This window comes from Reyranella massiliensis 521, from assembly GCF_000312425.1.
Classification (GTDB): domain Bacteria; phylum Pseudomonadota; class Alphaproteobacteria; order Reyranellales; family Reyranellaceae; genus Reyranella; species Reyranella massiliensis.
The window spans coordinates 1023420-1079335 of record NZ_HE997181.1 but is presented as its reverse complement, the minus strand read 5'-3'; the positions used below and the strand labels follow the sequence as shown (position 1 = coordinate 1079335).

General features: G+C 64.6%; 55 protein-coding genes (2 of these 55 cut by a window edge). 30 read left to right on the top strand and 25 right to left on the bottom strand.

Annotated elements, in window-relative coordinates; translation table 11 throughout:
• Nucleotides 1–312: the 3' portion of a hypothetical protein gene (locus BN60_RS05275; protein ID WP_020694957.1), read on the top strand. 246 nt of this gene lie to the left of the window's left edge; 312 of the gene's 558 nt are visible here — the last part of the coding sequence; its start codon lies beyond the left edge, outside the window; its stop codon occupies nt 310–312.
• A gap of 66 nt (nt 313–378) precedes the next feature.
• On the opposite strand, the gene BN60_RS05270 is transcribed toward BN60_RS05275, so the two are convergent.
• Entirely contained in the window at nt 379–1380 is a 1002-nt protein-coding gene (locus BN60_RS05270; RefSeq protein WP_245539812.1) for a fatty acid desaturase family protein, read from the bottom strand.
• 29 nt (nt 1381–1409) lie between these two features.
• Between BN60_RS05270 and BN60_RS05265 the strand changes: the two genes are divergently transcribed.
• Both BN60_RS05265 and BN60_RS05260 read left to right on the top strand, forming a co-directional pair.
• A complete protein-coding gene (locus BN60_RS05265) occupies nt 1410–2309 on the top strand; it encodes an alpha/beta fold hydrolase (protein ID WP_086002713.1) in 900 nt (299 codons plus the stop codon).
• Complete coding sequence (locus BN60_RS05260; RefSeq protein WP_020694954.1) at nt 2306–2920, top strand: NAD(P)-dependent oxidoreductase; 615 nt, start codon at nt 2306–2308, stop codon at nt 2918–2920. Before BN60_RS05265 ends, BN60_RS05260 begins: the two co-directional genes overlap by 4 nt.
• Before the next feature lie 10 nt (nt 2921–2930).
• Here the strand turns inward: BN60_RS05260 and BN60_RS05255 are convergent, their stop codons facing one another.
• Genes BN60_RS05255 through BN60_RS05240 form a run of 4 tightly spaced genes read right to left on the bottom strand, consistent with a single transcriptional unit; the run spans nt 2931 to nt 6990 of the window.
• A complete protein-coding gene (locus BN60_RS05255; protein WP_020694953.1) occupies nt 2931–4091 on the bottom strand; it encodes a M20 family metallopeptidase in 1161 nt (386 codons plus the stop codon).
• 13 nt (nt 4092–4104) lie between these two features.
• A complete protein-coding gene (locus BN60_RS05250; RefSeq protein ID WP_020694952.1) occupies nt 4105–5022 on the bottom strand; it encodes an SDR family NAD(P)-dependent oxidoreductase in 918 nt (305 codons plus the stop codon).
• A 17-nt stretch (nt 5023–5039) separates the two neighbouring features.
• Nucleotides 5040–6254, bottom strand: a complete 1215-nt coding sequence (locus BN60_RS05245) for a multidrug effflux MFS transporter (protein ID WP_177324764.1) — start codon at nt 6252–6254, stop codon at nt 5040–5042.
• 7 nt (nt 6255–6261) lie between these two features.
• Complete coding sequence (locus tag BN60_RS05240; RefSeq protein ID WP_020694950.1) at nt 6262–6990, bottom strand: transglutaminase-like domain-containing protein; 729 nt, start codon at nt 6988–6990, stop codon at nt 6262–6264.
• A gap of 15 nt (nt 6991–7005) precedes the next feature.
• Here BN60_RS05240 and BN60_RS05235 point away from each other — a divergent pair, with 15 nt between their 5' ends.
• Nucleotides 7006–7524 carry an SRPBCC domain-containing protein gene (locus BN60_RS05235; protein ID WP_020694949.1) on the top strand — a complete coding sequence of 173 codons (519 nt, stop codon included), beginning with the start codon at nt 7006–7008 and terminating at the stop codon, nt 7522–7524.
• A gap of 3 nt (nt 7525–7527) precedes the next feature.
• On the opposite strand, the gene BN60_RS05230 is transcribed toward BN60_RS05235, so the two are convergent.
• From BN60_RS05230 to BN60_RS05220, 3 genes are read right to left on the bottom strand one after another with little or no spacing between them, the layout of a single operon-like run.
• Nucleotides 7528–7989: a PaaI family thioesterase gene (locus tag BN60_RS05230; protein ID WP_020694948.1), complete on the bottom strand. Its 462-nt coding sequence runs from the start codon at nt 7987–7989 to the stop codon at nt 7528–7530.
• A complete protein-coding gene (locus BN60_RS05225) occupies nt 7986–8450 on the bottom strand; it encodes a PaaI family thioesterase (protein ID WP_020694947.1) in 465 nt (154 codons plus the stop codon). The genes BN60_RS05230 and BN60_RS05225 overlap by 4 nt, the downstream gene beginning before the upstream one ends.
• Nucleotides 8451–9623: an acyl-CoA dehydrogenase family protein gene (locus tag BN60_RS05220; RefSeq protein WP_020694946.1), complete on the bottom strand. Its 1173-nt coding sequence runs from the start codon at nt 9621–9623 to the stop codon at nt 8451–8453.
• Nucleotides 9624–9787: 164 nt separating this feature from the next.
• Here BN60_RS05220 and BN60_RS05215 point away from each other — a divergent pair, with 164 nt between their 5' ends.
• The 7 genes from BN60_RS05215 (at nt 9788) to BN60_RS05185 (ending at nt 17870) form a co-directional block, all read left to right on the top strand.
• Nucleotides 9788–10663: a branched-chain amino acid ABC transporter permease gene (locus BN60_RS05215; RefSeq protein ID WP_020694945.1), complete on the top strand. Its 876-nt coding sequence runs from the start codon at nt 9788–9790 to the stop codon at nt 10661–10663.
• A gap of 3 nt (nt 10664–10666) precedes the next feature.
• Nucleotides 10667–11818 carry a branched-chain amino acid ABC transporter permease gene (locus BN60_RS05210; RefSeq protein ID WP_020694944.1) on the top strand — a complete coding sequence of 384 codons (1152 nt, stop codon included), beginning with the start codon at nt 10667–10669 and terminating at the stop codon, nt 11816–11818.
• Nucleotides 11815–12573, top strand: a complete 759-nt coding sequence (locus tag BN60_RS05205; protein WP_020694943.1) for an ABC transporter ATP-binding protein — start codon at nt 11815–11817, stop codon at nt 12571–12573. Before BN60_RS05210 ends, BN60_RS05205 begins: the two co-directional genes overlap by 4 nt.
• Before the next feature lie 12 nt (nt 12574–12585).
• Complete coding sequence (locus tag BN60_RS05200; RefSeq protein ID WP_020694942.1) at nt 12586–13371, top strand: ABC transporter ATP-binding protein; 786 nt, start codon at nt 12586–12588, stop codon at nt 13369–13371.
• A gap of 15 nt (nt 13372–13386) precedes the next feature.
• Nucleotides 13387–15231 carry an AMP-dependent synthetase/ligase gene (locus tag BN60_RS05195; protein WP_020694941.1) on the top strand — a complete coding sequence of 615 codons (1845 nt, stop codon included), beginning with the start codon at nt 13387–13389 and terminating at the stop codon, nt 15229–15231.
• 41 nt (nt 15232–15272) lie between these two features.
• Complete coding sequence (locus BN60_RS05190; RefSeq protein ID WP_020694940.1) at nt 15273–16475, top strand: ABC transporter substrate-binding protein; 1203 nt, start codon at nt 15273–15275, stop codon at nt 16473–16475.
• A 195-nt stretch (nt 16476–16670) separates the two neighbouring features.
• Entirely contained in the window at nt 16671–17870 is a 1200-nt protein-coding gene (locus tag BN60_RS05185) for an ABC transporter substrate-binding protein (RefSeq protein ID WP_020694939.1), read from the top strand.
• 74 nt (nt 17871–17944) lie between these two features.
• Here the strand turns inward: BN60_RS05185 and BN60_RS05180 are convergent, their stop codons facing one another.
• Nucleotides 17945–18265 (bottom strand): hypothetical protein, encoded by a 321-nt coding sequence (locus tag BN60_RS05180; protein ID WP_020694938.1) that lies wholly within the window; start codon nt 18263–18265, stop codon nt 17945–17947.
• Between the two features lie 61 nt (nt 18266–18326).
• Here BN60_RS05180 and BN60_RS05175 point away from each other — a divergent pair, with 61 nt between their 5' ends.
• Together BN60_RS05175 and BN60_RS05170 are read left to right on the top strand one after the other, a co-directional pair.
• On the top strand, nt 18327–19121 hold the full coding sequence (locus tag BN60_RS05175) for an SDR family oxidoreductase (RefSeq protein ID WP_020694937.1): 795 nt from the start codon (nt 18327–18329) through the stop codon (nt 19119–19121).
• Entirely contained in the window at nt 19108–19866 is a 759-nt protein-coding gene (locus BN60_RS05170) for a glucose 1-dehydrogenase (RefSeq protein ID WP_020694936.1), read from the top strand. The genes BN60_RS05175 and BN60_RS05170 overlap by 14 nt, the downstream gene beginning before the upstream one ends.
• On the opposite strand, the gene BN60_RS05165 is transcribed toward BN60_RS05170, so the two are convergent.
• Nucleotides 19863–20747 (bottom strand): alpha/beta fold hydrolase, encoded by an 885-nt coding sequence (locus BN60_RS05165; RefSeq protein WP_020694935.1) that lies wholly within the window; start codon nt 20745–20747, stop codon nt 19863–19865. The genes BN60_RS05170 and BN60_RS05165 overlap by 4 nt on opposite strands.
• 71 nt (nt 20748–20818) lie before the next feature.
• On the opposite strand from BN60_RS05165, the gene BN60_RS05160 reads away from it, so the two are divergent.
• Nucleotides 20819–21559 (top strand): 2OG-Fe dioxygenase family protein, encoded by a 741-nt coding sequence (locus tag BN60_RS05160; RefSeq protein ID WP_020694934.1) that lies wholly within the window; start codon nt 20819–20821, stop codon nt 21557–21559.
• Between the two features lie 18 nt (nt 21560–21577).
• Here BN60_RS05160 and BN60_RS05155 read toward each other — a convergent pair whose 3' ends face one another.
• The 4 genes from BN60_RS05155 to BN60_RS05140 all read right to left on the bottom strand — a co-directional run bounded on the left by BN60_RS05155 (nt 21578) and on the right by BN60_RS05140 (nt 24589).
• Complete coding sequence (locus BN60_RS05155) at nt 21578–22402, bottom strand: DODA-type extradiol aromatic ring-opening family dioxygenase (protein WP_020694933.1); 825 nt, start codon at nt 22400–22402, stop codon at nt 21578–21580.
• Between the two features lie 14 nt (nt 22403–22416).
• Entirely contained in the window at nt 22417–22770 is a 354-nt protein-coding gene (locus BN60_RS05150; protein ID WP_020694932.1) for a hypothetical protein, read from the bottom strand.
• A 10-nt stretch (nt 22771–22780) separates the two neighbouring features.
• Nucleotides 22781–23749, bottom strand: a complete 969-nt coding sequence (locus BN60_RS05145) for a Bug family tripartite tricarboxylate transporter substrate binding protein (protein WP_043283642.1) — start codon at nt 23747–23749, stop codon at nt 22781–22783.
• Between the two features lie 69 nt (nt 23750–23818).
• Nucleotides 23819–24589: an SDR family NAD(P)-dependent oxidoreductase gene (locus BN60_RS05140; RefSeq protein ID WP_020694930.1), complete on the bottom strand. Its 771-nt coding sequence runs from the start codon at nt 24587–24589 to the stop codon at nt 23819–23821.
• Between the two features lie 179 nt (nt 24590–24768).
• Here BN60_RS05140 and BN60_RS05135 point away from each other — a divergent pair, with 179 nt between their 5' ends.
• The 4 genes from BN60_RS05135 to BN60_RS05120 all read left to right on the top strand — a co-directional run bounded on the left by BN60_RS05135 (nt 24769) and on the right by BN60_RS05120 (nt 31431).
• Nucleotides 24769–25335 carry a hypothetical protein gene (locus BN60_RS05135; protein ID WP_020694929.1) on the top strand — a complete coding sequence of 189 codons (567 nt, stop codon included), beginning with the start codon at nt 24769–24771 and terminating at the stop codon, nt 25333–25335.
• A gap of 113 nt (nt 25336–25448) precedes the next feature.
• A complete protein-coding gene (locus BN60_RS28600; protein WP_020694928.1) occupies nt 25449–29909 on the top strand; it encodes a M10 family metallopeptidase C-terminal domain-containing protein in 4461 nt (1486 codons plus the stop codon).
• Between the two features lie 27 nt (nt 29910–29936).
• Nucleotides 29937–30533 (top strand): DedA family protein, encoded by a 597-nt coding sequence (locus BN60_RS05125; protein ID WP_020694927.1) that lies wholly within the window; start codon nt 29937–29939, stop codon nt 30531–30533.
• A 97-nt stretch (nt 30534–30630) separates the two neighbouring features.
• Nucleotides 30631–31431, top strand: coding sequence for an amidohydrolase family protein (locus BN60_RS05120; RefSeq protein ID WP_020694926.1), 801 nt, complete (start codon nt 30631–30633; stop codon nt 31429–31431).
• A gap of 9 nt (nt 31432–31440) precedes the next feature.
• On the opposite strand, the gene BN60_RS05115 is transcribed toward BN60_RS05120, so the two are convergent.
• From BN60_RS05115 to BN60_RS05105, 3 genes are read right to left on the bottom strand one after another with little or no spacing between them, the layout of a single operon-like run.
• Complete coding sequence (locus tag BN60_RS05115; protein WP_020694925.1) at nt 31441–32514, bottom strand: rhodanese-like domain-containing protein; 1074 nt, start codon at nt 32512–32514, stop codon at nt 31441–31443.
• A gap of 14 nt (nt 32515–32528) precedes the next feature.
• A complete protein-coding gene (locus BN60_RS05110; RefSeq protein WP_020694924.1) occupies nt 32529–33485 on the bottom strand; it encodes an aldo/keto reductase in 957 nt (318 codons plus the stop codon).
• A 23-nt stretch (nt 33486–33508) separates the two neighbouring features.
• Nucleotides 33509–35344: a mechanosensitive ion channel family protein gene (locus BN60_RS05105; protein WP_177324763.1), complete on the bottom strand. Its 1836-nt coding sequence runs from the start codon at nt 35342–35344 to the stop codon at nt 33509–33511.
• Between the two features lie 269 nt (nt 35345–35613).
• Here BN60_RS05105 and BN60_RS05095 point away from each other — a divergent pair, with 269 nt between their 5' ends.
• Nucleotides 35614–37245 carry a 3-(methylthio)propionyl-CoA ligase gene (locus BN60_RS05095; protein ID WP_020694921.1) on the top strand — a complete coding sequence of 544 codons (1632 nt, stop codon included), beginning with the start codon at nt 35614–35616 and terminating at the stop codon, nt 37243–37245.
• Between the two features lie 20 nt (nt 37246–37265).
• Here BN60_RS05095 and BN60_RS05090 read toward each other — a convergent pair whose 3' ends face one another.
• Nucleotides 37266–37709 (bottom strand): anthrone oxygenase family protein, encoded by a 444-nt coding sequence (locus BN60_RS05090; protein ID WP_043284856.1) that lies wholly within the window; start codon nt 37707–37709, stop codon nt 37266–37268.
• A gap of 79 nt (nt 37710–37788) precedes the next feature.
• On the opposite strand from BN60_RS05090, the gene BN60_RS05085 reads away from it, so the two are divergent.
• From BN60_RS05085 to BN60_RS05075, 3 genes are read left to right on the top strand one after another with little or no spacing between them, the layout of a single operon-like run.
• Entirely contained in the window at nt 37789–38772 is a 984-nt protein-coding gene (locus BN60_RS05085; protein ID WP_020694919.1) for an isopenicillin N synthase family dioxygenase, read from the top strand.
• Nucleotides 38773–38801: 29 nt separating this feature from the next.
• Nucleotides 38802–39950, top strand: coding sequence for a mandelate racemase/muconate lactonizing enzyme family protein (locus BN60_RS05080; protein WP_020694918.1), 1149 nt, complete (start codon nt 38802–38804; stop codon nt 39948–39950).
• A gap of 13 nt (nt 39951–39963) precedes the next feature.
• A complete protein-coding gene (locus BN60_RS05075; protein ID WP_020694917.1) occupies nt 39964–41595 on the top strand; it encodes a long-chain-fatty-acid--CoA ligase in 1632 nt (543 codons plus the stop codon).
• Here the strand turns inward: BN60_RS05075 and BN60_RS05070 are convergent.
• Together BN60_RS05070 and BN60_RS05065 are read right to left on the bottom strand one after the other, a co-directional pair.
• Nucleotides 41574–42230, bottom strand: coding sequence for a cation efflux transmembrane domain-containing protein (locus BN60_RS05070; protein WP_020694916.1), 657 nt, complete (start codon nt 42228–42230; stop codon nt 41574–41576). The two genes, BN60_RS05075 and BN60_RS05070, sit on opposite strands and share 22 nt — an antisense overlap.
• 14 nt (nt 42231–42244) lie before the next feature.
• Nucleotides 42245–42553, bottom strand: coding sequence for an ArsR/SmtB family transcription factor (locus BN60_RS05065; protein WP_020694915.1), 309 nt, complete (start codon nt 42551–42553; stop codon nt 42245–42247).
• Between the two features lie 120 nt (nt 42554–42673).
• Here BN60_RS05065 and BN60_RS05060 point away from each other — a divergent pair, with 120 nt between their 5' ends.
• Entirely contained in the window at nt 42674–43564 is an 891-nt protein-coding gene (locus tag BN60_RS05060) for a TauD/TfdA dioxygenase family protein (protein ID WP_020694914.1), read from the top strand.
• Nucleotides 43565–43586: 22 nt separating this feature from the next.
• Nucleotides 43587–44324 carry an MBL fold metallo-hydrolase gene (locus BN60_RS05055; protein WP_020694913.1) on the top strand — a complete coding sequence of 246 codons (738 nt, stop codon included), beginning with the start codon at nt 43587–43589 and terminating at the stop codon, nt 44322–44324.
• Here the strand turns inward: BN60_RS05055 and BN60_RS05050 are convergent.
• The gene (locus tag BN60_RS05050; protein WP_020694912.1) at nt 44321–44887 is read right to left on the bottom strand and encodes a dihydrofolate reductase family protein; all 567 of its coding nucleotides are present in this window, start codon (nt 44885–44887) and stop codon (nt 44321–44323) included. The two genes, BN60_RS05055 and BN60_RS05050, sit on opposite strands and share 4 nt — an antisense overlap.
• Before the next feature lie 96 nt (nt 44888–44983).
• On the opposite strand from BN60_RS05050, the gene BN60_RS05045 reads away from it, so the two are divergent.
• Nucleotides 44984–46375 carry an amidase gene (locus BN60_RS05045; RefSeq protein WP_020694911.1) on the top strand — a complete coding sequence of 464 codons (1392 nt, stop codon included), beginning with the start codon at nt 44984–44986 and terminating at the stop codon, nt 46373–46375.
• Here the strand turns inward: BN60_RS05045 and BN60_RS05040 are convergent.
• Nucleotides 46362–47357 (bottom strand): Bug family tripartite tricarboxylate transporter substrate binding protein, encoded by a 996-nt coding sequence (locus BN60_RS05040; protein ID WP_020694910.1) that lies wholly within the window; start codon nt 47355–47357, stop codon nt 46362–46364. The two genes, BN60_RS05045 and BN60_RS05040, sit on opposite strands and share 14 nt — an antisense overlap.
• A 179-nt stretch (nt 47358–47536) precedes the next feature.
• On the opposite strand from BN60_RS05040, the gene BN60_RS05035 reads away from it, so the two are divergent.
• The 3 genes from BN60_RS05035 to BN60_RS05025 all read left to right on the top strand — a co-directional run bounded on the left by BN60_RS05035 (nt 47537) and on the right by BN60_RS05025 (nt 51475).
• Entirely contained in the window at nt 47537–49633 is a 2097-nt protein-coding gene (locus BN60_RS05035; protein WP_020694909.1) for a 3-hydroxyacyl-CoA dehydrogenase NAD-binding domain-containing protein, read from the top strand.
• A gap of 25 nt (nt 49634–49658) precedes the next feature.
• Nucleotides 49659–50849, top strand: coding sequence for an acetyl-CoA C-acyltransferase (locus BN60_RS05030; protein ID WP_020694908.1), 1191 nt, complete (start codon nt 49659–49661; stop codon nt 50847–50849).
• 233 nt (nt 50850–51082) lie between these two features.
• The gene (locus BN60_RS05025) at nt 51083–51475 is read left to right on the top strand and encodes a VOC family protein (RefSeq protein ID WP_020694907.1); all 393 of its coding nucleotides are present in this window, start codon (nt 51083–51085) and stop codon (nt 51473–51475) included.
• A 110-nt stretch (nt 51476–51585) separates the two neighbouring features.
• Here the strand turns inward: BN60_RS05025 and BN60_RS05020 are convergent, their stop codons facing one another.
• Nucleotides 51586–52755 (bottom strand): alpha-hydroxy acid oxidase, encoded by a 1170-nt coding sequence (locus BN60_RS05020; protein ID WP_020694906.1) that lies wholly within the window; start codon nt 52753–52755, stop codon nt 51586–51588.
• 81 nt (nt 52756–52836) lie between these two features.
• Between BN60_RS05020 and BN60_RS05015 the strand changes: the two genes are divergently transcribed.
• Nucleotides 52837–53283 carry a GNAT family N-acetyltransferase gene (locus tag BN60_RS05015; protein WP_020694905.1) on the top strand — a complete coding sequence of 149 codons (447 nt, stop codon included), beginning with the start codon at nt 52837–52839 and terminating at the stop codon, nt 53281–53283.
• A gap of 63 nt (nt 53284–53346) precedes the next feature.
• The gene (locus BN60_RS05010; protein ID WP_020694904.1) at nt 53347–54273 is read left to right on the top strand and encodes a glutathione S-transferase family protein; all 927 of its coding nucleotides are present in this window, start codon (nt 53347–53349) and stop codon (nt 54271–54273) included.
• A 13-nt stretch (nt 54274–54286) separates the two neighbouring features.
• Here BN60_RS05010 and BN60_RS05005 read toward each other — a convergent pair whose 3' ends face one another.
• Both BN60_RS05005 and BN60_RS05000 read right to left on the bottom strand, forming a co-directional pair.
• The gene (locus BN60_RS05005) at nt 54287–54709 is read right to left on the bottom strand and encodes a GFA family protein (protein ID WP_043284845.1); all 423 of its coding nucleotides are present in this window, start codon (nt 54707–54709) and stop codon (nt 54287–54289) included.
• A gap of 220 nt (nt 54710–54929) precedes the next feature.
• A protein-coding gene (locus BN60_RS05000) for an FAD/NAD(P)-dependent oxidoreductase (protein WP_020694902.1) crosses the window boundary here: on the bottom strand, nt 54930–55916 show its 3' portion. The gene runs 423 nt beyond the window's last position; only the last 987 of its 1410 coding nucleotides appear in the window; the start codon falls outside the window, past its right edge; it ends in the stop codon at nt 54930–54932.

Sequence of the window (55916 nt, the reverse complement as noted above, 5' to 3'; positions counted from 1 at the left end):
CAGAGCGGCGGCGGTAAGCGTGCCTACGAGCGGACCTATGCCGACTTCGTCGGAAAGTTCCGGGCCGAGTTTGCCACCAATGCGCGTGCACTCTCCCAGGTCGCTGCCCGCAAGCGCCTCAACGTCGATACCCTGGTGACCGAAATCGCCAACCGCACGGCCCAGCGCGCCCAGGTCGACAAGGAATTCTGCTCTCGCGGCAAGCGCGCCTTCGACTGGGCGCTGGATGCCAAGGTGACGAGCCTCGCCCAGGTGCCGCCGCCGTACGATATCGGTGCCGACATGAACATCTGGCCCTGCCCGGCTCAGTAGCCGGCGGCAGGTTCACAACAAGAAGGCGGCCGACGGGCCGCCTTTTCTTTTCGGCAATCGGTCTCCTCAGATGTGCTGCGCGCCACCGCTTCGGCCGCCACGTGTCGCATCGACAGTCGCCGACGTTGCCGCCTTCAGAACTGCGAGATAGCCCGGCTTGATCTCCATCTGGTCGCGGCAGCCGGCCGCCAGCAGGAGCCGGTGCGCTTCCGGAAGGCGCCAGCAGGGCACGAACATGAAGAGGTGGTGTTCAAGGTGGTAGTTCACCCAATAGGGCGCCACAAGGAGCCGCATCAAAGGGTTGGCATAGGTCGTCCGGGTATTGCGCAGCGGATCGTCGTTGTCGGGTACGACTGCATGCTCGGCGATGTTCCGGACCCGGCTGATGAACTGGTACCAAGTGGCCAGCGGCAGCAGCCAGAGCGCCGGGTAGAGCCACCAGTAGCCGGCGACGCTGCAGGCGACCAGCATTGCCGCATTCGCCAGCAAGGCCCCCTTCTCGCGCTGCCAGAGCCGGCCCAGGCGGACAATCAACGGCGCATCCGCCGGCCCCAGCGCACGGCGGATCTGGTCGCCGCGCCGCAGGTAGGCCGTCTGGCCCGTGAGGTCCCGCACGATCTTTCGCCGCAGGCTGGTGCGGCTGATCGGAAACGGCGCCGACAGGCCGAGGTCGGGATCGCCCGCCTGCTGCGTGAAGCGATGGTGCTGCAGATGATAAGGCCGGTAGAGCGTCAGGCTCGTGAACACCGGAAAGGCGCAGAGCCAGCTTCCCATCCAATCGTTGAGACGCCGGTCGGCGAAGAGGAGCCCGTGCGCGGCGTCGTGCATCAATATGGCGAGGCCAAGCTGGCGCCCCCCGATCACCATCACGCCGAGGAGAAAAGTGAACGGATTGGGCCACCACGCGAAAAACGCCATGCTGCCCAGGATCAGGGCCCAGGCATGGAGCACGAGCAGCAGGCCGACGACGTTGGACTTGGCGCCGAGCCGCCGCTTCTCCTCCAGGCTCAGAAGATCTTTTGCAGCGTTCATCAGGACAAGGCTGGGCGCGGCCGCAACGACTGTCAACGCAGTCCCCGACCCGCTATCGTTCGATGATGCAAAGCAAGACTGTACGAACGGATGTCCTCGAGGTCGCCTACGAGGAGCATGGCCCCGCCGACGGCGCGGCCGTCATATTGCTGCATGGCTTTCCCTACGACGTCCGCGCCTTCGACGAGGTTGCGCCGGCACTTGCGGGCGACGGCTGTCGCGTGCTGGTGCCCTATCTCCGCGGCTATGGGCCCACGCGTTTCCTGTCGCCCGCGACTCCACGTTCCGGCGAACAGGCGGCCCTCGGCCACGATTTGCGCCGGATGATGGATGCACTCGGCATCGAACGGGCGGCCCTGGCGGGTTACGACTGGGGCGGACGGGCCGCCTGCATCGTGGCGGCCCTGTGGCCCGAACGCGTGCGCTGTCTGGTGAGCTGCACGGGCTACAACATCCAGAACATCGCCGTCTCGGCCGAACCGGCCTCGGCCGCGGCAGAGCATCGCTTCTGGTACCAGTATTACTTTCATACCGAGCGCGGCCGGGCCGGCCTTACCAAGAACCGCCGCGATATCTGCAGGCTCCTCTGGAAGCTCTGGTCGCCGGAATGGTCGTTCGACGACGCGACATTCGAACGGACGGCTCCCTCCTTCGACAATCCGGATTTCGTCGACGTGGTCATCCAGTCCTATCGCCATCGCTATGCCTATGCGAAAGGTGATCCTTCACTGGAACCCCTCGAAGCCCAACTCGCCAGGCAACCGAAGATCTCCGTACCAACCATCAACCTGCACGGCGGCCACGACGGCGTGGGCCCGGCACCGAAGAGCGACCACCAAAGCGGCCAATTCACCGGCCCCTACGAACGGCGGATCCTTCCGGGGATCGGCCACAACGTCCCGCAAGAAGCGCCAGCCGATACGACGACGGCGCTACGCGATCTCATGAAAGCACATCCAAGATGACCGACATTGCATTGATTGGCGCGACCGGAAACATCGGCAGCCGCATCCTCACCGAAGCCCTGTCGCGTGGCCACGCAGTCACCGCACTGACGCGCGACGCCTCCAAGATGAAACCGCGCGCCGGCATGACCGTCAGGCAGGCCAGCACGACGGACGTCACGAACCTGGCCGCCGTGCTCGCCGGCCACGCCATTGTCGTCGTCTCGGTCAAATGGAACGAAGCCAACATCCGGGACGTTCTCGACGCCATCCGTCGTTCCGGCGTGACGCGCGCGCTGTTCGTGGTCGGCGCCGGCAGCTTGATCCGCGCCGATGGCCGTACGCATCTCGACCACATGATCGACAGGGGCGTACAGCCGCCGACCTCCAAACCCGGCTTCCTGGCGCTCACGGAACTCCGCGAAGTGACCGACCTGGATTGGACGGCGATATCGCCGCCCACCTCGATCCGGCCCGGCGAACGCACCGGCGAATTCCGGCTCGGCGAGGATCACATGCTCGAAGACGACGAGGGGCAGAGCCAGATCAGCTACGAAGACTTCGCCATCGCCATCGTCGACGAGATCGAGAAGCCCCGGCACTCTCGCCGGCGCTTCACGGCTGCCTATTGAACGCCGGCCCCTACTCCAAGGTCTCCAGGAGCCGCGTACAGAGATAGGTTCGCGGCACCAGCGACGAATAGTAGATCTGCTCGTCGATGGCATGCGCCCCCTTGCCGTCGGCGCCCAGGCCGTCGAGCGTCGGAATGCCGAGGGCTGCCGTGAAATTGCCGTCGCTGCCGCCGCCCGTCAGCGGCACGTCGTGCAGTTCCTTGCCGATCTCGCGATAGATCGCCTGCGCCTTCTCGAACAGCGACGTGATGCCGGCGTCCTTCTGGTAGGGCGGCCGGTTCATGCCGCCCTCGACCGTGAGTTCGACGTCCTTGCCGATCGGCTCCAGGTTCAGGAACCAGTGGGTCATCTCCTCGGCGAGCTGCGGGCTAGGCACGCGCAAATCGACGTCCGCCACGCATTCGGCCGGCGTCACGTTCACCCCGGTGCCGCCGCGGATCAGGCCGACATTGCAGGTGATGCCGCGGGCATAGTCGGTCTTGCCCTCGATGCGCTCGATCTGCCGCGCCATTTCGAGAATGGCGCTGCGACCATCTTGATGCCGGACGCCGGAATGGGCGGCACGGCCCTTCACCGTCAACGTGAAGCGACCGACGCCCTTGCGTGAGGTCACGACCTTGTCGCCATCGCGGCCGGGCTCCATGACCAGGGCGTATTTGTGGCCCCTGGCGGCCTCCTCGATGCGAGCCCGCGAGGTCGGACTGCCAACCTCTTCCTCGGGAATGAACAGGAAGGTGACAGGCAGCTTGGTCCGCTTGCCCTGCCGGATCAGGTGGCGCAGCGCATAGTAGGCGATGTAGCCGCCCGCCTTCATGTCATAGATGCCGGGACCGAAGATGCTGTCGCCTTCGCGACGCACCTTCAGTTCCTTCTCGATCATGCCAATGGGATGCACGGTGTCGAGATGGGCGAGGATCAGGATGCCCTTGCCCTCGCCCTGACTCCATCCTGCAGGAGTCTTCGCCTCAAGGATGTCGCCGAACCCGTCGCGTCCCGGGATACGCTCAAGCTTCAGCCCGAGGTCGCGGAACTGGCCTTCGACATGGTCGACGACCTTGTTGACCGACTTGGCGTCGTGGCTCGGGCTTTCGATGCTGACCCATTCCACGATGCCGCCGAGTACTTCGTCGGCATCGATCTTGGGTTCGTTCTTCATCCTCTCGGCGGCCATTGCTCGAAGCCTCTCAGATCGGATCCCAGGTGAAGTATTCCGGCGAGCGCTTGAGGTCGGTGAAGAAGGGCTTCATCGAGGGCACCGCATGCTCGGCGATCGTTTCGAGGGTCCAGCCATCGGAGTTGTGCACCGACCGGACCGGGCGGTTGGCGTTGAACAGCATGATCTCGTTCATGCGCACGCCGAAGATCTGCGAGGAGATTCCTTCGGCCGCGTCGGAGAGCAGGAACACCGCCATCGGCGCGATCTTGGCCGGGGTCATGCGCTTGGACCGCTCAAGCCGCGCCTTCTGCGCGTCGGTGTCGGCAGGAATGGTGCCGATCATGCGCGTCCAGGCGAACGGCGAAATGCAGTTGGAACGAACGTTGAAGGCCGCCATGTCGAGCGCGATCGAACGCGACAGGCCGATGATGCCCATCTTGGCCGCCGAGTAGTTGGCCTGACCGAAGTTGCCGACGAGACCCGACGTCGAAGTAAAGTGCACGAAGGCGCCCGACTTCTGCTCCTTGAAGTAGTTGGCAGCAGCGCGGCTGGTGTTGAACGAGCCGTTCAGGTGGACGTCGATCACCATCTTCCAGTCCATGTGGCTCATGCGATGGAAGATGCGGTCGCGCAGGATGCCCGCATTGTTGATGACGCCGTCGATGCGCCCGAAGTTCTCGACGCCGGCCTTGATCATGCGCTCAGCGCCCGCCGGATCGGCAACGCTGTCGCCGTTGGGAACGGCCTGGCCACCGAGTGCCTTGATCTCATCGCAGACCTTCTGCGCCGCACTGACGTTACCGCTGCCCTCGCCGTCGACCGCGCCACCAAGGTCGTTGACCACCACCTTGGCGCCTTCCTTGGCCGCCAGCAGCGCCATCTCGCGGCCGATGCCGCCGCCCGCGCCGGTAACCAGTACGACCTTGTCCTTCAGCATGTTCGTCATTGTCTTCTTCTCCTCTTCTATGAATCCAGTTTCGGGGGACGCGGCGCACCGCGCAACAGCTGCGCGCTCCAGAGCGTTGCGATAGCGAAAGGTGCGAGGCCGATCACCAGCGGCATCGCCACGTAACGGCTGCCGATGATCGACAGGGCCGCTACCGCCACGGTGCCCATGGCGCCCATGCCCATCTGTGCGAGGCCTGCCAGGGACGACGCCGTGCCGGCGAGTTTGGGAAACATGCCGACGGCGCCCGCGTTGGCGTTGGCCACGATCATACCCGTGCCGAAGCTCAATACCATGTGCGGCCCAACGATCGCCCACCAGGTCACGACCTCGGAGAGCGAAAGGGCGGCCATGCCGATGAGTGCCGCTACGTGGAACCAGCCCGAGAACTGGATGATCGTCGTCGGCGCGACGCGCCCCATCAGCCGGTTGTTCACGAAGGTGCCCGCGGTGAAGCCGCCCACCGAGAGCAGCACGATCAGGCCGAACTCACGCGGGCTGAAGCCCAGGCTCTCCTGCAGGATGAAGGGAACGCCCGCCAGCATGCCGAAGTTCATGGCGAAGGCGAAGCCCAGCGGGAGGATATGGCCGAGAAAGCGGCGGTCGCGCAGCATCTCGCCCGAGCCGCGCAGCAGGCTCTTGAGATCGACCCGCTCGCTGCGGAACTTGTTGGTCTCGCCGAGGCCCGCGAGAACGACGACGAACAGGATCGTGCCGAAGCCGCCGACGAACCAGAAGGTCGCCCGCCAGCTCGCCCATTCCCCCAGGAAGCCGCCGATCGTGGGCGCAAGCGAGGGCGCGATGTTCTGGCCGAGCGAGATCCAGCTCATCACCAAAGGCATTTCCTTGAACGTATAGGCGTCGCGCGTCAGCGCGCGGCCGAGCACCGACCCGGAAGCCGCCCCCAGCCCCTGCAGAATGCGCAGGCCGATCAGGCCGCCGATGGACGGTGCAAACGAACAGGCGAATGTAGTCAACGTAAAGAAGAAGAGGCCGCCCAGCAGGACCGGCCGCCGGCCATAGCGATCGCTCAATGGCCCGTAGAAAAGCTGCCCGACCGCGAAGCCGATCATGTAGGTCGTCAGCGTCAGCTTTACACTGTCAGGCGTCGCCGTGAGGTCGTGTCCGACCGACGGCATGACCGGCGTATAGATGCTCATGGTGAGCGGGCCGAAACTGCCCAGCGCCACCAGCAGGGCGATGTACGCGGCCGACCGCGGCTTCAATGTCACGACAACGTCACTTCGGCTTGGCTTCCGCTGCACCCTCGGCACCGAAGTCGCCGCCCAACGGCATTTGCTCCTGCGCCCGCGTCATGCGCGGGTAATAGTGGCGGAAGGCGCCGCGGATCTCGTCGAACGGAATGTCGGCGAACACACCGCGATAGGCGAGATACTCCATGTGCCGCCGGCCGCTGAGATCGAACGGATGATAGATCGAATCGCCCACGGCATCCCAATCGAGCGGTTTGAGACCGAACTTCTCGGTCAGCTCGCGATTGAAGGCCGGTGTCGCCTTGACCCAGCGCCCGTCGAGCCAGACGTCGGTGTAGCCGTGGTAATAGAAGACATCGCTGCCCATCAGCTCGGCCAGCCGCTTCGTCGTCATGTGGTTGCGCACGTCGGCATAGCCGACCCGCGCCGGAATGCCGACGGCCCGGCAAACCGCGGCCATCAGGCCGGCCTTGTTCACGCAGTAGCCGTGCCCGGAGGCGAGGGTTGCGCTGGCGCGGTAGGCGTCGCGCTTCATGGGCGTGTTGTACGGGTCGTAACGCAGGTCGTCGCGCACCGCGTAGTAAAGGCGCAGTGCCTTTTCTTTGTCACAGCCCTCCCCCGCCACGCGTGTTGCATAAGCAACGATCTCGGGATGACCTGCATCGATCAGGTCACCCGGCTGGCGATAAGCCTCGAAGCCGGCGCCGTCGCGCACGACGTCGTCCTGGGGGGTCCTGAGGGAATCGTAGTCCATACTCTGGGTTGTTTAATGCAAGAGCTGGGAAAGTCCACGAGTGACGATGCGCAATTCACCCATGCGCAGATGGTACGCTTCGACCGCGTACTCTCCGGGCCACCGGAACGGACCTGGGCCGTGCTCGCCGATACCGGCGGCCTGCCCGGCTGGTACGGCGCCGGCCATATCGAGCCGCGTGCCGGCGGCGCCGTCGAGCTGATGGGCGGCCACATCAAGGGGGTGGTGACCCAATGGCAGCCGACACAACGGCTCGCCTACACCTGGAACGTCTTCAATCCCGGCGACGCGGTTTCGCCCTATCCTGAATCCTACGTGACGTTCTCGCTTGCAGCCGTCGGCGACGGCACCGTGCTGACGCTGGAGCATCTGCCGGTGCTGGAGCAGTTCGTGCGCCTGAATGCCATGGGCTGGCACACCTTTCTCGACATGGTGGCAGCCGCCGTTCGCGGCGGCCCCGTCGAAGGGCGCGACACCTACATGAAGGCCAACGCCCGGCGTTACAACATCGACCTTGCCAATCCGCTAGGCTGATACCTACAGCGACGGCGGCGCGTCGGCGTCGGACTTCACGAGGAAGTGCGCATTGGCCGTGGCGACCGGCTTGGAACGATCGTCCTGCCACGCTTCGGCGAAGACATTCACCATACGGCGGCCCTGCTTGGTGACCTTCGCGCAGGCGATGACATCCATCGGCCGTGCCGAGCGCAGATAATCCACGGTGATGTTGACGATCTTCGGCACCGTCTCGGTTTCGGTCTCCCACAGGAGATGAAAGATGGCAGCCATCTCCAGCATGGCGCCCAGGGTGCCGCCATGGATCGCCGGCAGGAACGTGTTGCCGATCAGCCCGTCGTGAAAGCGCATACGGGTCAGCAGCTCGCCCGTGCCATTCTCCGGCGCGATCTGCATCCAGCGCGCATAGGGGATCGCTTCCGCCAGCCGGCCGACATCGCCGGCCTTGCGGGCCTCGGCGAGGCGTTCGAGGAGCGCGCTCATTTCTTGTCCGCCATTGCCGGCCGGGTCGCCTTGCCCTTAGTGCCCAGCATGAAGGTGCCTGCAGCCGCCGCGATCGGGTCCTTCGCGTCGCCATGGTGGGCAACGGCGCGCGTGAAGGCGACCGACCGCGTGATGCGATAGCACTCGGCCTCGGCGATCACCGGCTTGCCCGGATCGGCGGGCCTCACATAATCGATACGCAGGTCGAGCGTGGCGAACGGCTCGGGCTTCTTCAGCATGGTGGCGACGGCCATGCCGCAGCAGCCGTCGAGCATTGCCGTCAGCGGACCGCCCGCCAGCACGCCGGTCTCGGGATTGCCGACAAGCTCTTCACGCCAGCCCAGTTCCATCGACGCGAAACCCTTGCGTGCGCCGATCACCTTCAGGCCCAGCGCCTTGTTGTGCGGGATCGCGTCGGAGAACCATTGCTGGAACAACGCAATACGGTCTTTCTCTTCCATTTAAAGGCCCATCTGGCGTGCCGCGAGATCCTTCATGATCTCGACCGAACCGCCGCCGATCGACATCACCTTGGTCTCGCGATAGATGCGCTCGACCTTGGAGCCGCGCAGGTAGCCCGCCCCGCCGAAGACCTGCATCGCCTCGTTGGCGCAGAACTCCATGGTCGAGGTCGCGAGGTTCTTCAGCATGCAGATCTCGGCAACGGGCTTCTCGCCCTGCCCGACCCGCCACGCCAGCAGCTCCAGGGTCGACTTCACCGCATTGATGCGCATTGCCATGTCGACCAGCCGATGGCGGACAACCTGGTTGGCGATCAGCGGCTTGCCGAAGGTGTGACGCTCGCGAGCATAGGCGATCGCCTCGTCGAGGCAGACCTTGGCGAAGCCACAGGCCCCGGCCGACATGCCGAGCCGCTCCGAGTTGAAGTTCAGCATGATGCCGATGAAGCCGCGATTCTCCTCGCCGATCAGGTTCTCGACCGGGACCTTCACGTTGTCGAAGAAGAGCTGGGCCGTGTCCGATGCCCACCAGCCCATCTTCTTGAGCTTGGTGCGCTGGAAGCCCTCGCGGTCACGCTCGATCAGCAGCAGCGAGACGCCGCCGGCCCCCGGCCCGCCGGTGCGCACGGCGACGGTGTAATAGTCGGCGCGCATGCCCGATGTGATGAACATCTTGCTGCCATTGACCACATAGTGGTCGCCCTCGCGGCGCGCCGTGGTCTTGAGGTTGGCGACGTCGGAGCCGCCGCTGGGCTCGGTGATGGCAAGCGCGCTGATCTTTTCGCCGGCCAACACCTCGGGCAGTACCTTGCGCTTCATCCATTCCGGGCCGAGCGCCGCAATCGGCGGCGAGCCGATCGTATGGCTGTTGAGGCTGGCGTTCAGGCCGCCGCTGCCGTGGCGCGCCATCTCTTCGGCCTTGATGATGCCGAAGAAGGGATCGGTCGGAACGCCGCCATAGGCTTCGGGGAAACCTAGCTGCAGCAACCCTGCAGCAGAGGCCTTGCGATAGAGCTCGCGGGGAAACTCCTCGGCCTCGTCCCACTGGTCGACGTGAGGCATGATCTCGCGCTCGACGAAGCGCCGGACGGTATGCCGGAACGCCTCGTGTTCCTCGGTATAGAACGGCGACGGTGGCCCGCCCGACGGACGCACCTGCTCAGCGAGCGACATGGAAATCTCCGCGACCAAACGTGTGATGAATCGACACTAGCGCACCCGGGATGAAAATCCATTGACTCCCGAATGGCCGACAAGTCTTATTGCCGCGCCTCGCGAAATCTAGAGCCGCAAGCAACAAAAGCGAGGTCCATGGGCCGTAGTACAGGGTAGGGAGAATGCTCGATTTCATCCAGCAGCTCGTGAGCGGAATTGCGCTCGGCTGCGTCTATGGCCTGATCGCCCTGGGCTTCGTGCTCATCTACAAGGCGACAGAGGTCGTGAACTTCGCCCAGGGCGACCTGATGATGCTGGGCGGCTTCTTCGTCTTCACCTTCATCGGTCTGCTCGGCCTCGATTACTGGCTCGGCTTCCTGTTCGCCGTCTGCGGCATGGCTGTATTCGGCATGGCGACCGAACGCATCCTGGTGCGGCCGATCCTGGGCTATCCGCAGTTCTCGATCGTCATGGCGACGATCGGGCTCGGTTACTTCCTGCGCTCCATCGCCGGCATGATCTGGGGCACCGACGACCTCAAGATCGACACGCCCTTTTCGAACGGCGTCTTCAAGATCGGCGAGCTCGTCCTGGCCCACGACAAGCTCTCGGTGATCGTCGCCACCGTGATCCTCTGCGCCGTCCTCTACGCCTTCTTCAACTACACGCGCATGGGCACTGCCATGCGGGCCACCTCCGAGAACATGCTGGCCGCCTATTACATGGGCATCCCCGTGAAGCGGGTGGTCTCACTGATCTGGGCGATCAGCGCAGCGGTCGCGGCCACCGCCGGCGTGTTGCTGGCCCCCATCACCTTCATCCATTCCAACGTTGGCCTGGCGCTCGGCCTCAAAGCCTTCCCGGCGGCGGTGCTGGGCGGCTTCGGCTCGATCCCCGGCGCACTGGTCGGCGGGTTGATCATCGGCGTCATCGAGACCTTGGCCGGCTTCTACCTGCCCCAGGGCTGGAAGGACGTTGCACCCTACATCGTGCTCCTGGTGGTGCTGCTGGTCCGGCCGCAGGGTCTGTTCGGCCCCAGCATGCGCAAGAAGGTCTGAGCCATGCGTTTCATCTTCAAGACCGACTACGACCAGGATATCCGCATCCTGAAGCATGGCGGCTACTGGTGGTCCTACGGCATCCTGCTTGCCGTTCTGGCTGCCCTGCCCTTCTTCGTCGGCAGCTACCTCCAGAGCCAGGTCGTCTTCGTCTTCATCTATGCGATCGTGGGCGTCGCGCTGATGATCCTGACCGGCTTCACCGGCCAGGCATCGCTGGGCCATGCCGCCTTTCTGGCGATCGGCGCCTACACGGCAGGCTACCTGCAGAGCCTCGGCATGCCATTCATCGTCTACTTCCCGGCGGCCGCCCTCCTCACCGGCATCGTTGGCGCCATGGTCGGCTTCCCGGCGCTGCGGCTGACCGGCATCTACCTCGTGATCGCCACCATCGCCTTCGCCTTCATCGTCGAGGAGATCCTGGCGCGCTGGGAGTCGGTGACCCACGGCAACGAGGGCATGCGCGTCAGGACGCTCGATATCGTCGGCATGCCCCTGCCGCGCGATGGCGAGGCCTTCTACTTCCTCTGCCTGCTCACCTTGGTCGGCAGTATCCTGCTGGCCCTGAACCTGCTGCGGTCTCCGACCGGCCGCGCCTTCATCGCCATTCGCGATTCCGAGACCGCCGGCAAGTCGATGGGCATCGACCTTGCAGCCTACAAGGTGAAGTCCTTCGCCATCAGCGCGGCGATCACCGGCCTCGCAGGCGTACTCTTCGCCCACAAGATGACCTTCATCTCGCCCGAGATGTTCACCCTGCTGCTCTCGATCGAGTTCATCATGGTGATCATCATCGGCGGAGCGTTCGGGGTGCATGGCGCGGTGTTCGGCGCGATCTTCATCGTCATGGTCGACCCTTTCCTGACGGCGCTGAAGGACGACGTTCCGGTCCTGGCCGCAAGCGTCGCCTCCTCGCTGGGCATGGCCTCCGACGCGGCCAGCAAGCTGCGCGACACGATGTCGGCGATAGGCTCCGCCGCCGGCCTCAAAGGCGCGATCTACGGCCTCATCATCATGATGTTCATCCTGTTCGAGCCCTATGGACTCTATGGGCGCTGGCTCAAGGTGAAGCTCTTCTTCCAGCTCTTCCCGCTCTACAAGAAGGCAACCTTCAAGCGACAGAAGACCTACGTGAAGTCGGAGCGCAACCGATGAACTTCTTCACGGTAGACAGCATCTCGCTGCAGTTCGGCGGCCTCAAGGCGGTCGACAGCGTTAGCTTCAGCGTCGCCAAGGGTGAGATCTTCACCATCATCGGCCCCAACGGCGCCGGCAAGACCTCGATCTTCAACCTGATCTCCCGGCTCTACAATCCGACATCTGGCAAGCTGTTCTTCGAGGGCCGCGACATCACCGAGGTGCCGCCGCACCAGATTGCCAAGCTCGGCATCGCACGCACCTTCCAGAACATCGAACTGTTCGAGAACGCGACGATGCTGGCCAACCTGCTGGTCGGCCGGCACTGCCACGCCACGACGCAGCTCTGGCAGGAAATGCTCTTCCTGCCCTCGGTGCGGCGCGCCGAGAAGGAACATCGCCACAAGGTCGAGGAGGTCATCGAGTTCCTCGACCTGCAGGCCTATCGCGAGAAGCTGATCGCCGGCCTCCCCTATGGCGTGCGCAAGGTGATCGAGGTCGCCCGCGCCCTCTGCTCGGAGCCCAAGCTGATCCTGCTCGACGAGCCATCGTCCGGCCTCAACGTCGAGGAAACCGACGACATGTCGTTCTGGATCCGCGACATCCGGAGCGAACTCGGGATCACCGTGCTCATGGTCGAACACGACATGTCGCTGGTGAACCGTGTCTCCGACCGGGTGCTGGCTCTCAACTACGGCAAGGTGCTGGCCACCGGCACGCCCGCCGAGGTGCAGGCGCACCCCGACGTCATCGCAGCCTATCTCGGCGCCTGAGCGGAGTTCCCGATGCCCCCCGACGCCAGCGACGATATCCTCAAAGTCTCCAACATCGAGAGCTACTACGGCCCGATCATGGCGATCCGCGGCGTGAGCCTCGCCGTGCCGCGCGGCAAGATCATCACCGTGCTGGGCGCCAATGGCGCCGGCAAGACGACGATCCTCAAGACGATCTCGGGCGTACTCGACCCCCAGAAGGGCACGATCGAATTCGAGGGCAAGCCGATCCAGCGCATGGATGCCGACAAGATCGTGCGGCTCGGCCTCAGCCACGTGCCGGAGGGCCGCGAGGTCTTCCCGTTCCTGTCGATCCGCGAAAATCTCGCGATGGGCGCCTTCCTGCGCAACGACAAGGACGGCGTCGCCCAGGACCTGGAACGCGTCTTCGGCTACTTCCCGCGCCTCAAGGAGCGCATCGACCAGCCCGCCGGTTCGCTGTCGGGCGGTGAACAGCAGATGCTCGCCATCAGCCGCGCGCTGATGAACCGGCCCAAGCTCCTGCTGCTCGACGAGCCCTCCCTCGGCCTCTCGCCGCTGCTGGTGAAAGAGATCTTCAACATCATCAAGCGCGTGAACGCCGAACAAGGCGTGTCGATCCTGCTGGTTGAACAGAATGCCAAGATGGCGCTGGAGACGGCCCATTACGGCTATGTGCTCGAAGTCGGCCGCGTGGTGATGGACGATACCTGCGAACGGCTGATGAGCAGCAAGGACATCCAGGAGTTCTATCTCGGCGCCAAGGAAGAAAGCGCACGCGGCGAACGCCGCTGGAAGCGCAAGAAGAACTGGCGCTGATCGGGAGGTGGATGCATGACCCAGCAAGCGATCCTGACCGTTGCAGAGACTCTGCCCAAGAGCTTCGTGCTGTCCTGCAAGACACGCGGCGACAAGCCCGCGATGCGCGAGAAGCTGCTCGGCATCTGGAACGCGATCTCATGGAACCAGTGGCTGGAGCGCTCCCGCTCGGTCAGCTACGCCCTGCATTCGATCGGCTTCCGGCCGGGCGATGTCGCGTCGGTCCTGGCCAACACCGTTCCGGAATGGAACTACGCCGATTTCGGTATCCTCTGCGCCGGCGGCGTCTCCTCGGGTATCTACCCCACTGATTCGGCCAAGCAGGTCGAATACCTGATCAACGATTCCAGCACTTCGGTGCTGTTCGTCGAGGACGATGAACAGCTCGACAAGGCGCTCGAGGTTCGTGAACGCTGCCCGACCCTCAAGAAGATCGTCGTCTTCGACATGGAAGGCCTCACCGCCTTCAACGACCCCATGGTGGTCTCGCTCGACGAATTCATGGCAATTGGCCGCAACTACGCCCAGGGCAAGGAAGGGCTGTTCGACGAACTGGTCGCGTCGCGCAAACCCGACGATCTCGCGGTCCTCGTCTACACCTCGGGAACCACTGGACCGCCCAAGGGCGCGATGCACAGCCATCACAACATCGTCTTTACGATGCAGAACTGCATGCACCCCGAGCTGTCGCTGTCCTGGCACGAAGGCGACGAGCGACTGGCATTCCTGCCGATGTGCCATGTCGCCGAGCGTGTCGCCGGCAGCTACTATTCGATCGCCACCGGCGTCTGCAGCAACTTCGCCGAGAGCCCCGAGACGGTGCCAGACAATATCCGCGAAGTGCAGCCGACCCTCTTCGGTGCCGTGCCGCGCGTCTGGGAGAAATTCTACGCCGGCATGATGATCGCCTTGAAGGACGCCACGCCGCTGCAGCAGTGGGCCTACAAGAAAGCGATCGACGCGGGATACGCCGTAGCCGACGCCCGCCTCGAACGGCGCGAGCCCTCGGCGATCCAGAAGCTCAAGTTCGAGGCCGCCTACTGGCTGGTGCTGAAGAACATGCGCAAGATGATCGGTCTCGACCGTTGCCGCTGGCTGTTCACCGGCGCGGCGCCGATCTCGCCCGAGCTGATCCGCTGGTACCTGGCGATGGGCCTCGACATGTACGAGGTCTACGGCCAGACGGAGAATTGCGGACTGGCGACGGCGATGCCGGCCAACGCCGTCAAGCTCGGCACAGTCGGCAAGGCCGTACCCTATGGCCAAGTGAAAATCTCGCCGCAGGGCGAGATACTGATCAAGGGCGACTTCGTCTTCAAAGGCTATCTCAATCAGCCGGAAAAGACCGCGGAGACCGTCGACAAGGACGGCTGGCTGCACACCGGCGATGTCGGCTCGATCGACAACGAGGGCTACATCAAGATCACGGACCGGATGAAGGACATCATCATCACGGCCGGCGGCAAGAACATCACGCCCTCCGAGATCGAGAACCAGCTCAAGTTCTCGCCCTATATCAGCGATGCCGTCGTGATCGGCGACAAGCGCGCGTATCTCACCTGCCTCGTCATGATCGAGCGCGAGACCGTCGAGAAGTATGCTCAGGACCTCGACGTGCCCTTCACGAACTATGCGAGCCTGTGCCGTTCCAAGGAAGTGCAGGACCTGATCTGGTCCGAGATCGAGAAGGTCAACGCCAACTTCGCCCGCGTCGAGACGATCAAGCGCTTTTTCCTGATCGAACAGCAGCTCACGCCCGAAGACGAGGAGCTGACGCCGACCATGAAGCTGAAGCGCAGCTTCGTGAACAAGAAATACAAGAACGAAATCGACGCGATGTACCGCCCCCAGGCGGCCTGAAAGAGTTCGAGTTCCGTGGGAGTAGTGGAGGAAGAGTAGTTATGCGTTCGTTTGGCGTAAAAGCCGCCTTGTTGGGCGGCGTGTTCGGACTTGCCGCGCTGCCGACGGCAGCCCAGCAGACTAAGGTCACCAACCAAGGCATCACACCGACCGAGATCGTACTCGGCACCCATCAGGACCTTTCCGGTCCGATCAAGTCGTGGGGCGTGCCAGTCACCAACGGCATGAAGATGGCCGTCGAAGAGATCAACGCGGCGGGCGGCATCAACGGCCGCAAGCTCAAGCTGATCGTCGAAGACGTCGGCTACGATCCCAAGCGCGCCGTGCTGGCGACCCAGAAGCTCGTCGAGAAGGACAAGGTCTTCGCCATGGTCGGCCCCCTCGGCTCGCCCACGGTGCTGGCCGCCCAGGACATCCTGCTCGAAGCCGGGGTGCCGCAGCTCTTCCCGGTCACGTCGGCCGAGTTCACCTACAAGATGGACCCGAAGAACCCGCAGGAGCGGTTGAAGTTCAACAACGTGCCGCCGTACACCGAAAGCGTGCGCGCCGGCGCCCGCCACCTGATCCAGGAAAAGGGCCTTAAGAAGCCCTGCGTCCTCTACCAGGACGACGAGTTCGGCAAGAACGTGCACGATGGTTTCACTCAGGCATTGGCCGACACCAAGCTCACGGCCGTTGCTACGACGAGCTACAAGCGTGGCGCCTCCGACTTCAGCTCGCAGGTCGCCAAGCTCAAGTCCGATGGCTGCGACTTCGTCGTGCTCGGCACCGTGGTGCGCGAGACTGTCGGCGTCATGGCCGAGGCCAAGAAGATCGGCTTCAACCCGGTTTACTTCGGCAGCACCGCGACCAACGTCGTCGAGGTACCGGCACTGGGCAAGGAGCTGACCGAGGGCTTCTATGCCGTGGGCGGCATGGAGATCCCCTATCGCGACACCGCCACGGGCAAGGCCAAGGAGTGGGCCGAGAGCTACTTCAAGACCTACAATATGGAGCCGAACACCCAGTCGGCGCTGGGCTACAACGACATCATGACCTTCGCCCACTATGCCAAGCTCGCCGGCAAGGACCTGACCGGCCAGAAGTTCCTGACGGCGATGGAGTCCGGCGATGTCTTTCAGGACATCTTCAACTCGCCGCCGGTGAAGTTCTCGCCGACCCAGCACCTGTCGGCGACTGTGTTCCTGCTTCAGCAGATCAAGGATGGCCGCTGGGTCGTGCTCAAGCGCGATCTCGTGAACTAAGCGACGCCTTTCGGGGCATCCAGCAAGGGTCCGGGCGGGTTGCCGTCCGGGCCCTTTTTGCTGCCCGGAATATCGCGTTTCGCCGTGCACAATCTCTGCGAAACTGCTTTAATTCGACCAAGTCGCCGAAGCGACGACGTCGGGTAGGCGCCACCCGCCGGTACAAGATTGGCGCCGCAGTGGAGGAAATGCGCAATGCACATCAAGTCATTCGTCGCGCCCTTGGTCGGGGCGGCGGCAACGCTGGCGATGCTACCGGCGTTCGCCCAGACCAAAGTCACCAACCAGGGCGTGACGCCGACCGAGATCGTGATCGGCACACATCAGGACCTCAGCGGTCCCATCAAGGTGTGGGGCGTGCCGGTGCTCAACGGCATGAAGCTCGCGGTCGAGGAGGTCAACGCCAAGGGCGGCATTAATGGTCGCAAGATCCGCCTGATCGCCGAGGACTCGGGTTACGACCCGAAGAAGGCCGTGCTCGCCAGTCAGAAGATGGTCGAGAAGGACAAGGTCTTCGCCATGATCGGCCCGATGGGGTCGCCGACGGTGCTGGCCGCCCAGGACATCCTGTTCGAGGCCGGCGTGCCGCAGCTCTTCCCGCTGACGGCCGCGGAATTCACCTACAAGTTCGATCCGTCGAAGGCGCAGGAGCGGCTGAAGTTCAACAACTTGCTGCCCTATGTCGAAAGCACGCGGGCCGCCCTGAAGTACATGATCGAGTGGAAGAAGCCGAAGTCGGTCTGCATCATGTACCAGGACGACGAGTACGGTAAGAACGTCTTCGACGGCTATACGCAGCAGCTGGAAGCCATGAAGATGAAGCCCGTGTCGGTCACGACCTACAAGCGCGGCGCTTCCGACTTCGCCGCCCAGGCCGCCAAGATGAAGTCCGATGGCTGCGACCTCGTTGTTCTGGGCACGGTGATCCGCGAGACGATCGGCCTGATGGCCGAAGCCAAGAAGATCGGCTTCACCCCGACCTGGCTCGGCGCCACGCCGGTCAACGTTCTTGAGATTCCCGCCCTCGGCAAGGAGCTTGTCGAAGGCCTCTACTCCGCCGCGGGCTTCGAGATTCCCTATCGCGATACGGCCAAGGGTCCGGTCAAGGAATGGGCCGAGGCCTACTTCAAGATGTTCAACTCGGAGCCCAATACGCAGGCGGTCATCGGCTACAACGCGATCATGACCTTCGCGTTCTATGTCCAGCTCGCCGGCAAGGATCTGACGGGGCAGAAGTTCCTGGAGGCGCTGGAGTCCGGCAAGGAATTCAAGGACATCTTCAACTCGCCAGTCACCAAGTTCTCCAAGACCAACCACCTGGCGACCACCATCACCCAGGTGCAGGAGGTCAAGAATGGCCGCTGGGTCCTGGTGAAGGAGGGTCTGTCCTTCTAAGCCTCGAGGCTGCAAGAGAAACAAAAAGCCCGGGCGGGAGACCGTCCGGGCTTTCCTTTGCGCGCTATTGCCGATCAGCCCGGCGGCGGTACGGCGACCTTGTTGTTGCGCAACTCGCGCTGCAGCACGGGAATACCGGCCGCGGTGTTGCCGTCCTGGCACTGGGCAATCGCCACCCGGGCATCGATATCGGGCTGACCGCCGCCGACGCCGACACCACCCTCCGCCGTGGCGACGCCGGCGACATACTCGGCATAGGTCGTGGTGAGCTTCGTGCAGTAGGCCTGCCCCTGCGCGGCTGTCATGCCGGGCGGCGGCCCCCCTGTGGTCTGCGTGCAACCGACGACCAACAGCGACACCGTCATCAAACCTACACTGCCAACGAGCTTCGCCATGCGATCCTCCCTTGCCGATACGCTACTGCACTTGCCTTTGGTCCGCTATGGTTCCGCATAGATGAGCAACGAACTTTCAGGTCAGGTCGCCATCGTGACCGGCGGTGCCTCGGGAATCGGCGCGGCGTCGGCCGCCCTCCTCGCCGGCGAAGGCGCGACAGTGATCGTGGCCGATCTTCAAAAAGGCTCCCAGCCCAACGAGGTCGGCCGCTTCGTGACCCACGATGTCGCATCGGAAGCCTCCTGGCAGGCTCTGCTGGCAGACGTGCTCAGGCATGATGGCCGGCTCGACATCGTCGTGAACAATGCCGGCATCTCCGGCGGTTCGGGCACACCCGAGACTACGACCGTCGAGAACTGGCAGCACGTTCAGGCCGTCAATTCGGAAGGCGTCTTTCTCGGCTGCAAGTATGCCATCAAGGGCATGAAGCAGACCGGCGCGGAAAAGCCTCAGTCCGGCGGCTCCATCGTCAACATATCGTCGGTCGCAGGCCTCGTCGGTGGCGCCGGGCCGACCGCTTACACCGCCAGCAAGGGCGCCGTGCGACTGCTCAGCAAGAGCGTCGCGCTCTACTGCGCCGAGCAGAGGAACGGCATCCGCTGCAACTCGGTGCATCCGGGCGGTGTCGACACGGCAATCTTCAATCCGCTCTGGCAGGCCGTGGGCCACGAGCAGGGCAAGGCCTTCATCGGCTCTCGTCATCCGATCGGCCGCATGGCCGAACCCGAGGATCTCGGCGAACTGGTCCTGTGGCTGGCCTCGGACCGCTCGCGTTTCGTCACGGGCGCGGAGTTCACCGCCGATGGCGGCTTGACCGCCGGCCTGCTCAGGAGGTCCCTCTTTGCCCCGTCTTGAGAACAAGGTCGTGCTGCTGAGCGGCGGCGCGTCGGGTATCGGCGCGGAGACCGCGCGCCAGGTCGTCCGCGAGGGTGGCAAGGCCGTCCTGGCGGACCGCGACGAGACCAGGGGCCGGGCACTGGCGGACGAGCTGGGCGCCGCCGCGCATTTCGTGCCTCTGGATGTAACGCAGGAGGCGAGTTGGCAGGCCGCCGTCGCCGCGACGGTCGAGACGTTCGGCGCCCTGCATGGGCTCCTGAACGCAGCCGGGATCGGCGTCCGCAATTCGATCGAGGACTGCACCCTGGAAGAGTATCGCCGCGTCAACGACGTCAACTCCCTCGGTACCTTCCTCGGCTGCAAGACCGCCATCCCCGCCATGAAGGACGCGGGCGGCGGCTCGATCGTGAACATCTCCTCCGTGCTCGGCCTGCGCGGCGCCGCCTATGCCATGGCCTACTGCGCCAGCAAGGGCGCGGTCCGCACCCTCACCAAGAACGTGGCGCTGCACTGCGCACAGATGAAATACAACATCCGCTGCAACTCGGTGCATCCGGGCTACATCGACACGCCGATGATCGCGCCGCGACTGGAGCAGAGCGACGGCAACAGGAGCGGTCGCCAGTCCCTGGAGGACATGCATCCGCTCGGCCGCCTCGGCCGCGCCGACGAGGTCGCCAGCATGATCCTGTTCCTGCTGTCGGACGAATCGACCTTCTCGACGGGTTCCGAGTTCGTCTGCGACGGCGGCCTGACGGCCTAGCTCTTCATTCCCGTGATCGAGGCGCTCACCGCACGCGGGTCGCGCCTGGGCCAGCGGCCGGCGTCGACTTGCACGATGAAGTCGCCGACGATCCGGTTGAACTGATCGGGATCCTCGAGGTTGATCGTGTGGCCGCAGTTCGGCATCACGGAGAGTGCCGCCGACGGGATCTCGCGCTTCATCAGGAGTGCAGGGGCGAGGCAGGGCCAATCCTCGTCACCGGTCAGTACCAGGGTCGGCACCGTCATCGCCCGCATCTCGGCGACCAGATCGTAGAGCGAGGGCCTTTCCCCTTGGCACCCGATCTGCGTGTTCGCTGAACCCAGCGCCGAATGCGCCGCCAGCGCCTGTTTGAACTCTGCAAAACCGCGCGGGTCCTTGTTCTCGAACTGCACACGGGTCGGCCCGTAGGCGTATTTCTCGGCAAAGGCCGCCATCCCCTCTTCCAGCAGCGACTTCGCCACCACCGCGACCTCGGCCTTGAAGCGGGACTGCTGCTCCTTCTCGGCGCCGTAACCCACCCCAGCCACGACAAGGGAAAGCGCACGCGTGGGATGGCGGAAGCCGAAGTGCAGCGTTGCGAAGCCTCCCATGGAAAGGCCAACGACGTGCGCCGTGTCGATCTTGAGATGGTCGAGAACCACCAGGATGTCGTCGGTGGCGCGATTCTGACTGTAGCTCGCGGCCTGCTCCGGCACGTCCGACGGCGGATACCCACGAGCACTGTAGGTGATGCAGCGGTGGCGCTGGCCAAAATGGCGCATCTGCGCCTCCCAGGACCGGTGATCGGCAGCGAACTCGTGCACGAACACAATGGGCGTGCCGGCTCCGACCTCTTCGAAATAGAGTTTCACCCCGTCGTCGGTCGTCGCGTAAGGCATCGTTTTTCTCCGGGTCGGCCCAGAGTTTAGATCATATGGCAGTCCCGCGACGGAATGATAGGCTTCCCAACATGAGCGAAATCGGCACCGGCCTACAGAACGCCACGAGCATCCGCACCGCCGTTGGGCGGGCAGGTTATGCCTTCGTCGAAGCCTCGGACATGCGCAATGCCCTGGCGCGCTTCGGCACCCTGGCCGACTGGCCGGCCTTTGCCGAGAGCTGGAACGATCTCGAAGTCGATACCTACATGGGCGACGGCGGCCGCTATCGGAAACGCCGCTTTGGCGTCTGGCGTGCTGGTCGTCAGGGCCCGATCACCCGCGGGTCCCATCAGCCACATTATCAGGGCGTCAACTACAATACCCTGAACGGCGGCATCGAGCGCTGGTTCAAGCCGATCACCGAGGAGATCGGCGCAGGTGCCTCCATGCGCACCATCCTCGAATATTGCCGGGCGCTCTTTGGTCGGCTCGCGCCGGAAACCGCCGAATGGCATGTCGAAGCGCACCAGTTCCGGATCGAGGCCAAGCAGGGCGAACAGGGCAAGCCGACGCCCGAGGGCATGCATCGCGACGGCGTCGACTATGTGCTGGTGCTGCTGATCGCCCGCCGCAACATCGCGAGCGGCACGACGACCGTGCACGATCTCGACAAGCGCGCGCTGGGCAGCTTCACGCTGACGGACCCGCTCGACGCCGCCTTGGTCGACGATGCCCGCTGCTACCATGGCGTGACGCCGGTCGAGCCGGAGAACCCTGCCCTTCCCGCCTATCGCGACGTGCTGGTCGTCACCTTCAAGAAAAAGGGGTGAGAGCCAGCTCGGCGGACCTCACGCCGTGATCGTCATCCTGGCGATGGTGCAGCTCACGGCAAAGATCGGCACCGGCTCGCAGAACTCGATCTTTCCCTTTGCGCCCTTGGCGGCGGCGGCCGCGGCGATGAAGGTCCGGATCTCGAAGCCGCCCTGCCCTGCTTCGCGGTAGGTTTCGGCGTCGCTATAGGAGAGCATCGCCTCGCGGTCGTTGGCGGCCCAGCGGGCGAGAAATTCCCGATCCCACGCCTCGTTGATCTTCCCCGAGTCGGGCGTTGCCGGCCAATGCGAGATGCCGCCGGTGCCGACCAGGGCGATCCGCTCCGGCACGGAGTCGGCCGCCTGGCGCAGCGCCTCCCCGAAAGCCCAGGCGCGGGCCAATGGCGCAAGCGGCGGGCCCTGGCAATTGATGTTGGCGGGAATGATCGGAAGGTCGTAGTCGGGCGTCAGGAAATGCAGCGGCACGGAGATGCCGTGATCGAACTTCCATTCCTCGGCATAGGCGACGTCGACCGTCTGCATCACCTTTTCGATCAGCCGGCGCGACAGGGCCTTGTTGCCGGGGACGGTGGTCCGCTTGATGCGCAGGAACGCCTCGTCCTCGATCGGTCCTTCGTAGGAGTCTGCCATCCCCATCGCGAAGGCCGGCATGTTGTTCATGAAGAAATTGGCGAAATGCTCGGCGGCGATGACCACCAGTGCATCCGGCCGCGTCGCACGAATATCGTCGCCCATGCGCCGGAATGCGCTTTCGAGCGCCTGCCGCGTCTGGGTATCGGCCCGTTCAGCGCGGGCGGTGATGCCGGGGGCATGGCTGCATGCGCCGCAATAGACCAAAGGCATCGGCCTTCTCCCGTTTACCTGTTCTCTCTGTCGCGCTTCAGCCGAGCGTCGTGCGCCTCGACACCTTCGTAGCCAGTCGCCGCATAGACGCCTTCACGCACCTGGCCGTGCTCCCGAAGCCCATGGCGCATCCGGTCGAGATAATCGGTCCACTCGATCTTGTGGAGGGCGGCAAAGTGCATGAGGAGCTGGCCGTTGACCCCCAGCACATAGAGCAGGCCGATATCGGGCTTGGTGAGCGCGCCCGTCTCTTCGGCGGTGAGCTCGTACTCGGCCAGTACCGCATCGCGCTCAACAGCATAGCGTTCGCGCGTCCGCGGATCGCGGTTGAGCTGATAGATCAGCTTCTGGACCTGATAGAGGCTCATGGAGCTGCACCTATTCCAGTTTCACGCCCGAGGCCTTCACGATCTCTCCCCACCGCGCCCGCTCCTTGGGAATGAAGGCCGTGAACTCTTCGGCAGAATTGCCGACCAGACGGATGCCGCGCTGCGCGAACTGCTCCGCCATCTTGGGGTCCTTCAGGATCTTCGCTGCCTCGGCATTCAACCGGGCGACGATTTCCTTGGGCGTGCCGGCAGGCGCGACCAACGCGAACCAGGACGAGGCTTCGAAGCCTGGCAAACCCGCTTCCGCCGCCGTGGGCACGTCAGGCAGGATCGCCATGCGCTGCGGCGCCGCCCAGGCCAGCGCCTTGATGGTGTCGCTCTTGATGTGAGGCAGCACCAGCGGCGGGTTGTCGACCAGCCCGTCGATCTGTCCGGCGACCAGATCCTGCACCGCGGGCGCCGCACCTTTGTAAGGCACGTGGGCCAGTTTGATTTTGGCCGCCTGCTCCAGCAGCACAATGGCGAGATGCGTCGTCGTGCCGTTGCCGGCAGAGCCGAAGTCGAGCTTGCCCGGCTGCGCCTTGGCCTTGTCGATCAGCTCCTTGAGCGTCGCCACGCCGGCCCGCGGATGGACGACCACGATGTTGGGCATGTCGCCCACGACCGTGATGGGCGCGAAGGCCGTCGCCGGATCGAAAGGCATCTTGGCGTAGAGGAATTCGTTTATGGTCAGAATGCCGGCCGAGGCCAGCAGCAGCGTATGGCCGTCGGGCTCTGCCTTGGCCACGATCTCCGCGCCGATATTGCCGCCCGCTCCGGGCTTGTTGTCGACGATCACCTGCTGGCCGAGAGCCGCCTGCAGCTCGGGGGCCAGAGCGCGCGCCAGCACGTCGGCAACACCGCCGGGTGGGAAAGGCGCCACGATGCGCACGGGCTTGGTTGGATAGGGCTGGGCCCAGACGGGAGCTGCCATGAGCATCCCGAGGGCGGCGAGTAAAACGCCAACGCAGCGTTTCATTTGTTGCTTCCTCCCAAAAGCCTCCCCTCTTCCGCAAGGGCGCGGAGGGGGAGGTTCTGGGTGGATATGCTAGCTTCCGATGGTCACGCCCGCATCGGCAATGATGGTCTGGCCGGTAATAAAGGCGCCCGCCTTTCCAGCCAGCATCACGGCGATTCCGCCGATATCGTCCGGTTCGCCGATGCGGCGCAGCGGGGCGCTCTGCAGGCGCTTGTCGAGATATTCGGGGTTGTCCCACAGCGCCTTGGCGAAGTCGGTCTTCACCAGGCCGGGGGCGATGGTGTTGATGCGGATATTGTCGGGACCGAGCTCCGTGGCGAGGTTACGCGCGAGCTGCATGTCGGCAGCCTTGGAGATGCCGTAGGCACCGATCACCGGCGTACCGCGCACGCCGCCGATCGACGAGACGATGATGATCGAGCCGTCCTTCTTGGCCCGCATGTCGGGAATGCAGTTGGTGATCAGCCAGATGTTGGACAGGATGTTGTTCTGCATGATCTTCATGAAGGCATCGTCCGGCATCTTCTCGGTCGGCCCGTAATAGGGATTCGAGGCCGCATTGCAGACCAGGATGTCGACCGGCCCGAGCTGCTTTTTCGTCTGGGCGATCAGGTTGATGCACTGATCCTTGTCGGAGATGTTGCAGGGGATGACGGTGGCATGGCCGCCCGCCTTCTTGATCTCGGCGGCCGCCTCCTCGCACGCCGGCGCCTTGCGGCTCGACACCACGACCTTGGCGCCCTGCAGCGCGAGATGCAGGGCAATCGATTTGCCGATGCCCTTGCTCGAGCCGGTGACAACGGCGACCTTGCCGGTGAGGTCGAAAAGCGGCGATGCCATGAACAGTCCTCCGATCCAATGAAAGGGCGAAGCTAGCAAATTATCGTGCGCCAGGCGCATCGGAACTGTCCGGCCATCGCACGCCAAAGCCGGCTCGCGAAACAGCAATGTCGTCAAGGAAGCGTGAATTGCTCGTGCGGAATCCCAGGGGCTAGTTTGGCATTCCGCAGGAGGCCTCGATGCGCATCGTTCATCGTATTGCCGCCACGTTGTCTGCCGCGATCGTCCTGCCGACGATCGCGCTTGCTGGCTCGATCGGCGGCAACTACTACGCTCCGCAGTACGACTATCGTGAGTTCTTCGCGGCGACCGACGGCAAGAAGTTCCCGGTCATCCTGGCCGGCGATGCTTTTCCCGGTGTGGATCCGGCGGTGGTGGCAAGGGACCTGCTACCTGCCATGCAGGCGGCCAAGCCGAGGCCGGCACTCACCTTCACCTACGACCGTCCCCTGCCGCCACCCAGCCCCGACTACCGACTGGTGCTGATTTTCTATCCGGCCAACAACCTCAATGCCGATCCGGTCTGCGCGGGGACACCACCTCGCTTTCGGCAAGGCCAGCCTGGTCTGTTCTACGTCTACGCGATCTACTGCCGAAACGATCAGGCGATGTCCTTCACCACGGCGTGGACACCGGCTGCCGGCCCGGCCGATCCGCGAATCGAGCAACTGTTCCGCGAACTCTTCATGGTGATCTTCAGCGACCAGCAGCGCCGCTTTGCAGAGATCGATCCGGCGCTACGCTAGGAGCCCGCGCAACCAAGAACCGGCCGAGCGAAAGACTCGCCTATTCGGCTTGCTAGCTTCAGGTCGACTGATATCTTGCCGCAACCCGTATCGTTCTTTTGAGTCGCGAGCCCATGCCGAGTTTTGGTCCATACGAGACTGAAGTTACGTTCCTCTCGGGCGTCAATGACGCCAACCAGGCCGCCGCCACCTCGTATTACACCTACACTGGCAACGTTCCGCCGACCTACGGTCCGACGTCGAACGCAATCAAGTGGGGTGACGCGACCCCGGGAACCGGCGGCGGCACCGTCAAATATTGGTTCGATGCCGCCGCAAACTGGAACAATACCGAGAAAACTATCTGGGAAGGCGCTTTCGCCCAATGGTCGGGGATCGCCAATATCTCCTTTTCGCTGGCCGACGATGCGGCCGCCGCCAATGTCACCATCCAGCGGCTCCCCAACAAGCAAGCGTATGCAAACTTCAACACCGACGCGAACGTTCCCGTCGGCAGCAGCACGATCGTCAAGGCGCCCGCCAGCGGGGCGATCGTCACCATCGACACAACCTGGAACGGCTACGGTCCACTAGACGGCAATTCCAATGCCGTCGGCGGCTATCCCTATTCGACAGTCATCCACGAACTCGGCCACATCATCGGCCTGGGCCACTCCGGCCCCTATAACGGCGCGGTCAACGCCCGGCAGCAGCAATTCGGCGTCTACGATACGTCCCTGTGGTCGATCATGTCGTACATCAACCCGGGCGACACCGGGACGACGTACTATGGCGACTATCCGGTGTATGCGAGCTGGGGCAAGACTGCCGATGGCTCGCAGTACCAGCCGTTGACGCCGCAGATGATGGACATTCTCGCCATCCAGCGACTGTACGGCGCCTCGACCAGCGACACGTTTGGCGGCAACCAGACCTTCGGTTTCAACTCGAGCTTCACCGGCTACTTCAAGAGCATCTACGACTTCGGTACCGGCAATAACCCGGCCGCCATCGTCACCCTCTGGAGCCACGGCACCAACAACGCCCTGAACCTCTCCGGCTTCAGCCAGAATGCCTATGTCGACCTCAACCCCGGCACCTTCTCCTCAGCCGGCGGCAAGGTGAACAATATCGGCATCGCCTTCGACACGGTGGTCGAAACCGCGATTGGCGGCAGCGGCAACGACACGATCAGGGCCTCCAATGTCGCCTCCAGCCTGAGCGGCGGCGACGGCAACGACATTCTGATCGGCGGCAATGGTGCCGACACGCTGCTGGGCGACAACGGCAACGATCTCCTGCAAGGCGGGGGCGGCGACGACCAGCTCTACGGCGTCGCGGGCAACGACACGCTGCAGGGCGGCGCCGGCAACGATGTACTGGCAGGCGGCGACGGCGACGACGTGCTGGACGGCGGCGCCGGCATCGACACGCTGGTGGGCGGCCCCGGCGCCGACATCTTCCAGTTCACCGCCGGCCAGGCCAACGGCGACATCGTGACCGACTTCTCCAGCAGCAGCGCCGGTGGCCAGGGCGATGTCTTCCAGTTCTTCGGCTATGGCACGGCGGCCGACGGCGCCAGCTTCACCAAGGTCGACGACACGCACTGGAAGGTCACTTCGGCCGACGGCCTGATCGAGGACACCATCATCATCGCCAACGGCGCCTCGATCGATCCCGGCGACGTTTCGTTCCATCCCACCTACAGCTCGCTCGCCAATTCGAGCTACATGGACCTGGGAAGCTGGCGCAGCAACGCGACCGAGGGACCGAGCGGCGGCGCACTGGCGGCCGGCCTCAAGATGAACGTCGCATTGGTGCTCGACCGCGCCAACGCCCCGACCGCCCTGCTGAACATGAGCTGGGCGGATCGTCAGAAGGAACTGAAGACACTCAACGACAGCGGCACGCTGTGGTCGACCTACGGCGCCGACCAGACTCAGTACAACAACGTCGTGACCGAGCTTGGAAAGCTCGGTATCGACGTCGTCGCTTCTGGCGGCGGCTATGTCTCCTCGGCCGAGTCGCGCACCATCTGGGTGGAAGTGACCGCCGAAAACTTCTCGACCCTGTTCGGCCCGCAGGCCCAGTGGATGACGAGGGGCAGCGGCAGCAGCGAGTCCTGGTACTGGACCGGCAGCCTGTCGCTGCCGACTGCACTCACGGGCAGCGGTGTCTCGAACCTGTGGTTCGACACCGACAAGTTCCACCCCGTACTGGCCAATCCCGGCACCGCCAGCCAGAGCGTGACGCTCGAACAGGGCTGGCAAAGCCCGGGCAATGCCTCCACGGCGAAGACCAGCCCCTTCCCCGGCGAGATCGCGAACACCTACTACAACTTCCCACTGCCGGCCGGCGTGGCGACCGGCGCCATCGGCCTGGTCGAGCCCGGTGTCGGCACCGCGCTGCCCGGCGACAACGCCGGCGCAGGCTTCCAGGCGGCCATCGATGCCTATCGCGCTGCCGCCGGCATCACGACGAGTGCCAACGTCACGCTCGTGGCGCCGGGTGGCCAGGCCTATCCCACCGTGACGCCGCCGGCCTTCAATCCGGCCGGGGAGCGCTCGCTCGACGTCGGCGTCGTTACGTCGATCAACCCGCAGAGCCCGCTCGTCATCTATGCCGGCGCCGGCCCGCAGACCAATGCCTACACGGCCTATCAGGCTGCTTTCTGGGATACCGCGAACAATCCGGCGGTCATCACCTCGTCCTTCGGCTACTCGCCGCAGACCGCTCCGGGTTCGCCCTTCTACAACGCCTCGCGCGAACTCTTCGTTGATGCGGCGCTGCGCAACATCTCGGTGTTCAACGACAACGGCGACGGCGGTTCGGGCAACCAGACCGGCAACGGCGTCACCAACGTCAGCACAAGCCGAGCCAGCCCTTATGCGGTGATGGTGGGCGGCACTTCGCTCAGCACCGTCGGATCGGCGCAGGCCGACGCCACGCTGGGCACGATCGTCAACAACGCCCTGGGCGGCGACCTGGCGACGATCTGGTCATTGATCGCCGGCGGCCTGAAGACGTCGCCTGTCGGCGCAAGCGGCGGTGCGGCGACCCTGATCGAGACCGTGTGGAACCGCTACTACGTGGACGGCACCACGATCTCCAATCCGGGCGGCACGGGCTACATCCACAACAATACTGGCTCGGGCGGCGTCGATCCCAGCCAGCCAACGCCTTGGTACCAGACCGCCTACGGTCTTGTGCCGGTAACGAGCGATCCCAGCCAGTTGCCCGGCCGCGGTACGCCCGACGTCTCGGCCAATGCCGGCGGCAACATGCTCTACAAGGTGCCTGGCGCCGACATGCAGGGCCTGCAGAACGACGACGGCACCAGCGCCGCCACGCCGCTCTGGGCTGCCTTCGCATCGCAGGTCAATACGATCTTCGCCGACCAAAACCTGCCGCAGCTCGGCTACATGAACGATCTGCTCTACATCGCCGCGGCGATCAAGCCAGCCTCGTTCAACGACATCACCACCGGCAACAACACTTCGTCGTTCGTGCTGGGCGGTGACTATACCAGCGACGGCCAGCAGATCACGCCGACCGGCTACGGCTATTCTGCCGGCCCCGGCTACGATCTGGTGAGTGGGCTGGGCACGCCCAACGGCACCTTGCTGGCGCGCGCGCTGACCGAGATCGCCCATCACCAGACCTCGTATGCCGATTCGCCCGGCCTCGTCGTCGCCAATGGGGCGGGTGGCTGGAACATCGACGCCACCCAGACCCTGCTGATCCAGGCTAACACCATCGCGGCGGGGATCGACACCAAGCTCACCATCGGGGCCCAGACCATCGATCTCGGCGCGCCCGTCGCCAGTCAGTTCGCCTGGACCGCCCAGTTCGCCCAGCAGTCGCTGCAGTCGGACTTCGACGCCAACCTGGTGCGCATGTTCGACAAGCAGAGCCAGGGCTGGGTCGGATGGCAGGACGCCACCACCGGCCAGGCCGTCTCGGCCACCATCGGACAGGGCCAGGCCTCGGCCCCCCAGGCCAGCCTGACCAGCTCCTACGGCATCGTCGACTTCTCGACCCAGCCCTTCTCCGCGAAGAACGAAGAGACAGGCGTCACGAGCTATGTCACGGGGGGCACCGTCCATCTGGCGCGCGCCGTCGCCGTGGCCGAGACCGTCGGCGCCGCCAGCGACCAGAACGCCGTCGTGCGGGTGCGCCAGAACGGCGAGGACAGCCTCTCGCTTTCCTTCTACAAGGTCGACAATCTGAGCGGCGCGATCGGCACGCTCAACCCCGGTGATGCCGGCTACGCCGCGGCGGCGGCAGGCCGTGTCTACGGCCTGCAAGGTGGTGGCACGGCCCTGCAGGGTCCGGGCTACGGCCTCTATGCCCAGGCCCAGATCACCAACGTCAACTCGGGCGACATGATCGCCATGCAGCTCACCAATCGGTCGAGCGGCGACACCTTCTTCGCCTTCGGCCAAGCCAACGGCGACAGCACCGCCCATCTCTTCAACTACGGCGCCAACACCTGGGGCTGGGAGGACACGCGCGGCGGCGGCGACTACGACTTCAACGACCTCATCGTCCAGCTCGACTTCACCAGCGCCTACGGCAACGGCTGGCTGGTCTAAAGGCCGCCTCTTCTGTAGGGAGAGGCGGTGTTTCCCAACGACGTCGCGTCCTTCCTCGACCTCATCCGCCAGCATGGCGATGTTGCCTATAGCTTCCTCGCCATCTACTCGATGGCGAACAGCCTGTTGCTCGCCCTCTTCTCGGGCTATGCCGCCCAAGCCAACGCCCTGAGCTATGAATATGCCGTGGCCGCCTGCTGGGCCGGCACCTTCGCGGGCGACGTCATACGCTTCTGGGTCGGGCGGCGCTTCGGAACCGGCTGGCTCGGACGGTTCCCGCGCCTGCGACGCGCCGTCGACGGAGCAGCCCGGCTTGCCGACCGCCATCACGTCTGGATGATCCTGATCCACCGCTATCCCCGCATCATCCGCAACGTCGCAGGCTTCGCCTATGGCGCCTCCTCCCTCGGCTGGCCGCGCTTTCTGATCCTCAACTTCATTGCCGCCGGCCTGTGGGCGAGCGCCGCCGTCTCGATCGGCTATGGCTTCGGCTATGCTTCCGAGAAGACGATGAACGATGCGCTCCAGGTCTTCGGTATCGTCATGCTGGTGGCTTTCCTCGCCCTCGCCTGGTTCCTTACCCGGCGTCTGGAACGGGTAATCGAGCGCAAGCCCGCGGATTAGTCGGGCGGTTGGACAGGAGCGCCGGACGGTGAAGATATCGCGTCGTGCTTTTGTCGTTGGGGGTTTGGGTGCAGCAGCTCTGCCAGCGACAGCTGCCGTGCCTGCGGCCGTTGACTCCCATACGCACGCCTTCGTGCGGGGGCTGAAGACCACAATCGATGCCCGCTATGTGCCAACCTACGATGCCTCGTGGCAGACCTTGCTTGCTCTCGCCGAGACCAACGGCTTGGGCCACGCTGTGCTCCTGCAGCCGTCGTTCCTGGGTTTCGACAACTCCTATTTGTTCGAAGCGCTGAGGGCCGAGCCCGGCCGCTTCCGCGGCGTGCCCTGGGTGTCGCCGTCCATCGAAGTAACGGCCCACGACTGGGAGAACCTGGCGCAGATCGGCGTGCGCGGCCTGCGCTTTCCCATCTATGGCCTGCCGACGCCGCAATGGTCCGCCTATCGCGAGATGCTGGCCGAGGCGCTGAAGCGCGACTGGCCGATCCACCTCTATGCCGAGAGCCGACGTCTGCCGGAGATCCTTCCGGTCCTGCTCGACGGCGGCCACAAGGTCGTGATCCCGCACTACGGCATGTTCGACCGCACCCTGGGCCCGATGCGCGATCCCGGCTTCAAGGCGCTGCTGGACAGCGCTAAGACCGAGCGCGTCTGGGTCGTGATGTGCGGCGCCTATCGCGTCGGGCCGGAACGCGCACGGGCAGCGACGCCGATGCTGCTCGACGCCTTCGGTCCGGCCCGGCTGATGTGGGGCAGCGACTGGCCGCATACCGACACTGCCCTCGACAGGACCAAGACCTACCCCTTGACCCTCAAATGGTTCGAGGAATGGGTGCCCGACGAGGCGACGCGGGCGATCATCCTGAAGGACACGCCGTCGAAGCTCTATGGCTTCTGACGCTCTGGCTTAGATTGCGCCGCCCTCCACGCTGCGGCCTTCGGCCCGCCAGCGCAACATCCCGCCGGGCAGGTTGGCGATATCGGTAAAGCCCGCCTTCTGCAGGATGGTGGTCGCCTGAGCCGAGCGGCTGCCGGCGCGGCATACCGCAACGATCGGCTTGTCCTTTGGCAGTTCCTTGGCGCGGGCCGCCAGTTCTCCCAATGGCACAAGAGTAGCTCCCTGAATGTGTCCCAGGGGGCCGATGAACTCGGATGGTTCACGCACGTCGACGACGCGTACCTTCGCCAGATTCTCTTCGAGCCATGGCGGCTCGACTTCCCAGATGCCGCCGAACGTGAATCGCAGCGGCGCCCAGGTCGGCTCGCTCGGAGCCTTGGTTTCGTTGCCGGGCTGGCCACACCGCAGGTTGGCCGGAACTGCCTCGTCGATCTTCTTGGGATGCGGCAGGTCGAGGTTCTTCATGTAGCCGACATAGTCGTTTTCGGCGATCTCGCCGCCCAGACGCGGATTGAACGTCTTCTCCTCGACGACGCTGCTGACCGTGAGGCCGCGATAATCATGCGCCGGGTAGAGCAGGCAGCTTTCGGGCAGAGAGAAGATGCGCGATCGGACGGATCGATAAAGCGCGCGCGGATCGCCCTGCTGGAAGTCGGTACGACCCGAGCCGCGAATCATCAGGCAGTCGCCCGTGAATGCCATGCTCTCGTCATCCAGTACATAGGTGACGCAGCCCGACGTGTGCCCGGGCGTCGAACGCACTTCGAGCGCACGACGGCCAAACTCGATCCGGTCGCCATCCTGCAGCAGACGGTCGGCCCCGCTCGCCCCCGACGCGGCCGACAGCGCGATCCGGCTGCCCAGCCGCTGCTTCAGCAGCCAGGCCCCCGTGACGTGATCGGCATGGACGTGAGTGTCCAGCGTCCAGGAGAGCGTCAGCCCCAGTTCCGCGACAAGCGCGCCGTCGCGCCGCACCTGCTCGAAGACAGGATCGATCAGCAACGCCTCGCGGGTGCTGCTGCAGCCCAGCAGGTAGGTGTAGGTCGACGATGTAGGATCGAAGAGCTGGCGAAAGACGAGCATCGTTCCTCTGGTCCTCAGGCTGGTGCGCTGGCCTTGTCGATCGCGGTAACCGAGTCGCCATCGAGCTTGAGCTGGGGCGCCGCGAGAAGGTCCTTGAGCTGGTTCAGGTTGGTGGCGCTGACGATCGGCGCAGTAACCGCCTTTCTCTGCAGCAACCAGGCCAGCGCCACGGTCGTGTTGCTGGTGTTGTGTTTCTTGGCCGCGTCGTCGACCGCCTTCAGTACCGCGAATCCCTTGTCGTTGAGGTATTTCTTGACGCCACGCGGCCCGCGCACGCTCTTGCCGAGATCGGCCTCGGACCGGTACTTGCCAGTCAGGAAGCCGCTGGCCAGTGACCAATAGGGAATCACGCCCAGACCTTCTTTCAGGCACTCGTCCTCGAGCGGCCCCTCGAACACTCCGCGCTCCACCAGATTGTAGTGCGGCTGCAGGCTGACATAGGCCGGCAGCCCCTTTTCTTTCGAGATCTTCGCGGCTTCGGCGAGGCGCGGCGCCTCGAAGTTCGACGCCCCGATCGCCCGGAGCTTGCCTGCCTTGATCAGTTCGCCATACGCCGCGAGCGTTTCCTCCTGCGGCGTATCCTTGTCGTCCTGGTGCGACTGGAAGAGATCGATGCGGTCGGTGTTCAGCCGCTTCAGCGAAGCATCGACCGATTTCACGATATGGGCGCGCGACAGGCCTTTGCCGTCCGGCATCTCCATGCCGCACTTGGTGGCGATCAGCACCTTGTCGCGCTTGGCCGGATCCTTCCGCAGCCAGCTTCCAATGACGGTTTCGGACTCACCGCCCTTGTGACCCTCCGCCCAGCGGGAATAGACGTCGGCAGTATCGACGAAGGAAAAGCCCGCATCGACGAAGGCGTCGAGCAGCTTGTGCGAAATGGCCTCATCGGCCGTCCACCCGAAGACGTTGCCTCCGAAGGCGATGGGGGCGAATTCGAGGTCCGACTTGCCGAGTCTACGCTTCTGCATCTCCTACTCCTCTATGACGATCGCTATTCCGCCGCCTTGGGAGGCGCGGCGGCAGCTGGTGCGGCCGCAGCCGCCGGCGGTACGGGCGGCGTGGCCGGAATGGGGAACGGATAAGTCGGCGTCGCAAACTTGATGCCGAGCGCGGGGAAGGTGTCGTACATCCGCCGGACCGCCATACGCTGAATCATGCTCGGATTCTTTGGCCGGGCCATGAACTTGAAGCGGATGATCAGCGAATTGTCTTTGATGTCGACGACACCCTGCATCTTGAGCGGCTGCATCAGGATCGGCTTGAACTGAGGCTCTTCCATCATCTCCAGGCCGATCTTCTTCACCGTCTTGCGCAGCAGTTCCACGTCGGTGCCGTTGGCAAAAGCAATGTTGAACTTCACGACCGTCCAGTCGCGGCTGAAGTTGGTGATATGGCCGACTTGGCCGAACGGCACGATATGGAGCTGGCCGTTCTGATGCCGCAGCTTCAGCGACCTGACGCTAAAGCCTTCGACGACACCTTTGACCTTGCTGCAGTCGACATACTCGCCGATGCGGAACGAGTCCTCGGCGAGGAAGAAGATGCCGGACACCACATCGCGCACCAGCGCCTGGCTGCCGAACGAGACCGCCAGGCCGAAGACGGAGAAGGCCGCGATCAACGGCGTGATGTTGATCCCGAGTTCCGACAGGACCAGCAGACCGCCGGTCACGGCGATGGCGACACCCGCGATCGCCCGCAACAGCGGCATCAGCGTCCGCAGCCGCGATGCCGCCACGCGCACTTCGTCTTCCTGATCGCCGCTGACATCGGCCGACGGCAGAGGATTGGCCGCAATATAGGAATCCATGCGGTACTTCAGGAACCGCCAGAATGCGTAGATCGCCACCGCGCTCGCCGCCGCGAGCTTGGCGCCGCGATCGTGGACGAGCCATTCCTCCGGCGTTGCCGCTCCCAGCACCCGCACCATCAGCGCTTCGGCGATGATGATCAGCGCGTAGAGCCGCACGAAAAGGCGGACGCAATCGGCCACCACGTCGCCCGCCATCGGCAGTTCGGACACGATGTGCCGCGTGATGCGATGCATCAGGGTTTCAAACAGCAGGAGTGCAATCAGCGTCGACTCGATTAGCGCCATGCCGCGCGATGCGGTGCTGCTTTCCGTCAGGGCGGCGTAAACGGCCGCCACTCCCATCAAAGTGTAGAAGGCAAGGCCTGCCATCCACCAGTTGCGGGCGGCGTCGAGCTTCAGCTTGCGGATGAGACCCTTCGGCGGGACCATGGCCATCAGCCACGCCGCCATGTCGAGCCGCCAATGCCAGACGACATAGACGAGGGCTGCGGCGAACAGCGGGACGTAAAGAATGATGGCGGCCCCGGTCATTTCGCGGGTCGCGCCGGTGATCGGCAATGCCCGCGCCAGCAGACCGGCGACCAGCGGCAACAAGACCACCAGATTGAGGGCGATCAGCAGCCGCCGCGCCGTGTCGCTCTCGACTGGCGCAATACGGCCCTCGGGCGCGCCGGGCCGCAGGAACGCCCGGAAGATGACATTGAAACCGCGCCAATAGACCAGCGCATGGAGGACCATCTGGCCGAGCTGATGGCTGATGCTGTTGGCATCGCCCCCCATGCGACCGAGAACGATCCGGCCAGCCACGACCAGGGCAACCAGCGCCAGCACGTCGAGCAGGAGGGTACGAAAGAAGGCCCTGAGCGGCGTGTTGGCTACAAGCCGGTCGAAAGCGTTGGTTCGAGCCCGGCTCAGGGCAAGCCGCACGACGAATTCCGCCAGGAGGCCCGCGACGACGATGCCTGCTATCCAAACGGCGGCATGACCGTCGAGGTCGCGGAGCAGAACTATCATGTGATCGCGGAGCGCGGGTAGCTGGGAGAACGTGAATTCGAAGCGCTCGGTGAGCAGGGTCAGGAAATTTGCAGCGGCCCCCTCCCCGCCCGTTACCGCTTGTGCTGCGGTCGGCGCCGTCCACACAGCCACAATAGCTCCACTAGCCATGGCCATGCCGTATCTTGACCGCATCGTCGTTTCTCCCGCAAAGGATGAGGCAGGAGCCTAGGCCAAATGCCGCCTAGCCGCCAGACGACACGCCTTCAGAGACCAGGAGAAACGCCCAGATGTTCGGCCTGATGCAGGATCGCCCGTTGCTGATTTCGCAGCTCATCGAGCATGCAGCCCTCAATCACGGCGATACGGAAATCGTCTCCCGGACGGTTGAAGGCCCGATCCATCGTTACACCTATCGCGATGCCCGGCTGCGGGCGAAGAGGGTCGCCGAGGCGCTCATCGAACTGGGAATCAAGCCGGGCGATCGCATCGGCACGCTCGCCTGGAACGGCTACCGGCACTTCGAGCTTTACTACGGCATCTCGGGCATGGGTGCCGTCTGCCATACGATCAACCCGCGCCTCTTTCCCGAGCAGATCGTCTACATCGTGAACCATGCCGAGGATCAGCTCCTCTTCGTCGACCTCAATCTCCTGCCGGCTGTCGAGAAGCTGCTGCCGCAGATGAAGGGCGTGCGCCATGTCGTCGCCATGACCGACCGCGCCCACCTCCCGAAGGACTGCAATATTCCCAACCTGCTGGTCTACGAGGAGCTGATCGCCGACAAGCCCGGCACCTACGAGTGGCCGGAGTTCGACGAGCATACGGCCTCGTCGCTTTGTTACACCTCGGGAACGACCGGCAATCCCAAGGGCGTGCTGTATCACCATCGCTCGACCCTGCTGCATGCCTACGGCAGCGCCTTGCCCGACACGCTCAACCTGTCGGCCCGCTCGGTCGTGCTGCCGGTCGTGCCGATGTTCCACGTCAACGCCTGGGGCCTGCCCTATTCCAGTGCCCTGGTCGGTGCCAAGCTGGTGTTCCCCGGCGTCGCGCTCGACGGCGCAAGCCTCTACGAGCTGTTCGAGAAGGAAGGCGTCACCTTCACCGCCGGCGTACCGACGGTCTGGCTCGCCCTGCTGCAGCACATGCAGGCCAACAAGCTGAAGCTCTCGACGGTGAAGTATGCGGTGATCGGCGGATCGGCCGCGCCGCCGGCCATGATCGAGGCGTTCGACAAGGAATTCGACGTCGAGGTACTGCATGCCTGGGGCATGAGCGAGATGAGCCCGCTCGGCACGGTCAACCATCCCAAGGCCAAGCATGCCAAGCTGTCGGCCGGGGACATGCTTGCGGTGCGACTGAAGCAGGGCCGTCCACCCTTCGGCGTCGACATGAAGATCGTCGACGGTGCCGGCAAGGAACTGCCGCGCGACGGCAAGGCGTTCGGAGACCTGCTGGTCCGCGGCCCCTGGATCACCTCGGGCTACTTCAAGGGCGAGGGCGGCGAGATCCTCGACCAGGGCGGCTGGTTCGCCACGGGTGACGTCGCCACCCTCGACGAGGATGGTTACATGCAGATCACCGACCGTTCCAAGGACGTGATCAAGTCCGGCGGCGAGTGGATCAGCTCGATCGATCTGGAGAATGCGGCGATGGCGCATCCCGGCGTCGCCGAGGCCGCGGTGATCGGTGTCTTCCATCCGAAATGGGACGAGCGGCCGCTCCTGATCGTGCACCGCAAGCCCGGCGCCGAGATCGACAAGAAGGAACTGATCGAGTTCCTGGGCACGAAGGTCGCGAAGTGGTGGCTGCCCGACGATATCCAGTTCGTCGATGCCATTCCTCACACGGCGACCGGCAAGATCCTGAAGACCAAGCTGCGCGAGACCTTCAAGGACTACAAGCTGCCGACGGCCTAGCGCTTCCCGGCTCCGCCCCGCTATGCGGGGCGGAGAGGCATCATGGCCGCCCAAAGAAAGAGAAGGGTCGCGACGATGCCCAGCATGGTACGCCGCGCATGCAGGCGGCCCCAGCGCTGCAGCAGGGTGTGGCTCTCCTCTCCCGCCTCGTCGAGCGACGTTGCGTTGAGGGCATTGTTCACCGGCATGATCATCAGCATCGTGTAGGGCCAGTTCGCCACCAGCACGACGGCGCCGGCGATCCAAAGTTCGTCCCGCGTCTGCCACCAGGCGCCGACGCCCAACAGAAAGCCGATGACGGCGAGCGAATCCTGCATCTGGTAGCCGCGCGCATAGGCCGGCTTCCACTGCTGGAGCTGTGCCCGATCGTCGAGACCCGACCGCGCGGGATGCTCTGCGAAACTGATATAGAAGGCAGCGCCGGCAAAAAGCGCCGCCACGGTCAGGGCCAGGATCCCCAGAATCAAAGCTTCTCCTCCGCCGCTCGCGCCGCTGGACCGCGGCACTTCGCGGGCATTATCGTCACGTCAGGAGGAACAAGCCATGGCGACGGAGACGATTCCTGTCATCGACCTCGGCCCCTATCTCGCCGGCGAGGCGAGGGCGATGGATCGCACGGCGGCGGAGCTGCGCTTTGCGCTCACCGAGATCGGCTTCTACTTCATCGTGAACCACGGCATCGCGCGCGAGAAGATCGCGGCCATGTTCGCCGAGGTGAAGCGTTTTCACGCCCAGCCCATCGAGAAGAAACTCGAACTGAAGCTCGACCAGCACAATACCGGCTATCTGCCGATGCGCGGCAACACGCTGCGCACCTCGACCGTGCAGACCGGGACCAAGCCCAACCTCAACGAGGCCTTCTTCGTAAAGCGCGAGATGGCGCCCGATCATCCCGACGTGCTGTCGGGCCGACGCTTCCGCGGCCTCAATCGCTGGCCCGACCTGCCGGGCTTCCGCGACACCGTCGTCGACTATTGCAACGAGATGGAGCGGCTGGTGCAGAAGATGGTGCGGCTCTACGCCCGGGCCCTCGGCCTGCCGGCCAACTGGTTCGACACGGCTTTCGCCGAACCGATGTTCTCCATGCGCATGACGCATTATCCGCCGCAGGATGGCCCGGTGGACGACGAATTCGGACTGGCGCCGCATACCGACACCAGCTTTCTCACTCTCCTGGCTCCCAACGAGGTGCCGGGCCTGTCGATCCGCACCCAGAGCGGCAACTGGATCGAAGCACCGGCCATCGACAACGCCTATGTCGTGAACGGCGGCCAGATGCTGCAGCGCTACACCAACGACCTGTTCCTGGCGACGCCGCATCGCGCCATCAACAAGAGCGGCCGCGAGCGCTATGCCCTGCCCTTCTTCTGCGACAGCGGCATCGACTGGCCGGTCGCTGCCGTGCCGACCACCGTGGGGCCGGACAAGCCGCCGAAGTACCCGACGACCTGGTACTCCGACTACATGACCTGGTACCTGAAGCGGAACTACGACGTGCTGAACGCCAGCCAGCAGGCCGCCGAATAAAGGTCCCACGAGAAGGACATCAAGCTCGAATGAGTACCGCCACGCTTGCCCGCGTAGAAGCCCACGTCTTTCGTACCCCCATCAAGGAGCCGGTCCGCACGTCCTTCGGGACGATGACGGAGCGCGTCGCCGTCTTCGTGCGCGTCGAGGATTCCGACGGCGCACGTGGCTGGGGCGAAATCTGGTGCAACTTCCCCAATGCAGCCGCCGAGCACCGCGCGCTGCTCTTCGCCGATATCGTAGCGCCGCGGGCACTGGGCAAATCGCTCGACGATCCCGTCGCCCTGTGGGCCGAGATCGACCGCGCGCTGCATGTGCTGCGCGTGCAGAGCGGCGATGCCGGCGCCCTGTCTGCCGCGGCGGCGGGTCTTGATCTGGCGATCCACGATCTGCGCGCCCGCAAGCGCGGCCTGCCGCTGTGGCGGGCCCTGGGCGGCACGGACGATTCGCCCCTCCCGATCTACGCCTCGGGCCTCAATCCCGGCCGCTCCGCCTACGACACCGTCGGCCGCATGCGGGCGGCGGGCTATCGCGCCTTCAAGATCAAGGTCGGCTTCGGCACCGAAACAGACCTCGACACGCTGCGGCCGGTTGCACGTGAGCTGAAGACCGGCGAACGGCTGATGGTCGATGTCAACCAGGGCTGGGATCTCCGCACTGCCTGCGCCATGGTGCCGAAATTCGCCGAGTTCGGCTTGCAGTGGATCGAGGAGCCGCTGATGGCCGATCGCCCCCTCGCCGAGTGGACGCAGGTTGCAGCAGCCGCGCCGACGCAGCTGGCCGCGGGTGAAAATCTGCGCGGTGCCGGTCCTTTTCAGGAGATGGCCGACAGCGGCCTGTTCGGGGTGATCCAGCCCGACGCCGCCAAATGGGGCGGCCATTCCGGCTGCCTGCCCGTGGCGCGCGCCGCCCGGGCGGCCGGCCGCACCTATTGCCCCCACTTCCTGGGCGGCGCCATCGGGCTTATGCATTCCTTGCACTTGCTGGCCGCCGTCCGCGGCCCCGGCCTCCTGGAAGTGGATGCCAACCCCAACCCGCTGCGCGAAGGTCTGCTGGGCGACTTGATGGCGGCCCATGAGGGCACTGTGTCGCTTCCCGGCGGCCAGGGACTCGGTCTAGAACCAAACCTAAAGCCGCTCATCAATCTTCGAAGCCTTCATACCGAGCGGCGTGCGTAACAGAGGAAACGCCATGCTGGGATTGATGCAAGACCGTCCGCTGCTGATTTCGCAGATCATCGACTTTGCGGCCGCCGCCTACCCCGATGTCGAGATCGTGACGCGCACGGTCGAGGGACCGATCCATCGCTACGGCTACAGGGATGCGCAGAAGCGCGCCAAGCAGGTGGCCGAGGCGCTGCAGGGACTAGGCATCAAGCTCGGCGACCGGGTCGGCACCATCGCGTGGAATACCTACCGCCACTTCGAGCTCTATTTCGGCATTTCCGGCATCGGCGCGGTGCTGCACACGATCAACCCGCGCCTGGCGCCCGAGCATGTCGCGTACATCGCCAACCATGCCGAAGACAAAGTAATCTTCGTCGACCTGAACCTCATGCCGGTCGTGGAAGGCGTGTTCGAGCAGCTCAAGACGGTGAAGCATGTCGTGGTCATGACCGACCGCGCCCACATGCCGACGTCGAGCAAGATCCCCAACCTGCTCTGCTACGAGGAGCTGATCGCCGACAAGCCCGGCACGCTCAAGTGGCCGGAGTTCGACGAGAAGACCGCCTCGTCGCTCTGCTACACTTCAGGTACGACTGGCAATCCCAAGGGCGTGCTCTATTCGCACCGCTCGACGATGATCCATTCGATGATGATGGCGTCGGGCCCGGTGCTGGCGCTCGATCCCGACACCACCATCCTGCCGGTGGTGCCGATGTTCCACGCCAATGCCTGGGGCCTCGTCTACGCGGGACCATTCTGCGGCACCAAGCTGGTGTTCCCCGGCTTCAAGCTGGACGGCGCCAGCATCTACGAGCTGCTCGACAAGGAGCAGGTGACGCTGAGCGCCGGCGTGCCAACGGTGTGGCTGGCCCTGCTCGACTACTGCGCGCAGAACAAGCTCAAAATGTCTTCGGTCAAACGCTCGCTGATCGGCGGGTCGGCCGTGCCCTACGCGATGATCGAGCGCTTCTGGAAGGAGCATGAAATCGAAGTGGCGCAAGGCTGGGGCATGACCGAGATGAGCCCGCTCGGCACCCTCACGCGCTTCAACAAGGGCGAGCGCAACCTGCCCGACGCCGAGCGCTTTGCCATCACCGCCAAGCAGGGGCGCCCCGTCTTCGGATGCGAGATGAAGATCGTCGACGACGCCGGCAACGACCTGCCCATGGACGGCAGCGTCTCCGGCAACATGGTCGTGCGCGGGCCGTGGATCGTGAAAGGCTACATGAAAGGCGACGGCAAGAACCAGTTCGTCGAAGACGATTGGTTCCACACCGGCGACGTCTGCAAGATCGAGACCGACGGCTCAGTCGTCATCACCGACCGTTCCAAAGACGTCATCAAGTCGGGCGGCGAGTGGATCAGCTCGATCGACCTCGAGAATGCCGCCATGGGCTGCCCGGGCGTGGCCGAAGCGGCCGTGATCGGCGTGGCTCACCCCAAGTGGGACGAGCGGCCCCTGATGATCGTCGTGCGGCGCCCCGATGCCGATGTCACCAAGGGCGATATCCTGAAGTACCTCGACGGCAAGATCGCCAAGTGGTGGATGCCCGACGACGTGCAGTTCATCGACGCCATCCCACATGGTGCCACCGGCAAGATCCTGAAGACGGCGCTGCGCAAGCAGTTCGAGAGCTACAAGCTTCCGACCGCCTGAGGCCCGCTTTCACGGGCGTGACGCAGCTCGGCTACGGCCGCGCGCGTCACCTGGACGGCACCGACAAGGGCAAGGCCGGACATGATCGCGGCGACAAGATAGTCCGGCCAGCCGCTGCCCGAGCCGAACACGCCCAACGCGGCCGCCAGCACCGCCAGATTGCCGATCGCGTCGTTGCGCGTGCAGATCCAGACAGACCGCATGTTGCTGTCGCCGTTGCGCCAGCGATAGAGGAGCAGCGCGACGCCGAAGTTGGCGGCCAGCGCCAGCGCGCCCACCACGCCCATCACGGGCGCTTCGGGCACCGTGCCCGCCATCGCATGACCGATCGTGGTGATGGCAACCCAGGCGCCGAACGCCGCCATGCTGGCGGCCTTCACCAGCGAGGCGCGGGCGCGCCAGTGCAGCGCCATGCCCAGCACGAAGAGGCTGATGGCGTAGTTGCCGGCGTCGCCCAGAAAGTCGAGCGAGTCGGCCAGCAGCGACACCGATTCGGCGGCGAGACCGGCGCCGATCTCGACCACGAACATGGCGAGATTCACGGCCAGGGCCACCCTCAGGACGCGCCGGTAGACCGGCGACGCCGCGGCGGCGGAAGCATGCTCGTGGCCGTGATCGCAGCAATGGGCGCTCATTTTCCGCTCCCTCCTCAGTGCTCGGCGATGTGACTGACCATATCCTCGATCATGCGGCGGACATGAGCATCGTCCGCCTCGTAGTAAACCTGCTTGCCCTGCCGATCCGCCCGCACCAGCCGGGCGCCCTTCAGCAGCCGCAGATGATGGCTCACCAGAGATACCGAAAGGCCCAGCCGGTCAGCGATATCAGAGACTGCCAATGGCGTGCGCAAGCAGGATACGACGATCCGCAGCCGCGTCGGATCCCCCAGCAGACGGAACAGATCGGCCAGCGCTACGGCATGGTCGTCGGACAGGATTGTTTTCTTTGTTTTCGACATTTGAATAACTGTTCAAATGTATTATCCTTCCCTGCCCCCGTCAAGAGACAGGGGAAGAGCGGAGCCCATTCCAGCCGCCCCCTGTCAGGCAGCCCGTGCGTCTGCTAGGCTCGGCCCATCATGACGATCGACATTCGTCCCATCGATCCCGCGAACCGCGCCTTCTTCGCCGGCGAGGTGTCGGGCATCGATCTCACCCGCCCTCTCTCCGATGCAGAGGTGGCGGCCATCCATGCCGGCATGGACGAGTACGGCGTACTGGTGTTCCACGACCAGCGGCTCGACGACGAGAGCCAGCTCGCCTTCAGTCGCCAGCTCGGGCCGCTCGAACAGGCGACGGGAGACATCATGCCGCCGGAGCAGCGGCGCATGAGCATGGACCTCAACGACATTTCCAATCTCGATGTGAACGGCAACGTGCTGGCCCGCGACGACCGCCGCCGGTTGTTCAGCCTGGGCAATCTGCTCTGGCACTCCGACAGTTCCTTCAAGGACGTGCCGGCCAAGTATTCCCTCCTCTCTGCCCGCACGATCCCGGCGGCCGGCGGCAACACCGAGTTCGCCGACATGCGGGCAGCCTACGATGCGCTGGACGAAGAGACGAAGCGCGAGGTGCACGATCTCATCTGCCGGCACAGCCAGATCTATTCGCGCGGCATGCTGGGCTTCGAGGACTTCACCGAGGCCGAGCGGATGAAATGGGCGCCCGTGCGCCAGCGCCTCGTCCGACGCCATCCGAACACCGGACGCCTCTCGCTCTATCTCGCGAGCCATGCCGGCGAGATCGAAGGCTGGCCGGTACCAGAGGCGCGTGCCTTCCTGCGCGACCTCAACGAGCACGCAACGCAACGACAGTTCGTCTACGCGCATGTCTGGCGGCCGTTCGACCTGGTGATATGGGACAATCGCGTCACCATGCATCGCGCGCGGCGCTTCAACTCCAAGGAAGTCCGCGACATGCGGCGCACGACGCTCACCAACGAAGTGTCGAGCCTCGAGCAGGCACCTTAATAAACAACGTAGTCGGTAATTTATGCGTCTCCAGTTTCTGGGTTCCGGCGATGCCTTCGGCAGCGGCGGACGGTTCAATACCTGCTTCCATCTCGAACGCTCTCAACAGGGCAATGTTCTGATCGATTGCGGTGCTTCGTCCATGGTTGCGATCCGCAAGTGGGGCGTCGATCCCAATAGCATCTCGACCGTGTTGGTGAGCCATCTGCATGGCGACCATTTCGGCGGCCTGCCCTTCTTCCTGCTCGATGCCCAGCTCGTCAGTCGTCGCACCGCACCGCTCGTCCTGGCCGGCCCACCGGGCTTCCGGGAACGGCTGATGGTCGTCATGGAAGCGATGTTCGCGGGCTCCACCAAGGTCGAGCGCAAGTTCGCCCTGGAGATTCGTGAGCTTGAACTGCACGAAAGGGTCGAGTTCGATGGGCTTGCCGTCACCCCCTACCTGATGAAGCACTATAGCGGCGCACCATCCTATGCGCTCAGGATCGAAACCGAAGACAAGGTGCTCACCTACTCGGGCGACACCGAGTGGGTCGAGGAACTCATCCCCGCAGGCCGCGACGCCGATCTCTTCATCTGCGAAGCTTATTTCTTCGACAAGGTGATGAAATACCACATCGACTACACGACACTCAGCCGACATCTGCCGGAGATCGGCGCGAAGCGTACGATCGTCACGCATATGAGCGCCGAGTTGCTCGGTCGGCAGGGCGAGATCGCCCTCGAAGCAGCTCACGACGGGATGGTCGTCGACTTCTAGCCCTTGGCGACCCACTCCTCGACCTGCGTCCCGGTGGCTTCGTCGATCACCCGGCTGCTGCGCAACACCATGCCGTGCTTCTGCAGCACGTCTTCCGGCGTCACGCCGTGACCGACGCCGGGAAAGACCGGCCGGCCGCGCGGGACGCTTGCATGTCCGCGGGTCAGATAGAACACGTCGTAGCCGATGTTGAGGAACAGGCCGAACACGTCGGTTCCGCCCACCACGGCCAGAGTGCCATCGGGCACGCCCAGCTTCATCCATGCCTCCTCGAATGGCGCCGTCGCCGGATTCCACAGCACGGCATTGGCGTTCCGGGGATCCGGCACGATGCGCTCGACCCGTCGCGTCAGCACGATGCGTTTGCGCGCCGCTTCTTTGGGGCCGCCCTCGGCCGAATGCCGACCGTTGGCCACGGCGGAAACCCGGTCGAGCGAGTCCTGATAGAATTTCTGGTCGCCCGGAACCTTCAGGCCCTCTGGAAAGGAGGCGTCCGAGCCGGCAATCATGCCCTCGCGGGATACGATCGCGAATCCTTCGATACGGGGTCGCTTGGTCGTCATGAAGCCGCCTTTCAAACGATCGGAGTTTAACGCGAACAAACGCCCGAGGTAGGGGTAAGGTCAGCTCCGACCTTACCGACCGAGGACGAAGAGACAATGACCGCGTATCAGGATTACAAGCCCCTTACCTTTCACGACGCGACACAGCGCTTCCGCGATGGCAGCGACACGCCGCGCGCCTATCTCGAACGATGCCTGGAAACCATCGCGGCCCGCGAGCCCGTGGTAAAGGCGTTCACTGCCATCAACGAAGCAGGTGCCCGTACGGCTGCCGATGCCAGCACCGTGCGTTGGAAGCAAGGCAAGCCGCTGTCGCTGATCGACGGCATGCCGCTTGCCATCAAGGACCTGCTCGAAACCAAAGACATGCCGACCGAGATGGGTTGCGTCGCTTTCAAGGGAAACTTCCCCAAGCGCGACAATGCGGCCGTCTGGGCGCTGCGCCAGGCGGGTGCAGTGATCCTCGCCAAGGCCGTGACCGCAGAGCTGGGCGGTTCGCATCCCGGCGCCACCACCAATCCGTTCGATCCTGCTCGCACGCCCGGCGGCTCTTCCTCCGGCTCCGCCGCCGCCGTGGGCGCCAACATGGTTCCGGCTGCAATCGGCACCCAGGTCGGCGGCTCGATCATTCGGCCCGCGGCCTATTGTGGAAATTTCGCACTGAAGCCGACGCAGGGCGGCCTCAACCGTGGCGAACGCCAGGCGACCAGCCAGAGCACGCACGGTCCTCATGCCGGTAGCCTGGAGGATATGTGGCAGGTCGCCATCGAGATCGCCCAGCGCGCCGGCGGTGATCGCGGAGCCGTCGGCCTGATGGGCCCGTCGACGTTGCCGGCGTCGTCGAAGCCCAACCGGCTGATCGTGCTCGAAACCGAGGGATGGCCCGATGTCGACGCAGCGACCAGGAATGGCTTCGAGGCCGTGCTGAAGCAGCTGCACGATGCGGGCGTGACCCTGATCCGGCGCAAGGACAATCCGTTGGTCGAAGCGCTGGAACGGTCGATCGCCAATGGCCGCGCCGTGTGCAATGGCATCACGAGCTGGGAGAACCGCTGGGGTCAGCGCGGCATCGTCGACAACAATCCGGCCGGTGTCAGCGAGCGCGCCAAGGCCACTCTCGCCAAAGCCGAGGCGATGACGCCGGACGATTACCGGGCCGCGCTTCTCGCCCGCCAGATGGCACAGCAGACCCATGCCTTGCTGGCGTCGCTGGCAGATGCCGCGATTACGCTTGCCTGCCCCGGACCCGCGCCGCTCTGGTCGGGCGACGTGCCGGGCCAGCCGCTGGCGCCGCGGCCGACCGGCGATTTCGTGTTCAATGCGCCGAGCTCGATGCTCTTCGCGCCGGTCGTGACGGTGCCGCTGATGAGCGTCGACGGCATGCCCGTCGGCGTCCAGCTCATGGGCCAGCAGCACGAGGACGCGCGGGTGACCGGCCTCGCGCGCTGGCTCTCCGAGAACGTGAAGCGCGTGATTACTCGGGCTTGAGGCCCAACGCCACGATGCGCGGGATGAGGGTCGACTTCAGCCGTTCGTAGTCGACCATCACCTCTTCATGCTGCAGCGGCTTTTCGACGAGACCGAAGCTCTGCATCATCTTGCGGCCGGGTTCGGAGTCGGCGGCCGCAAACCAGAGATCGGACATCTTCTTCACGATGTCCTTGGGCGTGGCGGCCGGTGCCGCCAGCGCCAGCCAGCCCGACACGGTGAAGGAATCGTCGTCGAAGCCCTGCTCCCGCGAGGTCGGAACGTCGGGAAGCTGTACGGCACGGACCTTCGATGGCGCCGCTATGCCGCGAATCTCGCCCTTCACCAGGAGAGCGTTCATCGCCTGCGGGCTGCCCATCGCAGCCTGCAGCGAGCCGGCGCCCATGTCCTGCCACATCGGCGCTTCGCCCTTGTAGGTCACGATCTCTATCTTGAGGCCGTACTTCTCGTTCAGCGCCTGGGCGAAGATATGGGCCGAGGAGCCGAGCGCCCAGGAGCCGAAGTTGACCTTGTTGGTCCGGGCGTAGCCGATGAAGTCCTTGAGGTTCGTCACCGGCACCGACTTGTGCACGACCACCGGAAGCACGCCCGACGGCGTGCCCGAGACGATGGTGAAGTCCTTGTCAGGGTCGAAGCCGAGCGTCTTGAACATGACGCGGTTCTGAATCAGCGTGCTCGACACCGAGTGCAGGAACGTATGGCCATCGGCCGGCGCACGGGCGACCATCGCTGCACCGATGTTGCCGCTGGCGCCGGGCTTGTTATCGACGACAACCTGCTGCCCCGTCGCCTGGCTGACATGCTGGCTGAAGGCGCGCGCAATGCCGTCCGTCAGGCCGCCTGCCGGAAAGTTCACCACCATGGTGATCTGCTTGCTGGGCCAAGTGCCCTGGGCACGGACAATGGACGGTGCTGAAAGCGTCAGGCCGGCAGCTGCGCTCGTGCGCAGAAGGCCGCGGCGGGTCGTGATCAGGTTCGGCATTGCCTCATGTCCTCCAGAGTATTTTTTTCGCGGCGATGCATAGCGACCGCGTTTATGGGCCGCTAGGCTGTGTAAATGCACCTTTCTCCGCAAAGCGAAACGCGTAGTCGCTGGGCGGCGCGCGCAGGGATTGCTAAGACCATGCCCCCGAAACCGGCACTTACCAGGGAAGAACGTCCATGTCCGACGCTGTCATCCGCTCCATAGAGGGGCGCATCGGTATCCTCACCATCAATAATCCGCCGGTAAACGCGCTGGCGGCCGCCGTCCGCGACGGCATCAAGGAAGGTATCGACGCCTTCGCCCAGGATGCCAATGTCGACGCTATTGTGCTGATCGGCGGTGGCCGCACCTTCATCGCCGGTGCCGACATCCGCGAGTTCGGCAAGCCCCCCAAGGGCGCCAACCTGAACGACGTCATCGCCACGATGGAAAACTCGCCCAAGCTGATCGTGGCCGCGCTACACGGCACACCGCTGGGCGGCGGTCTCGAAACCGCGCTTGGCGCCCACTATCGCGTGGCCCTGCCCAGCACGCGCCTCGGCCTGCCGGAGGTCCATCTCGGCCTGCTGCCGGGCGCCGGCGGCACCCAGCGCCTGCCGCGCCTCACCGGCGCCAAGTATGCGCTCGATGCGATCCTCTCCGGCCGGCACATCCCCGCCCCCGAAGCCAAGAACAAGGGCATCGTCGACGCGCTGGTCGAAGGCGACGACCTGCTGAAGGGCGCTGTCGCCCATGCCCAGATGCTGGTGGCCCAGAACGCGCCGCGGCGGCGGGTGCGCGACCTCAGCGTGACCTTAGAATCGCCCGACCTCTTCGCCGAGACCGAGAAGGCGATCGCCCGCAAGGCCCGCGGCTTCAAGGCGCCGTGGAACATCATCAAGTGCGTGCAGGCCGCCGTCGAACTGCCGTTCGACGAGGGCATGAAGCGCGAGCGCGAGCTGTTCGTCGAGCTGCTGACCTCGTCGGAGTCGGCGGCGCAGCGCTATTACTTCTTCGCTGAGCGCGAGGCGGCCAAGGTACTCGACGTCCCGTCCGACACGCCCCAGCGTACGATCAAGACCGGCGGCATCATCGGTGCCGGCACGATGGGCGGCGGCATCGCCATGAACTTTGCCAATGCCGGCGTGCCTGTCACGCTGCTCGAGACCTCGCAGGAGGCACTCGACCGCGGCCTGAAGACCATCCGCACCAACTACGAGAACACCGCCAAGCGCGGCGGCATGAAGGCCGAAGACGTCGAGAAGCGCATGGCGCTGATCAAGCCGACGCTCGACTACGGCGACCTCAAGGACGTCGATCTCGTCATCGAAGCGGTGTTCGAGACCATGGAGGTCAAGGAAGCCGTCTTCAAGAAGCTGGACGAGGTCGCCAAGCCCGGCGCCATCCTGGCCACGAACACCTCCGGCCTCGACGTCAACCAGATCGCCAACTACACGAAGCGGCCGGGCGACGTGATCGGCATGCACTTCTTCTCGCCGGCCAACGTCATGAAGCTGCTGGAGAACGTGCGTGGCAAGGCGACCGAGAAGGATGTCATCGCCACGGTCATGTCGTTCTCCAAGAAGATCGGCAAGATTCCCGTGCTGGTCGGCGTCTGCGAAGGCTTCGTCGGCAACCGCATGCTGCGCATGCGCGGCGTGCAGTCGGCCTACATGATGGAGGAAGGCGCCCTTCCCCAGCAGATCGACAAGGTGGTCTACGATTTCGGCTTCCCGATGGGGCCCTTCGCGATGAGCGACCTCGCCGGCAACGACGTGGGCTGGCGCATCCGCCAGGGCAAGAAGGAGAAGGAAAAGCGCAACGTGCGCTACACCGGCTACGTCGCCGACGCGATCTGCGAGCTCGGCCGCTTCGGCCAGAAGACCGGCGCGGGTTATTACAAGTACAACCTGCCCGACCGCACGCCGATCCCCGATCCCGAGGTCGAGAAGATCATCGAGGAGACCTCGAAGAAGCTCGGCATCACCCGCCGCGCGATCTCCGATCAGGAGATCATGGAGCGCGCACTCTTCCCGATGGTGAACGAGGGCGCCAAGATTCTGGAAGAAGGCATGGCCCAGCGCGCGCTCGACATCGACGTGATCTGGGTCAACGGCTACGGCTGGCCCGTCTATCGCGGCGGCCCGATGTGGTGGGCCGACAATGTCGTGGGCCTCAAGACCATTCACGACGCCCTGCTGAAGTATCGCGATGCCTCCGGCGACCCGTTCTGGGAGCCCGCCCCGCTTCTCAAGAAGCTGGTGCAGGAAGGCAAGAAGTTCTCTACCGTCTGATCAATTCGAACCGGAGGAAAATAAAATGGCTGATGCCGTTATCGTCTCGACTGCCCGCACGCCGATCGGCAAGGCATTCCGGGGCATCTTCAACGACACCCACGGCGCCGACATGGGCGCGCATGTGATCAAGCACGCCGCCGAGCGCGCCAAGGTCGACCTCGGCGAAATCGAGGACGTGATCATGGGCTGCGGCGCGCCGGAAGGCACGACCGGCTCGAACGTGGCCCGCGTCGCGGCAATCCGTGCCGGCGCCCCGGTCAGCGTCTCGGGCGTCACGGTGAACCGCTTCTGCTCCTCGGGCCTGCAGACCATTTCGATGGCCGCGCAGCGCGTGCTGGTCGACAAGGCCACCGTCGTCATCGGCGGCGGCCTTGAGTCGATCTCGCTGGTCCAGGGCCCGCCGGGCGGCAACAAGAACCGCCTGGTCAATCCCTGGGTCCAGGAGCATGTGCCGGGCATCTATCACTCGATGATCCAGACCGCCGACACGGTTGCGGCACGCTACAAGGTCAGCCGCGAAGCGCAGGATGAGTATTCCTTGCAGAGCCAGCTCCGCACCGCGGCGGCGCAGCAGGCCGGCAAATTCGACGACGAGATCGTGGCGATGGAAACCGAGATGCTCGTCGTCGACAAGAACACCAAAGAGACCTCGAAGAAAAAGACCAAGCTCACCAAGGACGAAGGCAACCGTCCCGACACGACCCTCGAAGGTCTCGCCAAGCTGCAGCCGGTCATGGGTCCCGACAAGTGGATCACCGCCGGTAACGCCAGCCAGCTCTCCGACGGCGCCTCGGCTGCGGTCGTCATGAGCGATGCCGAAGCTGCCAAGCGCGGCCTCAATCCGCTGGGCATCTACAAGGGCCTGGTCGTGGCCGGCTGCGAGCCCGACGAGATGGGCATCGGCCCGGTCTATGCCGTGCCCAAGCTCCTGAAGCGGTTCGGCCTCAAGATGGATGATATCGACCTCTGGGAGCTGAACGAAGCCTTCGCCGTGCAGGTGCTCTACTGCCGCGACAAGCTCGGCATCCCCAACGACAAGCTGAACGTCAACGGCGGCTCGATCTCGATCGGCCATCCGTTCGGCATGACCGGCGCGCGTTGCGTCGGCCACGCCCTGCTCGAGGGCCGTCGCCGCAAGGCCAAGAACGTCGTCGTCACGATGTGCATCGGTGGCGGCATGGGCGCGGCCGGCCTGTTCGAGGTCGTGCAGTAAGCGCGGCGACCGCGCGGCCCGTTCCCGCGCGACAATCCCGGCGGTGATGTCGATCCCGAGATCACCGCCCACGGTTTGCGCTTCACGAGCGAAGCGTGCCGGTCAACCGCAATACCTTGGAGCCGGATCGAAGAGATCCGGCTTTTTCATGCGGTCATCGGTCGAGCGCGCGTTCTTGCTCTCGAGGATCGTTCCCGCATTGGAGTCGCGCCCGGAAGCAGCATGGAGCAGCCATGATCTCTCACATCCATATCGGCGTTGCCGACCTGGAACGCGCCTGGCGCTTCTACAGTTCTGTCCTGCCTCACCTCGGCCTGAAGGTCCGTTTCTACGAGCCAGAGAGGGGCTGGGGTGGTTGGCAGGCACCGGATCGGACACGACCGCTTTTCCTGATCGGCCGCCCCTTCGACGGCGCGCCAGCCCATTGCGGCAACGGCCACATGACCGCCTTCCTTGCGCCGGACCGATCCTCCGTCGACCGCGCCTACGCCGCGGCACTGGCCGCTGGCGGCGTCTCGGAGGGCGCGCCGGGGCTCCGGCCGCAATATCATGCGAACTACTACGGCGCCTACTTCCGCGACCTCGACGGCAACAAGCTCGGCGTCTGCTGCCACGATCCGGCGTGAAGCTCGGTTAGGTGCCGACAAAGGTGGCGCGCATCTGCTCTCCGCACGCCAGAACCAACAATCCTGTCTGGCGAGTGAGCGGCCCTGTGCCTTCGATGGAATCCAGGTGATCAGCGCCGGTTGCGGCGCAGATCCTCCTCGTCCTTCCACATCAGGAACTGCGGGCCGAGATCGGCGATCTTGGTCGCACCGATCTGGGCCATGCTGATATCGACTTCACGGCGGAAGATCTGCAGGGCCTTGGCGGCTCCCGCGACGCCGCCCGCCGTGACACCGTAGAGCGTGGGCCGGCCGACGAAGACGAACTTGGCCCCCATGCAGAGGGCGATGATAGCATCGAGGCCGCGGCGCACGCCGCCATCGAACATCACCGTCATCTTGTCGCCGACCGCGTCACGGATCGCCGGCAGCACTTCCAGCGGCGACGGCGCGAGGTCGAGCTGACGTGCGCCGTGGTTCGACACCATGATGCCGTCGACACCCAGCGAATGGGCCCGGATCGCGTCTTCGGGGTGCATGATCCCCTTCAACACGAAATTGCCCTTCCACAACTCACGGAAGCGCTCGACATGCTTCCAGCTCATCGGTGCCCGATTCTGATAGGCGACGAGATCCGCCACCTTCTCGGCCGTGGCGTCGGGGCCGGCATACTTGGCCCAGTTGTCGAAATAGGGCGTGCCATGCTTCAGCCACTGCATCATCCAGGCCGGATGCAGCAGCGCCTCGAACTTGGTCTTCCAGGTGAGCTTCAGCGGCCGCCCCCAGCCGTTGCGCGTGTTGCGCTCGCGGTTGGAACCTTCCGGCACGTCGACCGTGAAGACCAGGGTGTGCAGGCCGGCATCGGCGGACCGCTTGATCATGTCTTCGGAAACCGCCTGGTCCTTGGCGGAATAGAGCTGATACCAGCCATGATCAGGCGCCAGCTTGCCGAGATCCTCGATCGAGCCGGTGCTGGAGCCCGACATGATGAAGGGCACATTGGCGTCGCGCGCGGCTTCCGCCAGCATCAGGTCGGCGCCATGGCGAAACAGGCCGGCAAGGCCCGTCGGCGCGATCCCGATCGGACTCGAATAGGTACGGCCGAACAGCGTCGTCGACTGATCGCGCACCGAAACATCAACAAGATAACGCGGCACGATGCGTGCCTTGCGGAAGGCCTGTTCGTTGGTAACAAGGCCGACTTCATCGTCGGTGCCACCCTCGATGAAGTCGTATGCAATCTTGGGCAGCCGCTTCTTGGCGAGCTTCCGCAGATCCTCGATGTTCACCACGCCGTCCATCGTGTGCCTTGTCCTCGAATTTCAATGGCAGGATTTTGACCGTCTTTGCCCGCCCGGGCCAGCGATGTTAGACGGATCGCCATGCAAATCAGGCACGCACGGAGTGGCGACGAGGCCCAGCTCGCCTTCCTTCTGGAAGATCATGAGCGCCACTACGGCAACCCGGTTGCCGACGGTGCCGGGGCCACGGGGGCTTCCTTCCTGATCGAATCGCCGCCTGGCGGTACCATGTGCCTGGTAGCGGAACAGGACGGCGGCCCGCTGGTGGGATTCGCCATCCTCAACCCCTACTTTCCCGGCCCGAAGCTGACACACGGCCTGTACCTCAAAGAACTCTACGTCATGGGCAATGCGCGCTCGGCCGGTGTCGGAGAGAAACTCATCGACGGCATCCGTGCGCTTGCCGAACAGCGGGGCGATACGCGCGTTCTGTGGACGACCGGCGAAGAGAATGCCGGCTCCCAGCGCTTCTACGACCGTCTCGGGATGCGGCGCGAGAAGAAGGTCTACTATGTGATGGACGTCTGACGCGGTGAAGGGCGAGGTCCCCTATCGCATCGGCGCACCGGCCGCCAGCCAACGGACAGATTCATGACCAGTCTCATCCTGCACAACTACGACTTCTCCAACTTCGCCGAGAAGGCGCGCCTGATGCTGGGCTTCAAGGGCCTGGCTTGGCGCAGCGTCGAGATCCCGCCGATCAATCCGAAACCGAAACTGACGCCATTGACCGGCGGCTACCGCCGCACGCCGGTACTGCAAGACGGCGCCGATGTGTGGTGCGACACCCGGCTGATCGCCCGCGAACTCGAACGGCGCGTACCCGAACCCAGTTTCTTCCCGGCGAAGACGTCGGGTTCCGCCGACGCCATCGCCTGGTGGGCCGAGCATCAGTTCATGCGACCGACGGCGCTCTATGTGTCCGGCATCAACGCGGAGCACATGCCGGAAGGGCTGCACGAGGATCGTGCCAAGCTGCATGGCTTGCCGGTCCCGTCCATCGAAGCCGTGCGCAAGGCTGCGACGCGCAACCTCCATCTTGTGCGGCCGCAGATCCGCTGGATCGCCGACATGCTGGCCGACGGACGCCCCTACCTGCTGGGCGACACGCCGTGCATCGCCGACTTCGCGACCTACCATGTCGTCTGGTTCTATCGCGGCCGTCACATCGACTGCCGCCACGAGCTTGCGCCCTATCCCCGCCTTCTCGCCTGGCGCGACCGCATGGCCGCGATCGGCCATGGCAAGCGCACGAATATCGAGGCCGACGAGGCGCTTGCCGAGGCACGCGCTGCGACGCCGGCGACACCGCGCCCCTCGCAGCCGCAGGAAGGCGATCCCCAGCCCGGACAGGGCGCGCGCATCCGCCCCGCCGATAATGCCAAGGATTGGGTCGAGGGCGAGGTGACGTTCATCGACGCGCACGAGATCGCCCTGCTGCGCAACGATCCCGAGGTCGGCGACGTCACCGTACATTTCCCGCGACTGGGCTACGACTGGCGCAGCGCCTCACGCTAGCTTGACGGCCTGATTATTCGGCGAGCATCTCGCCCGAGCCGCCAAACTCGGCCGGGAAGTCCTTGAGCTTGGGAAGGCCGTCCTTCATCCGCAGCACCGTCTCGGCGTAGTTCACGTGGACTGCCGGCGCGAAGGCAAGCGTCGGGATGGTTGCCGCAAAGACATCGACCAGCCCGAGCGGCGGGTGGTTGGCCATCAGGTGACCACCGCACTTTGTGCAGTACTTCCGCTCACTGAGCGGGGTCTTGGCAAAGGTGGCAATATGCTCCGCCCCTGACGTAACGCGCACGGCGTCGGGCTTCCAGAGGCTGAAGGCATTCACCGGACCGCCCGACCACGACCGGCAGGATTGGCAATGGCAATAGCCCATGGCTTCCGGCGCCCCTGTGACCTCGAGTCCGACCGCACCACAGAAGCAGCCACCTTGGTACTTCATGTTCACCTCCTCCTTCGGTTGCAGGATGTCGATGTCGATCTTCCGCAACGATCATCCTGAACCGCGATGAACCGGCCGTCACGCAGCTTCCGTTTCAGCTCTCGTGAACGACCTCCGGGCAATCGGCGGCGGACTATTGCCCCAAGCGGTCGATCCCCAGCCCGTCGAGCGGCCGTGAATGCCGCCGCAGACGATGACGACGTCGGCCGTGCGGGCCATGTCAGCGCTCCACCGCCTTGCGCTCGGCTTCGCTGATCGGCAGCGAGGCGAGTTCCGCCAGGGTGATCGGCTTCACCGGCGGCCGCAGGCGGTAGTAACCGACCTCGGCAGGCGTCATCTTCCTCTCCGCCGCAATCAGCTCGGTGACGGTGAGGCCACATAGCCGGCCCTGGCATGGCCCCATGCCACAGCGCAGGAAGGCCTTCATCTGGTTCGGCCCCTCGCAGCCGATGCGGGCCATGTCGCGCACCTGCTTGGCGGTCACTTCCTCGCAGCGACAGGCGAGCGTCTCGCCCTCGGGCTGACGGAAAGAGTCGGCCGGACGGTTCAGCCAATCGAGGAACGCACGCCCCATCTCCTCGCGTTGCAGCTTCTGACGGATTGCCTGAGTGTCAGGCAGCGTCGCTTCCGGACGCAAGGTACGGACCGCGGCAATGGCAGCGATGCGGCCACGCTCGGCCGCCGCCGTGCCACCTGCGATGCCCGCACCGTCGCCGGCCACGGCGATGCCGGGAACGGAGCTGCCGAAATCGGCGTCGAGCACCGGCACGAAGCAGAGTTGCCGGTCATTCCAAAGATGCGCAACGCCGGCCGCATTGGCGAGGTTGACGTTAGGCACGACACCTTGATGGAGCAGCAACAGATCGGCGGGCAGGCGCCGCTCGCGGCCGCCGCTCGCAAAGACGACTTCGCCGAGCTTCTCCTTGCCCACCGCCTCGATCTTGTCGACGCGATGCACGGGCACTTTCGCCTTCACTTCGCGCAGCAGCGCCAGGCCTTTGGCGAAATATGGCGAGAGGGCGAAGTCGGGCAGATGGACCAGCGCCTGCAACCAGTTGCGCCACGGCGTGGTGTCGAGGATGGCGTCGATCCTCCCACCGGCACGCAAGGTCTGCGCCGCGAGCAGCCAGAGCAGCGGGCCACTTCCTGCCATGACCGTGCGGCCGCTCGGCACCAATCCCTGCGCCTTCAGCGCCGTCTGCGCACC

Bases quoted from the DNA above. Each gene is read 5' to 3' on its own strand.
- BN60_RS05265 (WP_086002713.1), top strand. From the start codon at position 1,410: ATGCAAAGCAAGACTGTACGAACGGATGTCCTCGAGGTCGCCTACGAG.
- BN60_RS05260 (WP_020694954.1), top strand. From the start codon at position 2,306: ATGACCGACATTGCATTGATTGGCGCGACCGGAAACATCGGCAGCCGC.
- BN60_RS05255 (WP_020694953.1), bottom strand. From the start codon at position 4,091: ATGGCCGCCGAGAGGATGAAGAACGAACCCAAGATCGATGCCGACGAA.
- BN60_RS05250 (WP_020694952.1), bottom strand. From the start codon at position 5,022: ATGACGAACATGCTGAAGGACAAGGTCGTACTGGTTACCGGCGCGGGC.
- BN60_RS05240 (WP_020694950.1), bottom strand. From the start codon at position 6,990: ATGGACTACGATTCCCTCAGGACCCCCCAGGACGACGTCGTGCGCGAC.
- BN60_RS05235 (WP_020694949.1), top strand. From the start codon at position 7,006: ATGCAAGAGCTGGGAAAGTCCACGAGTGACGATGCGCAATTCACCCAT.
- BN60_RS05230 (WP_020694948.1), bottom strand. From the start codon at position 7,989: ATGAGCGCGCTCCTCGAACGCCTCGCCGAGGCCCGCAAGGCCGGCGAT.
- BN60_RS05225 (WP_020694947.1), bottom strand. From the start codon at position 8,450: ATGGAAGAGAAAGACCGTATTGCGTTGTTCCAGCAATGGTTCTCCGAC.
- BN60_RS05220 (WP_020694946.1), bottom strand. From the start codon at position 9,623: ATGTCGCTCGCTGAGCAGGTGCGTCCGTCGGGCGGGCCACCGTCGCCG.
- BN60_RS05215 (WP_020694945.1), top strand. From the start codon at position 9,788: ATGCTCGATTTCATCCAGCAGCTCGTGAGCGGAATTGCGCTCGGCTGC.
- BN60_RS05210 (WP_020694944.1), top strand. From the start codon at position 10,667: ATGCGTTTCATCTTCAAGACCGACTACGACCAGGATATCCGCATCCTG.
- BN60_RS05205 (WP_020694943.1), top strand. From the start codon at position 11,815: ATGAACTTCTTCACGGTAGACAGCATCTCGCTGCAGTTCGGCGGCCTC.
- BN60_RS05200 (WP_020694942.1), top strand. From the start codon at position 12,586: ATGCCCCCCGACGCCAGCGACGATATCCTCAAAGTCTCCAACATCGAG.
- BN60_RS05195 (WP_020694941.1), top strand. From the start codon at position 13,387: ATGACCCAGCAAGCGATCCTGACCGTTGCAGAGACTCTGCCCAAGAGC.
- BN60_RS05190 (WP_020694940.1), top strand. From the start codon at position 15,273: ATGCGTTCGTTTGGCGTAAAAGCCGCCTTGTTGGGCGGCGTGTTCGGA.
- BN60_RS05185 (WP_020694939.1), top strand. From the start codon at position 16,671: ATGCACATCAAGTCATTCGTCGCGCCCTTGGTCGGGGCGGCGGCAACG.
- BN60_RS05180 (WP_020694938.1), bottom strand. From the start codon at position 18,265: ATGGCGAAGCTCGTTGGCAGTGTAGGTTTGATGACGGTGTCGCTGTTG.
- BN60_RS05175 (WP_020694937.1), top strand. From the start codon at position 18,327: ATGAGCAACGAACTTTCAGGTCAGGTCGCCATCGTGACCGGCGGTGCC.
- BN60_RS05165 (WP_020694935.1), bottom strand. From the start codon at position 20,747: ATGCCTTACGCGACGACCGACGACGGGGTGAAACTCTATTTCGAAGAG.
- BN60_RS05160 (WP_020694934.1), top strand. From the start codon at position 20,819: ATGAGCGAAATCGGCACCGGCCTACAGAACGCCACGAGCATCCGCACC.
- BN60_RS05155 (WP_020694933.1), bottom strand. From the start codon at position 22,402: ATGCCTTTGGTCTATTGCGGCGCATGCAGCCATGCCCCCGGCATCACC.
- BN60_RS05150 (WP_020694932.1), bottom strand. From the start codon at position 22,770: ATGAGCCTCTATCAGGTCCAGAAGCTGATCTATCAGCTCAACCGCGAT.
- BN60_RS05145 (WP_043283642.1), bottom strand. From the start codon at position 23,749: ATGAAACGCTGCGTTGGCGTTTTACTCGCCGCCCTCGGGATGCTCATG.
- BN60_RS05140 (WP_020694930.1), bottom strand. From the start codon at position 24,589: ATGGCATCGCCGCTTTTCGACCTCACCGGCAAGGTCGCCGTTGTCACC.
- BN60_RS05135 (WP_020694929.1), top strand. From the start codon at position 24,769: ATGCGCATCGTTCATCGTATTGCCGCCACGTTGTCTGCCGCGATCGTC.
- BN60_RS28600 (WP_020694928.1), top strand. From the start codon at position 25,449: ATGCCGAGTTTTGGTCCATACGAGACTGAAGTTACGTTCCTCTCGGGC.
- BN60_RS05115 (WP_020694925.1), bottom strand. From the start codon at position 32,514: ATGCTCGTCTTTCGCCAGCTCTTCGATCCTACATCGTCGACCTACACC.
- BN60_RS05110 (WP_020694924.1), bottom strand. From the start codon at position 33,485: ATGCAGAAGCGTAGACTCGGCAAGTCGGACCTCGAATTCGCCCCCATC.
- BN60_RS05105 (WP_177324763.1), bottom strand. From the start codon at position 35,344: ATGATAGTTCTGCTCCGCGACCTCGACGGTCATGCCGCCGTTTGGATA.
- BN60_RS05095 (WP_020694921.1), top strand. From the start codon at position 35,614: ATGTTCGGCCTGATGCAGGATCGCCCGTTGCTGATTTCGCAGCTCATC.
- BN60_RS05085 (WP_020694919.1), top strand. From the start codon at position 37,789: ATGGCGACGGAGACGATTCCTGTCATCGACCTCGGCCCCTATCTCGCC.
- BN60_RS05080 (WP_020694918.1), top strand. From the start codon at position 38,802: ATGAGTACCGCCACGCTTGCCCGCGTAGAAGCCCACGTCTTTCGTACC.
- BN60_RS05075 (WP_020694917.1), top strand. From the start codon at position 39,964: ATGCTGGGATTGATGCAAGACCGTCCGCTGCTGATTTCGCAGATCATC.
- BN60_RS05070 (WP_020694916.1), bottom strand. From the start codon at position 42,230: ATGAGCGCCCATTGCTGCGATCACGGCCACGAGCATGCTTCCGCCGCC.
- BN60_RS05065 (WP_020694915.1), bottom strand. From the start codon at position 42,553: ATGTCGAAAACAAAGAAAACAATCCTGTCCGACGACCATGCCGTAGCG.
- BN60_RS05060 (WP_020694914.1), top strand. From the start codon at position 42,674: ATGACGATCGACATTCGTCCCATCGATCCCGCGAACCGCGCCTTCTTC.
- BN60_RS05055 (WP_020694913.1), top strand. From the start codon at position 43,587: ATGCGTCTCCAGTTTCTGGGTTCCGGCGATGCCTTCGGCAGCGGCGGA.
- BN60_RS05050 (WP_020694912.1), bottom strand. From the start codon at position 44,887: ATGACGACCAAGCGACCCCGTATCGAAGGATTCGCGATCGTATCCCGC.
- BN60_RS05045 (WP_020694911.1), top strand. From the start codon at position 44,984: ATGACCGCGTATCAGGATTACAAGCCCCTTACCTTTCACGACGCGACA.
- BN60_RS05040 (WP_020694910.1), bottom strand. From the start codon at position 47,357: ATGCCGAACCTGATCACGACCCGCCGCGGCCTTCTGCGCACGAGCGCA.
- BN60_RS05035 (WP_020694909.1), top strand. From the start codon at position 47,537: ATGTCCGACGCTGTCATCCGCTCCATAGAGGGGCGCATCGGTATCCTC.
- BN60_RS05030 (WP_020694908.1), top strand. From the start codon at position 49,659: ATGGCTGATGCCGTTATCGTCTCGACTGCCCGCACGCCGATCGGCAAG.
- BN60_RS05025 (WP_020694907.1), top strand. From the start codon at position 51,083: ATGATCTCTCACATCCATATCGGCGTTGCCGACCTGGAACGCGCCTGG.
- BN60_RS05020 (WP_020694906.1), bottom strand. From the start codon at position 52,755: ATGGACGGCGTGGTGAACATCGAGGATCTGCGGAAGCTCGCCAAGAAG.
- BN60_RS05015 (WP_020694905.1), top strand. From the start codon at position 52,837: ATGCAAATCAGGCACGCACGGAGTGGCGACGAGGCCCAGCTCGCCTTC.
- BN60_RS05010 (WP_020694904.1), top strand. From the start codon at position 53,347: ATGACCAGTCTCATCCTGCACAACTACGACTTCTCCAACTTCGCCGAG.
- BN60_RS05005 (WP_043284845.1), bottom strand. From the start codon at position 54,709: ATGAAGTACCAAGGTGGCTGCTTCTGTGGTGCGGTCGGACTCGAGGTC.